Annotated in this window: 39 protein-coding genes (2 of these 39 running past the window's edge); 21 read left to right on the forward strand and 18 right to left on the reverse strand. The window is 33.3% G+C overall.

Annotation, left to right across the window (positions count from 1 at the left end; translation table 11 throughout):
- The 5 genes from HGP29_RS12830 to HGP29_RS12850 form a co-directional block, all read right to left on the reverse strand.
- Positions 1–3282, reverse strand: partial view of a hybrid sensor histidine kinase/response regulator gene (locus HGP29_RS12830; protein ID WP_168882809.1) — the 5' portion only. It extends 72 nt beyond the left edge of the window; the window shows 3282 of its 3354 coding nt (coding positions 1–3282); the start codon lies at positions 3280–3282; its stop codon lies off the left edge, out of view.
- A 14-nt stretch (positions 3283–3296) separates the two neighbouring features.
- Positions 3297–4232, reverse strand: coding sequence for a response regulator (locus tag HGP29_RS12835; RefSeq protein ID WP_168882810.1), 936 nt, complete (start codon positions 4230–4232; stop codon positions 3297–3299).
- Between the two features lie 159 nt (positions 4233–4391).
- Complete coding sequence (locus HGP29_RS12840) at positions 4392–6191, reverse strand: mucoidy inhibitor MuiA family protein (protein ID WP_168882811.1); 1800 nt, start codon at positions 6189–6191, stop codon at positions 4392–4394.
- A 907-nt stretch (positions 6192–7098) separates the two neighbouring features.
- Positions 7099–9000 carry a T9SS type A sorting domain-containing protein gene (locus HGP29_RS12845; RefSeq protein WP_168882812.1) on the reverse strand — a complete coding sequence of 634 codons (1902 nt, stop codon included), beginning with the start codon at positions 8998–9000 and terminating at the stop codon, positions 7099–7101.
- A 199-nt stretch (positions 9001–9199) separates the two neighbouring features.
- Positions 9200–10075, reverse strand: a complete 876-nt coding sequence (locus tag HGP29_RS12850) for a carbohydrate kinase family protein (RefSeq protein WP_168882813.1) — start codon at positions 10073–10075, stop codon at positions 9200–9202.
- 357 nt (positions 10076–10432) lie between these two features.
- Here HGP29_RS12850 and HGP29_RS12855 point away from each other — a divergent pair, with 357 nt between their 5' ends.
- The 6 genes from HGP29_RS12855 to HGP29_RS12880 all read left to right on the forward strand — a co-directional run bounded on the left by HGP29_RS12855 (position 10433) and on the right by HGP29_RS12880 (position 17218).
- The gene (locus tag HGP29_RS12855) at positions 10433–13267 is read left to right on the forward strand and encodes a starch-binding protein (RefSeq protein WP_168882814.1); all 2835 of its coding nucleotides are present in this window, start codon (positions 10433–10435) and stop codon (positions 13265–13267) included.
- 128 nt (positions 13268–13395) lie between these two features.
- Positions 13396–13818, forward strand: a complete 423-nt coding sequence (locus HGP29_RS12860) for a hypothetical protein (protein WP_168882815.1) — start codon at positions 13396–13398, stop codon at positions 13816–13818.
- A 92-nt stretch (positions 13819–13910) separates the two neighbouring features.
- Positions 13911–14867, forward strand: a complete 957-nt coding sequence (locus HGP29_RS12865; RefSeq protein WP_211093284.1) for a hypothetical protein — start codon at positions 13911–13913, stop codon at positions 14865–14867.
- A complete protein-coding gene (locus tag HGP29_RS12870) occupies positions 14845–15528 on the forward strand; it encodes an ABC transporter ATP-binding protein (protein ID WP_168882817.1) in 684 nt (227 codons plus the stop codon). The genes HGP29_RS12865 and HGP29_RS12870 overlap by 23 nt, the downstream gene beginning before the upstream one ends.
- A gap of 197 nt (positions 15529–15725) precedes the next feature.
- The gene (locus HGP29_RS12875) at positions 15726–15872 is read left to right on the forward strand and encodes a hypothetical protein (RefSeq protein ID WP_168882818.1); all 147 of its coding nucleotides are present in this window, start codon (positions 15726–15728) and stop codon (positions 15870–15872) included.
- 227 nt (positions 15873–16099) lie between these two features.
- Positions 16100–17218: a helix-turn-helix domain-containing protein gene (locus HGP29_RS12880; protein WP_168882819.1), complete on the forward strand. Its 1119-nt coding sequence runs from the start codon at positions 16100–16102 to the stop codon at positions 17216–17218.
- A 45-nt stretch (positions 17219–17263) separates the two neighbouring features.
- On the opposite strand, the gene HGP29_RS12885 is transcribed toward HGP29_RS12880, so the two are convergent.
- From HGP29_RS12885 to HGP29_RS12905, 5 genes are all read right to left on the reverse strand, one after another.
- Entirely contained in the window at positions 17264–18112 is an 849-nt protein-coding gene (locus HGP29_RS12885; protein ID WP_168882820.1) for an SDR family oxidoreductase, read from the reverse strand.
- A 122-nt stretch (positions 18113–18234) separates the two neighbouring features.
- A complete protein-coding gene (locus HGP29_RS12890) occupies positions 18235–18567 on the reverse strand; it encodes a hypothetical protein (RefSeq protein WP_168882821.1) in 333 nt (110 codons plus the stop codon).
- A gap of 112 nt (positions 18568–18679) precedes the next feature.
- Entirely contained in the window at positions 18680–19051 is a 372-nt protein-coding gene (locus tag HGP29_RS12895) for a TerB family tellurite resistance protein (protein WP_168882822.1), read from the reverse strand.
- A 116-nt stretch (positions 19052–19167) separates the two neighbouring features.
- A complete protein-coding gene (locus HGP29_RS12900) occupies positions 19168–19833 on the reverse strand; it encodes a TerD family protein (RefSeq protein WP_168882823.1) in 666 nt (221 codons plus the stop codon).
- 428 nt (positions 19834–20261) lie between these two features.
- Positions 20262–20789 (reverse strand): hypothetical protein, encoded by a 528-nt coding sequence (locus HGP29_RS12905; RefSeq protein ID WP_168882824.1) that lies wholly within the window; start codon positions 20787–20789, stop codon positions 20262–20264.
- Positions 20790–21113: 324 nt separating this feature from the next.
- Between HGP29_RS12905 and HGP29_RS12910 the strand changes: the two genes are divergently transcribed.
- Positions 21114–21701 carry a hypothetical protein gene (locus tag HGP29_RS12910; RefSeq protein WP_168882825.1) on the forward strand — a complete coding sequence of 196 codons (588 nt, stop codon included), beginning with the start codon at positions 21114–21116 and terminating at the stop codon, positions 21699–21701.
- Positions 21702–21739: 38 nt separating this feature from the next.
- Here HGP29_RS12910 and HGP29_RS12915 read toward each other — a convergent pair whose 3' ends face one another.
- From HGP29_RS12915 to HGP29_RS12930, 4 genes are all read right to left on the reverse strand, one after another.
- Positions 21740–21967 (reverse strand): hypothetical protein, encoded by a 228-nt coding sequence (locus tag HGP29_RS12915; RefSeq protein ID WP_168882826.1) that lies wholly within the window; start codon positions 21965–21967, stop codon positions 21740–21742.
- A 307-nt stretch (positions 21968–22274) separates the two neighbouring features.
- A complete protein-coding gene (locus tag HGP29_RS12920) occupies positions 22275–23828 on the reverse strand; it encodes a M43 family zinc metalloprotease (protein WP_168882827.1) in 1554 nt (517 codons plus the stop codon).
- A 97-nt stretch (positions 23829–23925) separates the two neighbouring features.
- Positions 23926–26025: a hypothetical protein gene (locus tag HGP29_RS12925; protein ID WP_168882828.1), complete on the reverse strand. Its 2100-nt coding sequence runs from the start codon at positions 26023–26025 to the stop codon at positions 23926–23928.
- Between the two features lie 322 nt (positions 26026–26347).
- Positions 26348–28633 (reverse strand): GH92 family glycosyl hydrolase, encoded by a 2286-nt coding sequence (locus HGP29_RS12930; protein WP_168882829.1) that lies wholly within the window; start codon positions 28631–28633, stop codon positions 26348–26350.
- A 212-nt stretch (positions 28634–28845) separates the two neighbouring features.
- Here HGP29_RS12930 and HGP29_RS12935 point away from each other — a divergent pair, with 212 nt between their 5' ends.
- Positions 28846–29715 (forward strand): DUF302 domain-containing protein, encoded by an 870-nt coding sequence (locus HGP29_RS12935; RefSeq protein ID WP_168882830.1) that lies wholly within the window; start codon positions 28846–28848, stop codon positions 29713–29715.
- An 83-nt stretch (positions 29716–29798) separates the two neighbouring features.
- On the opposite strand, the gene HGP29_RS12940 is transcribed toward HGP29_RS12935, so the two are convergent.
- Positions 29799–30221 carry a hypothetical protein gene (locus tag HGP29_RS12940; protein ID WP_168882831.1) on the reverse strand — a complete coding sequence of 141 codons (423 nt, stop codon included), beginning with the start codon at positions 30219–30221 and terminating at the stop codon, positions 29799–29801.
- A gap of 277 nt (positions 30222–30498) precedes the next feature.
- Between HGP29_RS12940 and HGP29_RS12945 the strand changes: the two genes are divergently transcribed.
- Both HGP29_RS12945 and HGP29_RS12950 read left to right on the forward strand, forming a co-directional pair.
- Positions 30499–31587 (forward strand): helix-turn-helix transcriptional regulator, encoded by a 1089-nt coding sequence (locus HGP29_RS12945; protein WP_168882832.1) that lies wholly within the window; start codon positions 30499–30501, stop codon positions 31585–31587.
- A gap of 87 nt (positions 31588–31674) precedes the next feature.
- On the forward strand, positions 31675–31899 hold the full coding sequence (locus HGP29_RS12950) for a YodC family protein (protein ID WP_168882833.1): 225 nt from the start codon (positions 31675–31677) through the stop codon (positions 31897–31899).
- A gap of 77 nt (positions 31900–31976) precedes the next feature.
- On the opposite strand, the gene HGP29_RS12955 is transcribed toward HGP29_RS12950, so the two are convergent.
- Complete coding sequence (locus tag HGP29_RS12955) at positions 31977–32732, reverse strand: DUF4262 domain-containing protein (protein WP_168882834.1); 756 nt, start codon at positions 32730–32732, stop codon at positions 31977–31979.
- A gap of 464 nt (positions 32733–33196) precedes the next feature.
- On the opposite strand from HGP29_RS12955, the gene HGP29_RS12960 reads away from it, so the two are divergent.
- The 5 genes from HGP29_RS12960 to HGP29_RS12980 all read left to right on the forward strand — a co-directional run bounded on the left by HGP29_RS12960 (position 33197) and on the right by HGP29_RS12980 (position 48576).
- Entirely contained in the window at positions 33197–36286 is a 3090-nt protein-coding gene (locus HGP29_RS12960; RefSeq protein WP_168882835.1) for a SusC/RagA family TonB-linked outer membrane protein, read from the forward strand.
- A 10-nt stretch (positions 36287–36296) separates the two neighbouring features.
- On the forward strand, positions 36297–37709 hold the full coding sequence (locus HGP29_RS12965; protein WP_168882836.1) for a RagB/SusD family nutrient uptake outer membrane protein: 1413 nt from the start codon (positions 36297–36299) through the stop codon (positions 37707–37709).
- A complete protein-coding gene (locus HGP29_RS12970; protein WP_168882837.1) occupies positions 37709–39139 on the forward strand; it encodes an FISUMP domain-containing protein in 1431 nt (476 codons plus the stop codon). The genes HGP29_RS12965 and HGP29_RS12970 overlap by 1 nt, the downstream gene beginning before the upstream one ends.
- 11 nt (positions 39140–39150) lie before the next feature.
- Positions 39151–46719: a S8 family serine peptidase gene (locus tag HGP29_RS12975; protein ID WP_168882838.1), complete on the forward strand. Its 7569-nt coding sequence runs from the start codon at positions 39151–39153 to the stop codon at positions 46717–46719.
- Between the two features lie 129 nt (positions 46720–46848).
- Positions 46849–48576, forward strand: coding sequence for a hypothetical protein (locus tag HGP29_RS12980; RefSeq protein ID WP_168882839.1), 1728 nt, complete (start codon positions 46849–46851; stop codon positions 48574–48576).
- Positions 48577–48962: 386 nt separating this feature from the next.
- Here HGP29_RS12980 and HGP29_RS12985 read toward each other — a convergent pair whose 3' ends face one another.
- The gene (locus HGP29_RS12985) at positions 48963–49481 is read right to left on the reverse strand and encodes a GNAT family N-acetyltransferase (RefSeq protein ID WP_168882840.1); all 519 of its coding nucleotides are present in this window, start codon (positions 49479–49481) and stop codon (positions 48963–48965) included.
- A 210-nt stretch (positions 49482–49691) separates the two neighbouring features.
- Here HGP29_RS12985 and HGP29_RS12990 point away from each other — a divergent pair, with 210 nt between their 5' ends.
- The 5 genes from HGP29_RS12990 to HGP29_RS13010 all read left to right on the forward strand — a co-directional run bounded on the left by HGP29_RS12990 (position 49692) and on the right by HGP29_RS13010 (position 53440).
- The gene (locus tag HGP29_RS12990; RefSeq protein ID WP_168882841.1) at positions 49692–50066 is read left to right on the forward strand and encodes a hypothetical protein; all 375 of its coding nucleotides are present in this window, start codon (positions 49692–49694) and stop codon (positions 50064–50066) included.
- A gap of 120 nt (positions 50067–50186) precedes the next feature.
- Positions 50187–51017 (forward strand): helix-turn-helix domain-containing protein, encoded by an 831-nt coding sequence (locus tag HGP29_RS12995; RefSeq protein WP_168882842.1) that lies wholly within the window; start codon positions 50187–50189, stop codon positions 51015–51017.
- A 94-nt stretch (positions 51018–51111) separates the two neighbouring features.
- Positions 51112–52095: a TQO small subunit DoxD gene (locus tag HGP29_RS13000; RefSeq protein WP_168882843.1), complete on the forward strand. Its 984-nt coding sequence runs from the start codon at positions 51112–51114 to the stop codon at positions 52093–52095.
- Positions 52096–52236: 141 nt separating this feature from the next.
- A complete protein-coding gene (locus HGP29_RS13005; RefSeq protein WP_168882844.1) occupies positions 52237–52617 on the forward strand; it encodes a hypothetical protein in 381 nt (126 codons plus the stop codon).
- 430 nt (positions 52618–53047) lie between these two features.
- The gene (locus HGP29_RS13010; RefSeq protein WP_168882845.1) at positions 53048–53440 is read left to right on the forward strand and encodes a hypothetical protein; all 393 of its coding nucleotides are present in this window, start codon (positions 53048–53050) and stop codon (positions 53438–53440) included.
- A 45-nt stretch (positions 53441–53485) separates the two neighbouring features.
- Here HGP29_RS13010 and HGP29_RS13015 read toward each other — a convergent pair whose 3' ends face one another.
- Positions 53486–54262: a toxin-antitoxin system YwqK family antitoxin gene (locus tag HGP29_RS13015; protein ID WP_168882846.1), complete on the reverse strand. Its 777-nt coding sequence runs from the start codon at positions 54260–54262 to the stop codon at positions 53486–53488.
- A gap of 151 nt (positions 54263–54413) precedes the next feature.
- Here HGP29_RS13015 and HGP29_RS13020 point away from each other — a divergent pair, with 151 nt between their 5' ends.
- On the forward strand, positions 54414–57671 hold the 5' portion of the coding sequence (locus HGP29_RS13020; protein WP_168882847.1) for a caspase family protein. 537 nt of this gene lie beyond the right edge of the window; only the first 3258 of its 3795 coding nucleotides appear in the window; it begins with the start codon at positions 54414–54416; its stop codon lies off the right edge, out of view.

The following is a 57671-nucleotide window of genomic DNA, read 5'->3' on the forward strand; positions in this document are numbered from 1 at the left end:
CTCTTTGTCTGTTGTATCATTAATGATTTCTAATAATCCATTAATTACTTCACTTGCATCGGGATCTCCTTCGATCAAAAGCTGCTTTAAATTTTCTACCTTATCTAAATGATTTTCTAAAGAAACATCCTCTGCAGATACTACATCTTTTACTGATGGTTCTGACTTTTGATTTCTTCCTAACTCAAAATTTCGAATAGTTTCTAATATTTTCGATAGTTCAATTAATACAGTATTCAGCCCCTCTTCATCTAAATTATTATAGTATTTGAGACTACTTTCTAATATTTCTGCAGCCTTAGCAAGTTCGACGATTCCTAAATTAGCAGCAACACCTTTAATCGTATGTGCTTCTTTTTGGAGTTCAGCTAAGTTCTTATCTGCGGAAAGTTCCATCAAGTGTACAATAGAATCGGACTGTTTGACATAGAACTTATGAAGGACTTCTAAAAATAATGATTCGTTTCCTCCACATCGTTTTATCGCCATTTCAGTATCTATACCTTCAATTTTAATTCCTGATGTTTCATTTTCAGGCTCCTCAACACCTTTAAGTCGTTTAACAAATACATTTTGTTCAGGGGCATAGTTACCTTCTGCTGTAATCCATTTCCCTAGTGTAGAATACAATTGTCTATTATCTATTGGTTTTGAGATGTGGTCAGACATTCCTGCTTCCCTTGCTCTATCTTTATCTTGCGACATTGCATTTGCTGTCATAGCAATAATTGGCAAGTTTTTGAAATGTTCGATTTCTCTCAGCTTTTCTGTAGCAGTATAGCCATCCATCACAGGCATTTGTATATCCATAAGCACACCTTCATAAGGGTGCCCCTCATTAAAGGCTTCCGTTAATTTATCAATACCTTCTTGTCCGTTGTTTACTATATCAATAAATACGTCATGCTTTGCTAAAGTTTCGGCTGCGATGAGTTGGTTAATTTCATTGTCTTCTACCAATAAAATTTTTGCTCCTTTCACATGATCTGGAAATACCTGAGACTTATTATATTCTGAATTAGCCGCAAAGCCAAATCTAGATAATAAGGTATCTAGCAGCTCTTGCTCAGCGATAGGTTTAACTACAATACCTGATATACTTTCTTCATCGATTTGATCAATCAACTCTTGCTTATCATGTGCTGTCACCATTAAAATATCAGTAGTAGCATGAATTTTTGACAATTCACGAATTCTTCTCGTCGTCTCAATTCCATCCATTCCAGGCATTTTCCAGTCCATAAGAATGAAATCAAAAGTAGTTTCAGAGTTTTGAATAAGTTCCAAAGCCTCTTCTCCACTCTTAACTATATTTACCTTACAACCAAAGTTGAGTAGGTACTTATTGAGAATTAAACAAGACTCATCATTGTCATCTACAACGAGTACGGTAGATCCAATTAAACTTCTTACTTTATAAGGTTGTTTTCCGGCTATAGAGTTTTCATCTACCGCCTCTACTTTTACTGTAAACCAAAAAGTAGAACCAATATTCACTTCTGATTTGACTCCAATTTCACCACCCATTAAAGAAGTTAGTTTCTTTGAGATCGCAAGCCCTAAACCTGTACCACCAAATTTTCTAGTTGTAGAGGCATCAGCTTGGTTGAATTCTTTAAATAACCTTCCTTGTTGTTCTTCTGAAAGTCCAATACCAGTATCAATTACTTCAACCATTAACCTGGTATCCCCTTGAGTTTCATCTAAACCAATTTTGAGTGTTACACTTCCTTCATTGGTAAATTTCACAGCATTGTTCATCAAATTAAGGATAATCTGACTTAAACGTAAAGGGTCACCTTTTAATAATTTTGGAATATTTGAGGCAACATCCAGCTTTAAAGTGATGTTTTTATCATTGGCTCTAAAGCTGACCACATTATAAATATTCTCTAAAACATCATCCTTTAAATTGAAGTAAATATCTTCAATTTCTACTTTGCCTGCTTCAATTTTTGAGAAGTCCAATACATCGTTTACGATACCCAATAATGATTGAGAAGACAATTGAATTTTCTTTAAAAAACCTTTTTGACGTTCATCTAATTGTGTATCTAATACTAAATTCGTAAGACCCATGATGGCATTCATAGGTGTTCGAATTTCATGTGACATATTAGCTAAGAACATTGATTTTGCCGATGCCGCTTCTTCTGCAATTTCTTTAGCTGACCTTAATTGTTCTTCTGCTCTTCTTCGTTCTGAAATATCAATGATAATATCTGCCAAATATACAGGATCACCTTTATCATTCTTTACAAGGAAATAATTCTCATATGTAGATAAGCGACGATTCTTTGCAGTCAACATTTCTAGTTCACCTGACCAAGCACCTGTCTCAAAAACAGATGGAAGCATCTCCTCATCGAGCCTCTTTTGTGATTCTGGAGTATAATATCCTTGGACTGTTTTCTTGTAAACAGCATCCAATTCATCTTCATCTAATAGTTTCTGAAGTGCTTCATTGACATAAACAATACTTTGGTCTCTCATATCAGCCATTCCTAATCCATTCGATGAGGAATCCGCAAATCGTCTAAAAATACCAAGTTCTCTTGTTCTATCTTCTACTTTCTTATCTAAGTTCGCATTGAGTTCTTCAACTTCATTGAGTTTCTCATTGAGTGTAATATTCTTAGCTGAAAGTCTTTTGTGTAATCGTCTGTTATTAATAAAGACCAAATACCAACCTATTAATGCGGCAATAATGGATATAGCAACACCTGCTAAGTCGATATAAATACGTCTTGCTTTCTTATCAAAGATGTCATTAATTCTATCACCTAATTTAATGGAGAAGTCCTCCATTGCATCGGCGTATACCACTTTGCTTTCTAAATACTCTTTGGAAGACAATAACGACATCGCCTCTTCTTTCATTCCTTCATTTACTAACTGGAATACCTTCGCTTCTATATTTATCAGCTTTTGGTTAGCTTGTTCTGTTTGCTTCAGAAGTTGTTCAAACTCACCATTTTTATCCATTCTGAGTGCTTTTACTAAAGCATTATTCAAAATAGCTTCATATTTACGGTATTTCTTCTCCCATTTTTTATCAGCAGTTAAGGCTGCAATTTTTGTTGATGTCGTCAATACTTCATCACAAAAGATAATATCCTTCTGAAGTTTTGATACCTCCCAAATGATATTACTTTCTTTCTGAGAATCTCTGTAAGCTTTATAAAGCTCCCACCCAAAAAATGAAAAAGCAATTACAGTTAAGGCGGATGCTAAAAGAAAAAACCTTGTTTCTCTCCCGTTAGTTAATTTTTTGTCTTCCATGTTATTATTAAAAATTAGCGTGCATCACCATAACGGCTATCTACGTAGGCTAACATTTCGCTTGGTTTTAAAGATTGGCTAGAGTTTCCCATTCTTACATAAAAAGCTTCATCACCATCTCTTGTCATAAATACAGGTCTGGCAGATGGGTCACATTTAACAACCATCACCTGCTCTCCTTTTAGCATCACAACAGAGGTGTGGATAAACTGTGCAAGGTCAGCTCCAACGTATTGTTTGACTAAATTATGCCAATGCAACATTAATTTATCCTCATTTTTAAAAGCATCTGGCTTAAGTCCTATTGGTTCTCCATCATCATTTACACCAATAAATAGTGTTCCGCCATGACCATTTAAGAAGGCTGCAATACTTTTTAAACATTGATTTTCAATTCGAGGCTCATGCTTTTTTGTATATAGGTTAAATCTTAAAGTAGACTTAAATTCTACATTTTCACTCTCTCCTTTGGCAATTAAATCTAAAAGTTCTTGTTCTTTTGAACCTTCTTCATGTTCACCGCCATTTAGTGTTAATTGAGCGATTTGTTCTTTTAATTGCTTTTGATGAACAGACATCTCTATTCTAGGCTTGATGCGAGATTTGACAATATCTGGATCAAATGGTTTTGTGATATAATCTGAGGCACCCAATGAAAAACCTTTCTTCTCATCTTCCGGGTCCACTTTTGATGTTAAGAAAATAACACTGATATGTGATAATTCTGGATCAGCCTTTAATTGTTCAAGCACTTCATAGCCATCCATTTCTGGCATTACAATATCTAATAAAATAAGATCTGGTTGTGGTGAGGACTTTGCTAAATCTAAAGCTCTTTTACCATTTAATGCTACTTTAATTTTATATTCATCACCTAGAAGTCCTCTTAGAATATCAATATTTTCAGGGGCGTCATCTACAATTAGGATACAATTTTTTTTGTCTGTCATAGTTTTTGAAAAAAATCTGTGTGTCGTGATTTTAAAAGTAACAGTATTTGTAATTATTTGAAAATTTATATCCTAAAAATATATTCTAATGTAGTATTAGTTGTCATTTTCAATGAAAGCAAAAAAAGCCTTCCAAGGTTTTCTTGAAAGGCTTTTCGATTATTCTAAAATAACATTATTCGATTTTGGATATTTCACTGCATATCGAACTATTAGTTCTTTCACCTCGTTAGGCTTCAATTTAATTTTCCAACTGAGTTTACCTGTATCTGTTTCCTGAACTGCATTAGATATATCGATCAATTCAACTTGAATTTCCTTCTTCTGAGAAACAGGTATCTGATCAAAAATAGACGCTTCTATTTCATAATTTTTATTATTCCTAACTGTAATCTTGTAGGCAATAGTCTCTCTCTTATTAGATCCTATAGCTTTCGATTCTTCATACTCACTTAGCTTTTCTCTTTTTATGGAAATATTATTGTCCACACCGAAAGAAATATCTAGAGTATCCGTAAGATTATCTGTTTTAATCCTTGTTTTCCCTACATAAGCATTGTCCATATAAATACTAGCTTGCCCAGAAATTAGATCGTATTTAGACCAATCTGTTAATTGCCCAACTAGATATACATGTTCTGATAACTTCGGTACTGCTTGGTAGGTAAATGATGCTGGGACTTCTTTTTGTTTATACATCAATGTTTTTGAACGGTAATCTGATTGTATTGTGTGTTTATTAGCCAATACAAACTCAGATGCTGTCTCATTCTGGGCAGAGATCGTTTTGTATGCTCCATTCCCATTTCCTTTCGTATTGACAATGACTACACCGTTTGCTCCTCTAGAACCATATATTGCAGTAGATGATGCATCTTTTAATACCTCTAATGATTCTATTGAATTTTTATCAAGGTAGTCAATGTCATTTTTAACTTCTCCATCAACGATATACATTGGTTCCTGAGCACTTGTTGAATTTGTTCCTCTGATTCTAATACTCTTTTTTAATTCAGGTGCTGCTGCCATTGTTAATTCTTCAGTCGCCATATCATCGGCGGAACCACCCCAACCATCAGCATATCCCCAATCTCCTTTTTCTTCATATTTTGGAGTATAATTCACATAAAAAGGGTCCAAATAAGGCATAGTACCAGATACATGTTGTTTTGCCGTTGACAAGACCAAATGTACATCTTTCCAATCTACATCTGTTGTCTGAGTGATAATCGCTTTGTATGTAATACTCATTGGCTTATCTGCTCCATTATACCTTAAATCGTAAGAAGGATACCAACTAGCTCGCTTCACTCTGTAAGAAAACTTAAGATCCATATTACCACTTTGCTTGGCTTCATAACTTACCTTGATTACCCCTGAAACCTCATTATTGTTTGAAATATCTCTTAGTTGACGTTGAAGTTTTCCTAACTCTTCATTTTTCTTATTAATTGATCTCTTTTGTTTTAATTGTTGAAGAGATAACGTTTCCAATTGTTGACCATAATATGCATTATAGTTCTGAAAAGTCGTAGACGTGATGTCCTTACTAGATATTTCTTTATTAGATTTTAAAAAGTCCAATTTATCCTCTGTGATTTTTAATTTCACACGCTCTTCTTCTAATTGACTTTTTAATCCTTCAATTTTCTGTTGAATTGATTCAATTTGATCATTGGTTTCTACTTGAGATACATAATCTTTTTCAAATTGGACATTCAAAATCACAAAATCAGAATTACCCGTTACTCTAATACTTTCAGAATTAATATGAGAAGACAATCCTTTTAATAACAAATCGTGACGTCCTTTTTCATAATTGATCTTTATAGATCGATCAATTTGTGCACCGTTTGTGAAAACTGTGACTTGGTTAATAGTTGATGATTTGGATTGAGCAAAAATATTTTGAAATACAAATACTAAAGCTATGGATAATAGTACGGTTATTTTTTTCATAAACAAATAGTTAATCGTATGAAATTATCTGATGAATGATAACATGTTTTTTAGTAAGACATCCTATTATCTACAATAGCCGTACTAGATAAGATATTTTAACTTTTATTTCATCTTAACTTAATTTAGACTCACTTCATGTAAAGGCATAAAAAGTTTTGTATTTGAAATGCAACTTTGAACATTCATTATCAATCAGAAATAAAGTTATTACCCTTGTTTGGATCCAGATTTAATCAACTTCACTCGAACAAGATTTTCAAATAATAGAGTTTACAAAAAGATGTCTAAGGGAGAGAAAAACGATTTTCTAATATTATGAGATAAGAATACCCTCTTATAGATATCTAATGTATAAGAGGGTACCATATATATTATCTATCATAAAAAAAGAGCAATCTTCATAATATGAGTTCACTTTATGCAAATGGTAAAGAAGGCATGAACAAATATCGTTTTTATTGAAGATTACTCTAATCGCTGATAGTCACCAGTTACATTATTAAATCCAGCATTAAATAATACTATTATAAATTTCTCTTTATAAAAATGGGAATTAATTGAAATAGAAGACATCTATTTCAAAAGAGTATATAGATAGCAATATTTTCAGGTTATCGAGATATTTGTCACATATAAAAAACGTTACAAATATTTCAATAGTCACATTCTTTTATTTAATAATTCTCATTCATTCTGATGTAATTTTAAACATTTGATAAAGATTGAACAAACGAAAAGCCGTTTATTTTATAACATCTCACCCAAAGTATTAAAAATCAGTAATTTAATTTTTTAAAATATTTTTAAGTACACTGATTACCAACAAAATAAAACATTGTACACTAAGTTATGAGCAGTGACAAATAACTATAAAAATTAGGATTATTTAGTTCAACTTATTGATTTAATTTACAACAATCTTTTCTGTATGGGTATTGATACCATTAGAAACTCTTAGAAGATAAACCCCACTTGTTGAAACCTCAGGAACTTTATATACTCCAATATTATTAAGTTCAGTATTCTCTATAATTATTTCATGAGAAATCACTCTCCCTTGTTGATCATAAAAAACACCAACAACAGGATATTCTGTATTTGCCTCTTGAATTACTACTTTTAATTCATCTCCATTAGTTGATACTGTAGGGTATACATGACATGAGAAACCAAACTGATCGGCTACAAAAGAAACGATACCAAAATATTCTACTTTACCATCAAAATCATATTGAGCTAGTCTATAATAAGTACCAGATTTTCCTTCATCCAAGAATTCGTACTTCAACTGAGTATTGCTATTGCCGGCTGCTTCCACTCTACCTATCTTTTGCCAATCTCTTCTATTGTTTGAAGCTTCTACATCGAAATGAGATGCATTTAATTCAGAAGCTGTAGACCATAATAACAAATGTCCTGTATCTGTATTTTGGCCTTTAAAGTAAATTAATTCGACAGGTAAATCTGGAACACCATCGTCTACACCATTACAAACATCATTTGGAGCATCAGCATTACCACAACCACAACCACCCATTACTCCTATATAACCACAGTTATAAATCTTATCACTGTAAGAACACTCAAATAGTAAATTTCCTTCTACTAATATTTTCCCTCCATCTAAATTATTATGATCAAAATCTGGGTCAGATACATGATCTACATACTTACAATCGACATCAGAACCACACATATCAATCTCTATTCCAGGACCTAATTCTAAATCTCCTTTGATATAAAGAACTCCACATATCACTAATTTAATATGCCATGATTCATAGGCCTTAAATGTTTCACCTACATCTAGACGTCCATTATCTCCAACTTTTATAATAGCAGTTGATGTACCCGTAATTTGTACCTTCTTCCCAAGGCTCATATAACCTTGTATGTCTATTACGTCTCCGTTACTAAAACCTTTTACCGTTGTATAATTACCTTTTAGGTCTATAGAACTGCCTTCATAACTTCTAATGGTACAACTTTCAGTGGTAATTATATTCCCTTCAAAGTAGGCTTCTGCATTTGCATTCGTATCATTTTCTTCACCTACCTTTATTTCCATATTGTTATTTACCGTAATATCACTACCAATAAAAATATATGAACTTCCTTTTAATTCAATTAAATCACCACCTGAATAACCTGTAGATGAGTAGGTTCCAGTAATCGTTAATTCTGATAAACCAGATTGCTTAATTGTTGATGCCGAATTTCTATTATCTAAATTACCTAACACTTCTAACTTACTATTATCTTCCATAGTGATATTTAAACCACTAGTGCTTATCAAATCTCCATTTATTTCAAAAACACCATTATCCTTTTGGTAAATTGTTACAAATTGATTTGATGAATAGATTTGACCTGTTGAGTAGATTTGCCCATCACCCTCTACTGTAAACGTAAGATCTTGATTCGTCACACCGTCATAAATGGTTACATCACCTTTAACTTTTACTTCTATTTGATTGTAAGAATCTGTCCTAAAACCGATTGACCCTTTACCATCTTCTAAAAAGTTAATACTTGCAGTTTTAGAATTAAACTTTGATCCATAAAATAAAAAATTACCTTTTTGTGAAAGGTCAAAATCGATACTTAACTCAGCTCCTTTATCAAGGAAAAATATATCTCCTGATTGTGGTATATTACCATTATTAGTCCAATAAACATCCCAGTCATTTGAGCTGTTAAATTGCATATCACTATCAATCACAAATGTATCTTGTGCATTAATGGTAATTGATATAAATAGGAATAGAAGTATAAAATGAAGTTTTGATTGATAACCGTTTAGCATAATCTCTAGATATTAATAGTGTTGTAACATAGTTACATCTTATTTCATCCTGATGCTTAATTAGCAGTGTTAATGTGAGTGAAGGTCAATTCACTTTAACATTGTTTATCAAACTCTTCTAACTACAATAGAGAAAGGTCAGATTCAATAAAAAACCTGTACTTACCTAACTTGTTCTAAATATTTTAGTTTAAAACATCTATTGAGATATCTTATCAATTTTTGGAGTAGCCCCTTTTTGGGTACACACATAAGCTGATAGTTCCACTGCTTTTTGATGTGTCTCTATGATCGGTTCATTATTTAATATCCCTATTACTAATCGAGCAGTAAAAGAATCTCCTGCCCCGACTGTATCTACAACGTTTACCTTTGGTGTACTTAAATAGGATGTCTCATTTTTTGTCACCAAATAACTTCCTTCTTCTCCTTTTGTTAAAGCCACCATATCAATAGAAAATCTTTCGATTAGGTGATGACAAAATTGCTCTTCATCCAAAAGGTTAACATCTAGGAGTTCAGCAACTACCAATACCTCTTCTTCATTGATTTTAAGAACATTGCATTGGTTTAAAGAGGACTCGATACAATCCTTATTATAATAATGTTGTCTTAAGTTTATATCAAAAACCTTTATACATTCTTTCGGAACTGTATTTAATACTTGTTCAATAGCTTTTCTAGAAACATCATTCCGCTGGGCAAGTGTTCCAAAGCACAAAGCGTCAGCATTTACTAATGCTTCCTCAGTTTCTTTATTTATTTTTATTTCATCCCAAGCTACAGGTTCACATATCTCATAAGAAGGTAAACCTTTATCATCTACGGTAACCGCTACAGTTCCTGTTGGAAATTCTGAATATGAAATAAAATTTCGGATACCCAGATTATTAATTTCATTTACTAAGTCTTTTCCTATCTGATCATCTCCTATTGATGTAATAATTTTCCCGTTAGCCTCAAGCTGTTTTGCATGGTAAGCAAAATTGATGGGAGCACCACCTAATTGTTTCCCTTCTGGAAAGATATCATATAATGCCTCTCCTATTCCAAAAATGTTTAGTTCTTTTTTCATAGAGTTAAGATAGTCATCTATTTTTCTTCAATCTAATCTTTAATAAAATAAAGTTTTATAGAAAAGATAAAAACATCCTTAACGAGTAAAAATAAAACACATAAAAACCTGTTTAAGTGATACTTACAACGTTCCATTACATGAATCGGTACGCCCCAAAAAGTCATTTGCACCAAGTTTTATAATATGGTACGATTTACACTTATTCATTTCGTAACATTGTAAAACTAACTCAGATGAATCAACCAGCGACATATCATCTGGTATACTTAATTATTACAATACTTATTTTTTGAAATGAAAATGAAGACAACTCTACTAATGAGATCCTCTGTTATTTTTTGGATCATTTGTCTAATGAACTATCATACAGCGAGTGCTCAACAAGGAGGCCGTAGTGATGTTCTATTACAAGGATTCCACTGGGAAGCTGCTGACCCAGCCAAAAAGGATTGGTGGCAAAATCTAGATAGTAAAGTCGGTGAAATATCAAACGCAGGGTTTGATGCCATTTGGTTACCACCTCCATCAGATGCAGCTGATAGAGCAGGATACTTACCAAGAAAATGGTATGACTTGAATTCGAACTATGGTACTGAAGCGGAACTAAGAAGCTTAGTACAAAATTTAGGTAACAACAATGTACAAGCCATCGCTGATATTGTTATTAACCATCGTGTTGGATCTACTGGATGGGCTGATTTTACAGAACCATCATTGGGTGGATGTTCTTCTATTTGTGCCGATGACGAAGTCAACTGGAGCGAATATTCTACTGAGCAAGGTGCCGCTTGTGGTGATAATGACTCAGGTACACAATATGAGGCTGCAAGAGATTTAAACCATAACTCATTCACTGTAAGGGATGAAATTAAAAAATGGATGAACTGGCTAAAAAATGATGTCGGTTTTGATGGATGGCGTTATGATTTTGTACATGGTTTTAATGCATACTATTTTGCTGAATACAATAATGCAACGAGTCCATATATTTCAATTGGTGAACAATGGAAACCTTACAATGAAATTACTGCATGGTTGGATGGTGCTCAAAATACATCTTCAGCTTTTGACTTTCCATTAAAGTATACTTTACATGATGCAGTAAGAGGTAATTATAATTACCTAAACGGATTACCAAGTTTATTAGGAACAAGAGGATCACAGGCTGTAACATTCTTAGAAAATCATGATACAGAACCTGTAAGATCGGAATACGGTAATAACTCATTCCCTAACAATCCTTCAGATAACTCAACCTTACTTCAAGGTTATGCTTATATCCTGACTCACCCAGGTATCCCAGTAGTTTTCTACTCACACTTCTTTGACTATGGTATTAAAGATGCTTTAACTGAGATGATTCAGGTCAGAAAAGATAATGGAATTACAAACACAAGTTATGTTCAAGTTGAAGGAGGAAACGACAATTCATATTACGCAGCTATTATCGATAATAAAGTAGCCATGAAAATTGGTGGTGGAAATTGGTCACCAGGAAATGGTTGGAACTTAAAAACATCAGGTCCAGGATATGCCATTTGGGACAAAGGGCCTGTTGTTACTCTACCAACATTAACATTAAATTCTCCTAGCGGGAATCATTCAGATGGGTGTGCGACAGTTTCTCTAACAGCTTCAGAAGGTACTATCTACTACACAACAGATGGTAGTACTCCAAATAGTAATAGTTTAGTGTATACTAGTGCTATAGAAGTATGTGGTCAAGTTGGAGAAACAAAAACTGTGAAAGCTATTGCAATCAATGAAAATGGGTCATCAGATTTAGTAGAAGGCGTGTATACTTTTAATGAAGCTGCAAGTATGACAGTTTATTTTAAGCCCAACTGTTCCAACCCAGGTATTTATTTCTGGGGAGTTGTAGATGGTGATCAAACTACAACATGGCCTGGGGAAAATATGCAACCTTCAGCTAAATACGATGGATTTTATGAGTTTACTATTGAAGGTTCTTGTAGTAACCTAATACTACTTTGTGGAAGTACTAAAATCACAGGCGATGAAATGAATGTGTGTGGGGATGTATGGTATGACAATGGTTGGGTAGCTGAACCTGTGCCTGATACACCAGATACAAGTACTCCATCCATCACAATTTCTCCAAATGGTGGAACACATGATGGCGAAGTTTCTATTACTTTAACAGCTACAGATGACCGAGATAATTCTCCTTCGATATTTTACTCTACAGATGGTTCTACTCCATCAATACAAGCAACTTCATCTGTAACATTTACATTAACAGAAAGTGCTACGGTAAATTATTATGCTATTGATGCTACAGGAAACCAAACCTCTACTGAAAGCTCGAACTTTGTAGTGAACCCATTACCAGAACCTAATGGCGGTTTTAAAGTTCATGTTCAAGGTTACAATTTGATTCACCATTGGGGAGCTTCTCCTACAGGTAGTGTTAGTAATACAGTGTGGCCTGGAGCTACAATGAATCTTGAAAATGGTTGGTATGTCTATGAATTCCCATCCAATGTAACCTCTTCTAATTTATTGTTCCATGATGGCAATGGAAACCAAACTGATGATTTCACTAGATCTTCTGATGGATGGTACAAAGATGGACAATGGTACGATAGTGAACCTATAACTCCAGAACCAGCCGATGGTTTAACAGTACATTTCAAATCGAGTTGGGGAAATAGTACCAAAATTCATTATTGGGCGGCTTCCAATGGAGCAAGCAGTAATTGGCCAGGTGAATCAATGATCTCTGAAGGTAATGGTTGGTATCGTTATACTATTGAAGGGGCCACTTCTTCAAATCTATTATTCCATAATGGAAGTGGTGCTCAAACATCAGACTTAAACAGAACTGGCGAAGGATGGTATAAAGATGGGCAATGGTATAGTTCAAATCCTGAGTCATCAAGTAGCAGGACTGTTAGTCAATCCCTAGACTTAGAAAAAGAGTTGCAACTGTACCCTACTGAAGTCACAAACGGATTTACTATTGATATTCAACTTAGAGAAAATGCTGTTCTACATCTTCAAACATTTGATTTGAATGGTCAGGCAGTTCTTTCTCCAATACATAAAGCATTAACATTAGGCTCACATCAACTTAAAGTGAATACCCTTGATTTATCCCAAGGCTTATACATTGTGAAAGTACAAGCTGGGGATCAAATATATATTAGAAAAATCATTGTACGATAATGATCTATACGGAAGAAAAAGAGGAGCTTATGGTTCCTCTTTTTTTATTTTTTATCGAAAAGTAAAAACCTTAATGTCAAGCAAATGTTTTATATTATAGTTATCACCGTAAATAAAACTTTTTTACTATGGCAAAACCCAATAGATACCTTATCACAAAACTAAGAGAGGCTGCTTCTAACATAGAAGCTGGCGCCGACTATAGTTGGGGTCATGTTGGCCGTTGTAATTGTGGCCACTTAGTACAAGCAATCACCCCAATGAACTCAAAAGATATTTATGAGTCAGCACAGAGACATAAATTGGATGAATGGTCAGAATTTGCAAATGATTATTGTCCAGCAAGCGGTGTTCCTGTCGACAACATTATTGATACCCTTATGGAACATGGGTTTGAACTTGAAGATATCAATCACTTAGAATATCTTTCTAATAAAAATATTCTAAAGGCACTTCCGGGTGGATTTAGATATTTAGAAAAAGGTAATAAAGAGCATGCAGCGGTCTACATGAAGACATGGGCCAATGAACTCGAAAAAGAGTTAGTCTAAATTGAGGAGTTTCCACTCCTCTTTTTTATTGCTATATAATTTGTCTTCTCTGCAGTACTTCACTAATTTATAACAATTCAAGTACTGTCTATATGTTAAAACAACTCATATTCATACGTTTCAAACAAACTCAAAGAGAAATTCAGTCTTTAGGTTGGTGGAGGTCTCTCCTCTTTCTATCTATTATTGTAGGAAGCTATTATGTTCTCTTTTTAAAAACAGAAAGTTCTGATTTTAGTCTCATTTCCTCTCTTGTATCTAGTTCATTATTAGTATTTCTACATTTTGTTAGGAATGACAAGGAATTTCTAAATACTTTTTCCTCATCAACATTTATATTTTTTCTGTTAGAGTATCTGATATTAAGTATTCCTTTAATTGTACTACTAATTGTTCACTTTCATTGGTTACCCTTATCCATTATTTTGCTTGCTATACTCCTTGTACCTTTGATCAAATGGAAAAGATCATCAAAAGCGATTAATAACAAGATCATTCAGCTCATCCCTTATGATTTTTATGAATGGAAGAGTGGTGTCCGGAAATACTTCTATCCTTTCTTATTATTATGGTTGGGAATATTCTTTGGTAGCTTTCAATTTGCTGTAGTTCCAATTGGACTTGTCGTTTTATGGTTAGTTATTTTCAGTTTTTTTGAAGTCAATGAACCTGCCTCATTTCTTATTGCATTAGAACTACCTCCAAAAGAATTTTTATTCTTAAAAGTAAAAAGGCAGGTAATGATGTACAATCAATTAGCGCTTCCTTTAATCTTTGTCTATTATATATTTCATTATAATGAATGGTTCCTCCCTATAGTCGAACTATCTATTCTAATGGTTTTGAATATCTATATCGTTATCTTAAAATATGCATTTTATCATCCCAATGAAAAGTCAGCAGCATCACAAACCTTATCATCTTTAGGGGTATTAAGTATATTTATACCTTTCTTAATTCCTGCTTTATTTATTCTCATTATCCGATTTTATTTTAAAGCTATTGACAATCTAAACTTCTACTTAAATGATTTCGATACAACAACTTAGTGTTTCCTACTCTGAAGATAAAAAGGTATTAGATGATTTATCTATAGATTTACCTCTTAAAAAAATTCATGGATTAGTGGGGTTAAACGGTTCTGGGAAAACCACTTTCATTAAAACACTTTTTGGGTTGCATAAAGCTGACCAAGGTGTGCTTTGTTATAATGAAAAAAAACTCACAAAAAAAGACATCGCATATTTACCTACTGAAAATTATTTCTACAATAACATAACAGGTAATGAATACCTAGGTTTATTTCAAGATGATATAAAGGAAATCAACTTATGGAATGAACTATTTCAGCTTCCGTTGAATGAATTAATTGATGGTTATTCAACAGGAATGAAGAAGAAGTTAGCGATATCAGGAATTCTCCATCAGGATAAACCAATAATGATTCTTGATGAACCTTTTAATGGTCTTGATTTAGAGTCTTCCAGAATTATTAGGATGATCTTATTGAAATTAAAAGAGCAAGGTAAAACCATTATTATCACTTCACATATCCTAGAAACTTTAACCAGCTTATGTGATTATATTCATCAATTAGATAATAAAAAGATTCTTGTCAGTAAATCAAAAGATGAATTTGAGGAATTCCAAAAGGCAATTCATCAGAGAATTGAAAAAGAGAATAGTCAAATTATTAATAAGCTCTTTTGATAATATACATCATTATTATTCTTTAAAATTAGTTGTTTTTGGTGACCATTGTCAATCAAATCTTCCATTTAGAAAAAGAGTTTCATTAAAATGTTAATGAAAAAAAATATGCTCAACGTAGACTGTTTAATCGCGTTAAAAAAACTATAAAAGATAAATTAGTCTTTTAAAAAATTACATCAAACATCAAAGTTATCATGAAAGATTTATTAGACATCGTAAAAAGTGGAATTGTTGTATTAGGAACATTAGGAGTTATCCTAGCTGGAGTGCATTTCGGTGTAGGACCGTCTCATAACATCCTTCAAGACGTACCACAAACACATGTCTATAATGGTAACTAAATCAGAATTTGTCCTTAAATAAATAGATTAGGCTAAATAATTTTTATTTAGCCTTTTTTTATGCCCAAACTCTGTTATTTTTGTTTGTCTGTTCTCTTATTTCAATAGGATCATTTTTTAATTTAATCGATGGATCCTATGACTTCTATCTTCATAATAATACTTAATCATTCAAAATGGGAGAGCTAAAAATATCTATTTTCGCAACAACGTTACTTTTGAATGATATGAAACAAATACTGTCTATCTTAACGTTGATTGGATCGGCCAACGGGTTGTTTCTTTCTACTTACTTAAGATTTCATAGAAAATTATCTCTTCAAGGTAAACTCCTTGTTTATTCCACAATGATATGGTCATATGTGGCGTTAATGTATTCTTTAATGCAGATCAATCCTTTTGCGAATTATATGATTCTAAGATCTATAGGTTCGTCTGCAACAACATTGTTATACCCTCTACTCTATTTATATTTAAAATATGCTTACACCGGAAAAGATACTTTTGACAAGGTAGATAGAATCCATTTTGTGATTCCTTTCTCTTTTTTAATATTATCAGTCCCTATTGTTTATTGGGATGCATACTATAGAGTTACCTCAATATTTATTGAAAATGAATTGTATGCGGATTTTATTAACAGAGCACAAGATATATCTAATATTGTGATGGGATATATGTATTTAGGTGCATTTCTCTATCAGTATAAAAATGCTCATTCTAGGAATATGCTTTCTGATGATGACGACAAAAGTACTAAAGGTCTTTTCTTTATTTTAGCATATTTATATTTAGGTGTACATACTTTTGGTGTATATGGTGTCATATCAAATGTTTATGGTTTACCATTGTCTGATATGGCCTTTCCTATATACTACATTACTTTCGTAATCTTTTTATATGTTATTTTTCATTGGGTAATTTCACAAAGAGTATACGTTCTTTTACCTACTACAAAGAAAGATGCCGTTGAAAAGAGAAGAGAAGTTGAGCTCCAGCTAAATAATGATTTAGAAATCATCATTGATTATATCGAAGATGAAAAAGCGTATCTAAAAAATGATTTTAGTCTAATTACACTTGCGAAAGAAGTAAAAATGCATCGTTCGAGAGTATCTTTTGTGATCAATGAAGGATTGAATATGAATTTTAATGAGTTTATCTCTCATTACAGAATTAAGGAGGCAAAAAAGCTTTTACGTTCTGATGAAGGGACTAATCTTAAACTTGAATTTTTAGCAAAAGAATCTGGATTTAATTCCAAATCTACTTTCAATAGAGCGTTTAAAGAAAAAACTGGGTTAACCCCTAGTCAATATCGAGAGAGTAATAAAAAGGCATTATAATAGTAAAAGGCTAGTTCAAACGGTATATGAACTAGCCTTTTTTGATCATCTATTCTTGTAGGATAACATCATTTCCTCTGGAGATTGATGAGGTCTACCTGCCGCCTTTTCATAGTGAGATTCTACTTCATTTGCTCCATTTCTAATTCCTTCATAAATGCCTCCAATAACAGTTCCTAAGAACTCCCCTAATATCTTTATCCTTTCATTTTTATAATCTTCAACAGATACCGAATTAAATACTAAACTTGTACCAAAAACAGAATTAATATAATTAGTTAATTCCTGTTGTGAGATCAAGTTCCCTATTAAATTATAAGTTGCTCCATTGTGTTTGTCTTCTATGAGCATCTTCGCATATGCAAAACCTAGCTCAGGTCTACTGGTATACCCCACTTTACCTTCACCGCCGCAATTTCTAATTTCACCTTCACTAACATAAGTATCAATATATTCTAAATCAGGCTCTATATAAATCCCATTTCTTCCAATGACATAATCTAATCCCGAATGACGAATATCTTCCTCTGTTTGGCGATTGCTCTTCACCACTGGGTTAAAACCTGTACCATTCTCATCTCCAACAATACTTGTATAGACCAACTTCTCAACACCATTCTGCTTGGCTGCTTCTATTACATTTCTATGTTGTTGGATACGTTTGCTGGGTTCATCCATACCTGAGACTAACAATACTTTATCTATACCTTTTAAGGCCATCGTTAATTCATCAGTATTATTATAATCTCCATTTCTTACCTCAACACCCAGGTGTTCTGCTTTTTGTGGAGTTCGGGCGATGGCAATTACATTTTCTTTTCCAATTTCATTTATGAGGGCTTTTGTAATAGCAGCACCTAATTGACCACTTGCAGAAGTTACAGCAATTTTCATAGATATGATTATTAAAATTAGTATTCTTTTTGATTGACAGAAAGTCTCTTATAATTTATAAATGAAATTAGAAAATATCTAATGATAAATAAAAAAGCTACTTATCTAAGTAGCTTTTTTATTTATGATGCTTTCCGTTTAAATACTTTATAGAGTGCAGGTGAAACTCCTGTAATATCTTGCATTTTTTTATCGAACTGCTTTTCAAGTTCTTTTTTCTTCTGTTCTGCTTTCTCCTTACCTATTTCCCCATTTTTTACAGCTTCATCAATTTTTTCAATTTCATTCAGAAATGTGAGATGTTCACTCAAAATTTGTTCCTTGACATTATCTTTTAGGTTAAATTCTTTTTGAGCGATTTCGGCAAATTTATTGGCTTTTTCTAATTTCTTATCACTAGCTATTGTACTAGATAGAAAACCAAAAACTGTTAAGAATAATAGTATATACTTCATCAAACATAAATATTTAGTTCAATGTGATATACGTGAAACACTTGTTTAAGTTACAACATTTTATGGTTAACAAAAAAATACCGCTAGATTTTCTAACGGTACATAAATGTTTCTAATATCGGATCAAATTATTTTTATCTGCAATATTTCGTAAACGTTTAAACATTGCTAATTCTCTTTTGTGAATTTCTCCGTCTGATTCAATGGTATCTTGGAAAATTTTAAACGCTTGAGTTTTTTTCTCGATATTCATGAGTTTGACAACCATTGCGGCTTCATCAAAAGTGATATTATTTGCGTCAATGGGTGCAGAAATGGGCATATGTAAATCTTCAATAAGTTGTACCATAAATGTGATTTCACCTTTATCAGCTTTTCCATCTGAGGCTGCAATCATATTTACAATTCTAAGAATACTTAATTTTTCATCTTCAGTATATCCGATCTTATCAAGAAGATTCTTCTTTTTCGTTAGTAAATACATTCGATTGATTATATGTGTTTTAGTAAAATTAGGGTGTAAAATCCCATTAACGAAATCTTTCAATAAATCTCGCTGAATTTAAAAACATAAACTTTAAATAATCCTATTTTTATTGCTTAAGTAAGTTGAAAGCTTTCTAAAATTCGTCCAATTGTCTCCCCAACATTCTGATCTTCAGTTGGTTCTCCAATAGCAAGAAATTTCCAATCATTGGACTGCTTAAACAATTTCCCCATGATTAATGCATTGAAGGATGCATATTTTTTTTCAGTAGCAACATCATAAGATGCATAAGTAGTTTTTATTGTGTAAGGTGTACCATCATACATTCTAATTTTTGCAAATGGTATCTTAGAAAAGTCTTCTTCACCGACAATATTCAAGAAGAAATAAATCTGAGTAACTTCTGGTTGAACTCTAGCTAAATCGATAATAATTACTTCATTATCTAAGCCATCATCCCCGTATTGATCACCTATTGTGTCGTCCCCACTATGACGTAATGCTCCGTCTTCTGACATTAGCTTACCTTTTGGGAATTCCTTTCCATTCACTACAAGATTATCATACTTAGGTGAATAGATATAATCAATAAGTTCGCCCGATTTGTTCAACATTAAGACACTTAAGTCTAAGTCAACGTTAAGTTTGTTAGTGTAAAGACCAAAAAGCTTTTTTTCAACAATAGCTCCCCAATTCACACCTACGCAAAAATTGAGAAGTGAACCACCCGACTTATTTTCTAGGTTGATACGTTGTCCTTTTGAAAGCTCTATAGACATTTTGTTTAATTTAAAATTGGTATTGGCTTTAAGTGGCTGATACAGAATAAAACTATAATTGATTGGTTATATAATTGAAGTGATTAACTTAAAAGTTCTACCTGATCAACATATTAAATTAAACCAAAAAAATTATGAAGAATAAATACACAAGAGTTCATCTTATATTATTATACAAATTATACAAAAAAGTGTTAATAATCAAATACAGGTTCATAGATTTTGTCATATAAGTAGAAAATTAAACTATTTTTTAATTTCTTTTTGAGAGAATTTTTCTACCATAAAATTTAAAAGGATACAGTAAAATATATCATTTTGGTATCAAAAATGCAGTTTTTTACGAAATAGGGAAATTTTCCAAAATCGTTTTAAGTACGAATTATAAAATGATAAAACTCTTCAAAACCAAATTTAAAAATTCAACTTTACTTTAATTTTGAAAGGATTTTTTTAGCTCTAGCCTTTCCAGCAGCTGAATAAAATGGCAATTTATCTTCTAATATTACAATCAATTCGTTAGCAAGTTCTGGATATACAGCACAGTATTTATATAAAATTGTCATTGCATGGACTTCTACAGCCACATCCGTTTTGTTATTTTCTAGTAATGAAAAACAAAAATCTACCCATTCCCCATCTTTTTTCTTAGAGAGCGGTAGCTCTGCAACTGTCCTTAGTAAGGATCGATGAATACCTTGTGTTTTGATCGCTGGAATCCAAGTAATCATGTCATCTATTAAGGGAATAATCCATTGATTATCAATTTCCGACAATACTGTCAGTGACCAAGCTAATCGATTACCTTGAGGAGAATCCTGTTTTTTAATTTCATGGTATAACTCTTCTTGTAAATTATTTTTCAATATTAATTGAATAAATTCATCTCGTTTTGCCTTAGAAGATAAATCCGCTTTTGCTATTTCTATATTAGTTGACATCATTTGGTTACTCATTAATTGAAAAGTTTTTATGTGATCTATTCGATTTTTTCACTACAGATAACACTATGTACGAATTTTAATATTTATTTAACATTTGTCATATCCAATAAATAATATATTTGTATCTGAAAGATAATGTATCATGAATTTATTTTAAGGTTTACGTTCAACAAATTATTATTACTCGATTTATAGAGCCATTATTAGAATTATCCCAACTATTAATATCAGTTTTATAAATTAAATTATCGATTGATTTTTACTAGAGTTTATAACATAAATCTTTATTTAAGCATTCTATATATTATTAACGATTACTTATAAAAGACTAGCAACATGATTAGACGATTTGAGACGATTCCATTTTTCGAAAACTATGTAATAAATATGGATGGCCTAATATTGCAAAAAAAGGATTATGAGGAAGGAAACCTAAACTTTTTAAAATCCTATAAGTGTAATGTAACAGGCAAACTAAAAGTTACATTAAAGAAAATGAAGGATGGAGAATTGAAGAAAAGTACTGCATATGTTCACACACTTGTCGGAAAAACATTCTTACCTCACATGCAAATGAGGAGCCATAAGGTATGGCACATTAACAGGGACATTTATGATAATAGAGTTGAAAATTTAAAGTGGGTACCTTTAAAGGGAAAACAAGAATATTATTATGCACCCAAGAAGTTTGTATTAAACAACAGACTGTATTTACCTATTGAGCGATTACCATTTTTAGCGATCAATTCTAAAGGTGATGTTTTATCATTTAAGAGCGGGAAGGCAAAACGTATCAAACAACGTTTGAATGGAAAAATTTACTTCTTTGATACGGAAGACTATGAAGGTAAAAGACACACCGTTTATCCTCATGTAGAGGTTCAGAAACTTTTCCCTAAAAAAGATAAAGAATCAATAGTTTAAAAAAATAAAAAGGCAACAAAATACTATTTGTTGCCTTTTTATATATATGGGATAACTTCTTTACCTTCTTCAGTTAAAGAAATTAGTGTTTTTTCTTTTTGAAAATCGACGAGTACTAAACCGTTACGTTCTAATGTGTGAGCAATACTACTTATTTCATTTGCATTAGTCTCAATACCTAGACGAAGTACCAAATTTTCTATAGAAATCTGCTTTCCTGGTGGAACAGCCTTTACTATTTGAAGTGATTTTGATTGTATAGACATTACCCTAATTGTTTAGTTATATAATTATATACGGAAACAATAGGAATAAAGTCTAGTTTTTTTCTCCTTATTAAGAATTTTCTTCGAAAAATTTAATTCCTTTAATAAGCAAACCGCAACTCTTTGAAATTAAATGATCGCATTGTCATCACTTTAACAAATTAATCAAATGATAAACGATTCAAAGTTTGATAAGAACATTCATTTCTATAAATTTGAATTGCAATTGTACATTCAGAAACGGCAGATTTGAAAGGTCATTCTTTCACTTTTGTCGTTTTTTATTTTAGTGAATTATTGAATATGCTTATTCCTTAATAATCTTAATTGATTTCACCTGATTATCAGAGACAACTTTCAATATGTAGACATTTTTCTCATATCCTTGCATATTGATAAGGGTACCGCTATTAAATAAATTATTATTAGAATACACCTCTTTACCTGTAATATCAAATAGTTTAATTTCTTGAACAGATTGACCATCTGTTTTAAGGTATAAATTATTTTTTACAGGAATTGGGTAAACTGATAAAGTAGACAAATCATCTATCACAGCAGTTGGCCCTAAAACTGTAATTAGATCAGCCATAAGCACCGTATCTGCTCCTGCATTATTTTCAGTGATTAACGTAACATCAAAAGTACCTGCATCTAAATATTGTACTCTTGGATTCTGATCCGTTGAAGATGCTGGACTTCCGCCTTCAAATGTCCAAGACCAAGATGTAGGTCTATTGGTTGAGCTGTCTGTAAATGTTACAAAGGTGTTGATCTGAAATTCAGAAGAGTCTACACTAAAACCTGCAACTGGAGGTTCTAATACCAAGTGTTTATTAGATGTAAGTAACTCTTTTCTTCTAGGAGAGTTTTCCATGATTATCCTCATTCTAGACATTTGGTCAAGAGTAAAGATATTCATGCAATCATCAGGAGTATAATCCATGTAATTTTCTATCATATCTGGTAGATCTCCCTCTTCTCCAGCACCACAAGAATTCACAGAAACACAAACTTCGTTATAACCATCTTGGTTTGGAGTATCTTCACAGTAATCATCTACATCACAATCACCATCTCCCCAAATATGGATAAGACCCAACCAGTGGCCAATTTCATGTGTAGTTGTTCTACCTTTGTCATAAGGAGCCTGTACATTTAAGGTATCACCAAAAAATTGATATCCCATCACCACACCATCAGTTGTAGCCCCTCCATTAAAATTAGGAAGTCCATCTACCCCTTCTAAACCATTAGGAATATTCGGGAATTGAGCATATCCAAGTAAACCTAATTCAGGATCAAAATTGACTGTCCACATGTTCAGGTAACTTTCTGGATCCCATATTGTAGCAGGTTTTATATCATCTTCAATATCATCAACTACAAACTCACTAGTTTCTGCATTGTATCTATGTATACCAGGTTCATCTAAAATATTTTCATCCTCATCTCTCAGTGCAGGAACGAATTCAATTTTAACATCTGCACCAATTTCACTATCATTAAAGCCTGGCGTATTTTCTAATCTTCTAAAATCCTCATTAAGCACTCTCAGTTGAGAGTACACCTGTGCACTATCAATATTAGCACCATCACCAACTTCTTCACCATTGTGAATAACGTGTACAATCACTGGGATATAGTACACAGTTAGCGTATCATCCAATAATCGTTGGCTACTTTTTCTAGTTATTAACCTAGAGATCTGATCTTCAAAAGATTGAGATCCAGGTAATGCTCCGCCATTAAATTGATGATTATGAATAGTTGTCAAACAATTACTTCTAGATGGAGTATTTTGAGAAAAGACTGAATTAGTAACTAAAAGAGTAAAAATTAGGCCTAAAAGGTATTTCATTAAATAAAAGATTTGATGTTCGAATTAAGATAGTGAAAAAAAAATAAAGCTCTATATTTTAACGTATAGAGCTTTATTTTTTCTAGATAAAAACAAATTATTTCAATTGTTTATCACCTAGCCTTTTGTATCTGTTACTGTACATTTCGTAATTCACTTTTCTTACATATTCGATCAATTCATAATAAGGTTGATCTGTTTCTGTAAGGAATCCTGAATTTGCTTTAAAGGTTTGCTCAATTGTACCAACAGTTGTTGCATCTCCCCATAAATTCCAATGTACACCTACACATTTTTTTGCATGCAAGGCTGAATTTACATAATGTTCGTATTTCTCACCTCTGTTTCTTTGGTCAGAAGCAGTACAAACACCCGTATATAATTTACCTTTATCTAAAGTTCCAAAGTTAAACTCTGAAATTAGATATGGTTTATCAATATCATTGATGATTTTCATAAAGTCTTCAGAATCTACATCATCATCGTAGTGATTAAATGAAATGATATCTACATACTTTGCAGCCACTTCAACAGTGTGCTTGTTAGTGTGTTCATCGTCATTGAAACGACATCCCAAGTACATTTTATTTGGTGATACTTTATCAATAGTATTTCTGATTGTAGAGAAGTACAATTCTAAAGCTCTATCATAAAATTCTGCATTTTCCGCTTTAAATGCAGAAAGGTCAATTTCTTTAGTAGAACTCATTACTTCTTTCCATTTTTTAAAATGAGAATGTGTTTTCTTATTGAAAGAATGTAATGTTTCACCTTTGGCTTCTAACATTTTAAGGTATTCAGCCTTAGCAAAAGAAGATGCTCCATTCATAATTACTAAATCAGCGAACTCAACTGGAGTATACATCGTTAAGTTTTCATCAACGAACCAACCCATAAAATATGCATCTGACTTAGCTTTTGCAGCTTTCTTCTCAAACTCATCCATTACATAGTTATCCCAATTAGGATGGAATACATCTGGAAAGTTCGTTAACATTTCTGCTCCATTAAATGTAGAAACAGAAATAGTATATGGTAATCGGAATGCTTCTTCAATATGGTCCCATTCTTCTTTAGAATTAGCTCCCATTGTATTCAAGCCCCAACTTTTCATTCTTTGGATTGAACGTTTAGAGTAAGTATCTGCATCAAACTTACCATATTTTCTTTTTAGGTTTGCTTGACCAAAATTATAAGTACCGTCTTCGTTCCAAAATTCACCGAACTCAGGATCATCATGATCAGGTACATACTCGAAATATTGATTACGACCTTCTATTTTGGTTGTCGCTTCTAAATGACCTGCTCCGTTTACACCTGAAGACCAAAATACTTTTCCCTCAGGATCAATAATCCACCAAGTTTCATTCACTTTTTCAGTTCTGAAATGGCCCGTAGCTTTTAATGATTTAGATTCTGTGTAGCTACCATACTTGCCCCATTCTTCAGAGCCTTTATGTGCTTCTAAATCAATATTTTCTTTTTCAATGTCTTTTGCGAATTGGTTATCCTTTTTAATCTTTCCATCCCACTCTGAATATTTATATTGACCATAAACATCAATAAAAGGGAAGAAATCGTGTTGATCTTTTGTGTAAGCTAAAGGAATAGCATCTCTTTTAAGATAAACACTACCAAAAGTAATATTTGCTCCTTCTGGTGTTTTAGGAATTACAAAAGTTATTGATTTCGTATGTTTTAAATCAAATGAATTTGTAAATGATACTCCTTGAGGGAAACCTGGCATATCCTTAAAGTCTCTACTCAAATCTGGGTAGTTTCTTTCTCTTGTAGAATGATCAGGCATTAAAAGACAATCAAATGTCCTTACCTCATTCGGTTCCATCCAACCAATACCTTTAATAGGATGTGGTTTGGCTCCGTGAGCATGTGTCAATTTACCTTCAATTAGTGTTTCGAATTTCTGACGATGTTTCGATTCGTTTTTCATGACGAAGGAAATATATATCCAATCATGAAAATCGAAATTGTGTGAAAGTTTGATTGTCACTTCTTCGTTTGCAGGAGTCTTTACATTTAGACCACCTACATTCTTTTTTAGGGTAGCATTACCAGTTACCTTGGCTTCCTTAAAATCAGATCTCTTCTTAAAATCATAGATGAGCACCTCAGATTCTTTCTGTCCAAAAGCAACGATAGTATACAAGCAGAGTAAAAGAGTAGTAATTGTTTTCATATGTAATGTAAATAACGATATCAGTAGTTTAGACTGAAAATAGTAAAGAAAACCACAGGATATATAAGTGTATATTTAATCAGATGATTACAAATTTAATCACATAATCAAGAAAATTCAATATTGGACAAAATAAATACAATGAATTTGTACTATTATGCTTATCGATATCAATTAGTTACAATTTATTCGTAGTAAAATATAACAATAATGAGAAAGTGTACTTTTTACATCTTACAATGTAAGGAAAAGTCATCTTAGTATAATTTCATTTTTTTATTAAAAAGGAGTCAATTTTTTTAATTATTGACTCCTCATTGAATTATTTCATTTCAAATATTAGTTCTCCACCATTTATTAGATCAAAATGTGATATTGAATGTCCTTTAATATCAATTCCATTAAGTGTTACTTTCTTAACATGTACTCGTTTTTCTGATTGTTTTTTGGCGACAATCTTTAGCGTTTTTCCATTTTCAAAGGTGATTTCTGCCTCCTTTACTAAAGGACTGCCCAAAGCATAATCCGTTGAACCTGGTAAAACAGGGTAAAAGCCTAGACTACTAAATACATACCAAGCACTCATCTGCCCAGCATCATCATTACCACACAAACCATCTCTATCTGTAGTATACATTGTTTCACAAATCATTCTTACTCTCTCCTGTGTCTTTTCAGGATGATTTGTCCAGTTGTATAAATATGGAATATGGTGCCCAGGTTCATTCCCATGTACATAATTTCCAATAATACCGTCTCTTGTTATATCTTCATTCTTTTCAATATATTTATCTTCAATCGGTGTTTCGAATATTTTATCAAGATGATCAGAAAAAGCATCCTTACCGCCCATCATTTCAATCATCTTTGGAATATTGTGTGGAACATATAGGCCATAATTCCAAGCATTTCCTTCGATAAATCCCTGCCCATGAGTATCTAATGGATCAAACTCTTTTCGCCATTCGCCAGATGATAACTTTGGTCTCATGTAATTACTTTCCTTATCGAATACATTCTGATAGTATTTAGCCCTCTGTAAATACTCTTTCTCCAATTCCTTCTCTCCTGCTGCATTAGCTAATTGAGCGATACACCAATCATTATATGCGTACTCTAAAGTTTTTGAAACAGATGCTCCACTTTTGTCCTCTGGGACATAGCCTCTTTCCATATACTCTCCGAGACCATCAAAATATTTTACTTTTGATGTTGAAGTAGAAGCTTTGATTAATTGATCTAATTCCACATCAGTATTTCCTTTTATATAGGTATCTGCCAAAACACTTACTGCATGGTAACCAATCATACACCAATTTTCATTGGCATAGTGACTCCAAATTGGTAACATCCCATGTACACTTTGTTCGTAATGCGCCAACATCGACTTCACCATATCATTATTTCTCTGTGGATGCATCAGGTTAAATAAAGGATGCAATGCTCTGTAGGTATCCCACAATGAAAAGACAGTATAATTTGTAAAACCTTCTGAAGTATGAATATTCTGATCTAGTCCTCTATATTTACCATCAACATCTTCGTATAAGACAGGACTAAGCATAGTATGATAGAATGCAGTGTAGAAAATTTCTTTCTGATCTTCATTGATAGTCGAGATGTTGATCTTATTCAACTCTTTTTCCCATTTCGCTTTCGCTTCTCTTCTTACTTGCTTAAAGTTCCACTCAGGTATTTCTGTAGCTAAGTTTAATAATGCTCCTTCCGTAGAAACTGATGAAAGAGCAAACTTTATTTCGATGGCTTCCCCCTTTTTGGTATCAAAGTTAAAGTACGCTCTGATCTTTTTACCTGCCATTTCGGGGAAATTGTGCTCTTGATCAAATTTTCTATAAAAACCATTGTAGGAAACATCTTCATATCTTTTGTGGCCATAACTACTGAATGGTTTTGAAAATTTCATTGCAAAATAAACGTAGCGTGTTTTTCCCCACCCTTGAGTTTGACGATATCCTGTGACTGTTGAATCATTTTCAACGCGAACAAATGTCCAAACATTTTTATCATCATAGTTATAAATGTTTGATATTAAATCTAAAATAATATGTGCACTATCTGTTTCAGGGAAAGTATATTTATGATACCCAACTCTATCCGATGCTGATAACTCTGCTTTGATATTATAATCCTCCAGATGAACTTTATAATAACCTGGTTGAGCTTTCTCAGACGAATGTTTAAATCGACTATGGTATCCAGAATGAGGTTTATCAGCCGTTCCCGGTTCCAAATCCAACTTACCTATCGTTGGCATAATAAGAAAATCACCAAGATCTGAATGTCCAGTACCACTCATGTGCGTATGACTAAAACCAAAAATAGTTGAGTCTCCATACTGATAGCCCGCACAATACTCATAAGTTTTGGCATTGTATTGTCCATTTTCTTTAAACATAGGTACTTGATTGGTTTCAGGACTCAGCTGAACCATTCCAAAAGGTGTTGTCGCTCCTGGGTAAGTATGCCCCATTTTCTCAGTTCCAATAAATGGATTTACGTAATCGTAGTTAGATTTCACCTTCTCCTGTGCATAAGCAAGACCGTATACATGAAGAAGGATAATTGATAGGATTTTGAAGTTTTTCATTGAATCAGTTGTTATTATGACACAATAATAACCAAAGAGACTAATTAATCGTCCATGTCATCAAAAATAGGTTTCAGTTTTCAGTAATTTTAATATTAAATCCTCCCTAATTTTACCCTATGATAAGAAATTTTTAATCTTGAAACAGAACCAAAGTTCCCACCGTTATTGTAGTTGTAATTCGAACAATGATTCAATCAAAATCTAATAAGATGAATACTACGATAAAAATTTCTGCAGCCATTACAATGAGTGCTGCTCTGTTCTTTAGTGCTTCAAAAATAGATGACGCTATCCAAAACCAAGTAGATCAAATTGCCATACAGGTAAGCGAAGGTGCTTCTAATTTTAAACAGATCGTGGTTATTGATCATTCAAGATTGGCTCAAAAAGCAGGTGTAGAGATGACTCCTTCAATCGTCAATATTTTCTCAAATCCAGAAGTAAATACAGCACTATTGCAAGAGGATATTTTAGTTGGCTTAGATCTGCCCTACAAGGTATTAAGTTATGCAGAGCCCTCTCAAGATGCTCCAAATGTAGCTTATGCAGATGCCGAATTCATTAAAAGAAGATATGAAATAGGAAGTAAATCACTTAATGAATATGATAAAGACCTTGAAAAAGTAACGAAACATATTTCAAAAGAAATAATATCAAAAGTAAATACAGATGCTATCAATAAGCATTATGGAATCATAAAAATTAACTCAAAATACAGCTATGAAGAGACCATCAATAAACTAAAAGAAGCGGTATTAGCCCAAGGTGATACTCAATGGTTTTCTGAAATCGATTTTCAGAAGGAAGCTCAAGAACGAGGAGTTTCATTAACGGAGAGTAAACTGCTTCTTTTTGGTGGTCCTGCTCCTGGAGGGAAAGCGATGGGGCAGTTCCCAAAACTAGGCTTGGACGCATTTTGTCAGAAGGTCTTGGTTTATGTTGATGACCAAGGAAATACAAAAATTGCCTTCAATGATATAGAGGCTTTTGCATTACTACATTACGGTAAAAGTGCATTACCTCATAAAGTAATCAATGGTCGATTGGTGAATACTTTTACCAAAGCTATTGCTGAATAAATATGGATTGATAGAATAATAATATAGATTAGTTTAGTATTGTACAAACACCCCGAGTTTTTTAAGTTCAGGGTGTTTCTTTATTAAATCTCTGTGATTACTCTTACTTCCTCTCCAAAGAATTCATCATACTGTTTTGCTCTAATCAATAATATTTCATCACTGTTGTTATAATAACTAACATGTAGAAGAATCGAATTATTGACTTCGAAATTGATGTTGGTGATATGTGAAGTAATTGTAAAATCTTTTACTTCAACATTGTTCAATCCATTCTTTAAATAAAGCACCAACTCTTTGTTCTGAGGATTAAAGATGTAATCAACGTTATCTTCATTAATTACTTGTAGATAGTCATTAATTAAATCTTTCGCTGCATCACCTTTAAAATTAAGGCCAACTATAGCAGCTAATGACTGGTCAGAGATATTAGTTGGTTTGATAACAAAAGACTGTAAAACAACAAAGCTAAAAAATGAAAACAGGGTTAAAGTTAACTTTTTCATATGGGTAAGTTCGAAAATGATTGTTAAAAATTAGTAGAACAAAATTAAGAAGATTAATGGTAGTAAAACATGGAAAATCAATACATTAAAGAATATTCACATAACATCGTACATAAGATTTGATATTATAAATCCTTCATCATCATTTAAGAACTGATAGTGGAAATTTAACTTTCGGCCTTTCTTTTTTCATTGATAAATAAGGTTTATCTTTATCATTACTTCAATGATGCTATTTTTTTACGTCTACAATTTTTAAGGAATTCTACTTGTTCATATGTTATTACAACACCCTATTGTAAGAAAGCTACTACTTTTAGATGATGGAATTGATTTACCAAGAAATGAATTAATCTTAAGAAGGTTAACTCATCTCGCACTGGCTACAACTCTAATTTATATTCCCTTCTATTTTATTGCTGGCAATTATATTTTTGGTACAATACAGTTTGTCACAGCACTTTTAGTTGGTGCCATTTTCTTTTTTATAAAACACAAGCATTACATCGCTTCAGGATACATGTTAGTTGGATTCTTAACAACTACAATTACGTTGGGTGCTGTTGTTACCCCCGATGTTGGTACAGAACTTTTATTAATACCAATTGCTGCTGTTCTGAATACTATTTTTGAGAAAAGAATCCATGCTGTAATCTGTTTTATAACCCTCATCTCACTTTATACCTATATCGAGGTGAATAATGATTACTGGACCCCCTATTTCACTTACGAAGACTCTTTTCATAAAGCGTTATACTTACATAATGTATCCACTGTCTTCTTTGTATCCTTTTTAATTGTTCTTCATTTTGATCTAAATATGAAAAGCTATGTCAAAGAGCTAAAACATATCAATTCAGAGTTAGGGTTTAAAAACTTACAGATTGAAGAACAAACAGAAGAAATTCTACAGCAACAAAAAATGCAACATGATCTGGAATTAGAATTTAAGAAAAAGGATATAGAGTTGCTCAATGCAAACAACATTATGAAGCTGCAATTACAGAATAAACTCATCAAAGATTTAAATCAGATCTCAAAATCAAAGGACTTAAAGAAAGACCTTAATAGCTTAATTAATGAACTGAAAAGGCAAGTAAAGTCACAGGAAAAGATTGAGCTACTCCAAGGAAAAATTGAAAGTGTAAATAGTCAATTTAGTGACCGTCTTGAGCAGCTTTGTCCTAATTTAAGTAAAACAGAAAGGGAAATCTGTTCTTATATCAAGCTTAATCTTTCAAATAAAGAAATATCTGAAATTAGAAATACGACACCGAACTCAATTCGAGTAACAAAACATAGAATTAGAAAGAAAATGGAAATTGAAGATGAGTTAGAACTTGATCAATATATCCAAGGGCTTTAATACTAAGAATCTGATTATATGGTATAAACTTTGCTGAACATCCCCATAGAAACTAAAATTTTTCATTTAAATTAAATAAAGCAAACTATGGCTAAATTAGAAAAGAAAAAGGGTAGATCATTTTCTACCGGAGATGTTGTACAGCTAAATTCTGGAGGACCATCAATGACTGTAAACAGCTATATCGAAACTCCTCAAGAAGTTGAAACGGGAATTATCGAAGGAGATCAAGAAGTAGAATTGACTTACTTTGATGATGCAGGTACTCAACAAACCAAGCGTTTTAAAGAAAAGACTTTGAAGAAAGTCTAGACTTTCTTAATCATAAAGAGACTGCTTTATTGAATAAGGCAGTCTCTTTATTTATATAAATATTATCAGTTGATTCTCTACTCGTCTTCCTCATTATGGTCATAAATTCCCCAAGGTGAGTTTAAATCCTTTCTAGTAGCAAACTTTCCATAGTTTAATTCGAAAAGTTGATTTAAAGTAGGATCCATTTTTATCAACTCAGAGAGACGAATTGATTGAGCGTCTTCAAAATCTGGATGTTCTTCACTATGAAACTCCCAACCTCCATCTTTTGTATGATATACCCATCGAATCGGATTACCTTTGAAGGTATATTTCGTAGTATAGACTTCTAAATCTTTATCTTCATAGAATTTAAAATCTATATTTCTATCTAATAAAGGTTGATTGAATTTCCATTTACTATTAAATCCAGTATCCCAAGGGAAGTTTCCTTTATTATCTGTCCATACTAACTGTACTGCAGGAAAATTATTAGAGTGATCATAAACCCAAGAATTGTATCTTAAGTAATCAGAATAATAAGCTTTATTGACTTCTAAAAACTTTACAGGAAATTTATTGAGTATATCATTATACTCTGTATTAGCCTTGTATTTAGTTCCCTTTTTTACTGCATCACATAAAGTATTAATGGTTACCTTCATCATTTCCATCGGTAAACCAAATACTATAATTTCAGGATGCTGATATGATTTATACAGTCCTATCGAAAAAGCAAAAGCTGGTAAATAATCATCTCCCTCAATCACTCCGATATGATAACCATTCTCTTTTATATTTTCTAAAATATCATCACCAAGCTCTGCATCAAATTGATTATTAAGATCCATTTTTACTTCTTCTTAATTTATAACTTTATTAATTTAGGGCCACAAAAGAAGTAACTTGTTTTAGTATATCCAAGTTATCTTCTCTTTAATATTTCAATACCTTTCTTTTTGTAAAATTGATCACATTGAAATTATATATCCCCATTCAAAAATAACATAAACTTGACGCTCAAAAAGTGATTTTTTCATAAATAACAACTCATCAAATCGTTAGAATCCATTTAAATACCCGTATTACCCAAAGCACAATCAAACATCATAAGGAATTATATATCAATGTATTGTACGATTTGACACACGTCTCAAATCATATGAGACATCAAATTCTACATATGACTTACTAATCTTTTCAATCATTTACAAATAATCCAGAATCAATACATTAATTGCAAGCATCAATCACTATTGAAGTATTGAGATCAGACACCAATTCAATTTTAAGTTTTAATCGATCAATCTGACACATGAACAAACGAAAACTATTTTGGATGTTCCTGTTATTTATCGTCTGTCTTTATGTTGATGTGCATGCACAGCAAGCCCAAATTAAAGGGGTTGTCATGGAATCAGCAACCAACGAACCTCTTCCAGGGGTGAGTATTTGGATAGAAGGTACAACCAACGGAACTACATCCAATATTGATGGGGAATTTTCATTAATGGTAAATAAAGCAACTGACAAGCTTCATTTTTCATTTATTGGGATGCAAGACAAAATTATCGAAATAGGAACAAAATCTTATTTCGAAGTAACTCTCGAAGGTGACTCTAAACAACTTGAAGAAGTGTTAGTAGTTGCTTACGGTACATCTGACAAGAAAGCCTTTACCGGTGCCGCAGAAACAATCTCTGGAGAGTCTTTACAAGCTAGACCCGTAGCTTCAGCTGCAAGTTCACTGCAAGGATCTACCTCAGGTGTACAAGTGAATTCAGGTTCAGGTCAACCTGGTTCAAGTCCAACAGTACGTATTAGAGGTGTAGGTTCAATGAGTGCAAGCTCATCACCCTTATATGTAATTGATGGTGTACCTTACGATGGTATTGGTACATTAAACCCCAATGACATTGAATCTATGACTGTATTAAAAGATGCTGTTTCAGCTTCATTATATGGTTCTAGAGCTGCAAATGGTGTAATTATCGTTACAACTAAAGCTGGCAAGAGAGAAGATCATTCTAGACTAACTGTTGATGCACAAGTAGGTGTTACTCAATTAATGTCGGAAGGAACTCCACTAATGAACTCAGCTGATTATTACCAACAAACATGGAATGGTTTATTTAATAACCAATTCTATTTGAATGGTAAAACACAACAAGAGTCAGCACAATATGCTCAAGAGAATGTAGAAGCTATATCAGGATGGAATCCATATGATATGGAAAACCCATTTGATTATAATGGTAACCTTTTGTCTGGGGCTAAGATTGTACAAGATACTGACTGGAGAGATGCATTGTATCAAACAGGACAAATTCAAAACTATAATATTGGATTTAGTCATTCTACGGAAAAATCGAATTATTTCCTTTCTTTAGGATACTTCGATCAGTTAGGTCATGTAAAAGGAACGGATTTTAATAGAGTATCAGGACGTATTAATTTAGATCATCAGATCACTCCTTTTATTAAAGTAGGAACGAACAATACAATTAGTTTTTACACTCAAAATTCACAGCCAAATGGCACAGCAGGTGCAAACCCTGTAAGAGCAGTAGAAATTATTAATGCTACCACTCCTATTTATTTACCAAATGGGGAATACAATTGGTACAACACAGCTGTATTAGATTTTAACCCTATTGGTTTAATTGAAAAAGATATCTATAACACAAAAGGAAATAACATATCGTCGAGTCTTTATTTACAATTTGATTTTACTAAAAACTTAAACTTCAAAACTACAGGTTCAATTAACTACAACTCTTCAAATGGTGTAGTTTATTACAATCCAGAACATGGTAATGGTTCGGGTGTGAATGGCCGTGGTTCTAAATCTCATGATCAAAGCATGGCCTTAAACTGGTCTAATGTTTTAACATGGGAAAATCGTTATGGAAGACATCACTTTACAGTAATGGGAGGTCAAGAAACTTATTCTGTAAATAGCGATGGTCTTTATGCAGAATCTACAGACTTTGGTATTGGTGGAAATCCTCATTTAGGTATTGGTGCTAAACCAGAAGCTGCAGTTTCATATACAAGTAATAGAAGTTTGTTATCATTCTTTGCACAGACATCTTATGATTTTGGTTCTAAGTATTACCTTAATGCTTCCGTTCGTACAGATGGTAGTTCTCGTTTCGGTGAAAACAATAAGTTTGGTGTTTTCCCTTCGGTTGGTGCATCATGGAGACTTGGTCAAGAAGAGTTTTTAAATACTGTTGATTGGCTAGATGAATTGAAATTACGAGGTAGTTATGGTTTAACTGGTAATGATAAGATTGGCGATGGCAACTATCTAGCACTATATACTTTAGGTAGTAACTACGGTGATGCACCAGGTATGACTCCTGTACAGTTAGAAAACCCTAACTTACAATGGGAGAAAATGACGTTAACGAACATTGGTCTAGACTTCTCTGTATTCTCAAGAATAAGTGTTTCAGGTGAATATTTCATCAAAGATTCTGATGGATTATTATATGCTCAACCGATCTCCTACTCTAAAGGTTTTGGATCGGTATTAACCAATATCGGTCATATGGAAAACAAAGGTTTTGAATTCACACTTCATACAGAGAATATCTTAAAACGTGATTTTGCATGGACTACAGATTTCAACCTAACGAATATCAAGTCAGAAATTAAGAACATAGGCGCAGATCAATTAGTAAGTGGTAATTACTTATTAAAAGAAGGAATTAGCTGGTATAGTTTCTACTTAAGAGAGTGGGCCGGTGTAAACCCTGAAACAGGTCAGCCAATGTGGTATGTAAACGTTGAAAATACTCATGATGAAAATGCTGAAGCTCCAGAGTCAGCATTTGAAGACCCAAATGGTTCAGGAAGACAGGTAACAAGCGAGTATGAGGATGCTTATAGAGTAGTCAATGGTTCTGCCTTACCAACAATGTATGGTGGTTTAACCAACACTTTCAAGTATAAAAACTTTGACTTCTCATTCTTATTATATTTCAGTGTTGGTGGTCAAATTTATAACTCTGATTATGCTAAAAATATGCATGATGGTGCAAACCCTGGCTATAACTTAGCACAAGTTGCAGCCAATGCATGGACGCCTGATAATAAGTATACAGATGTACCAAGGTATATTGTAAACAATGAAGACAATGGACATTTATCATCTACAAGATTCCTTGAAAATGGTAATTACTTGCGTCTTAAGAATGTGAACTTCGGTTACAATTTACCTCAACATGCCTGTGAAAAGATCCATATTTCAAGTTTAAGAGTGTACTTCTCTGGTGAGAACTTATGGACTTTATCTAAATTCAATGGATTCGATCCAGAACAAGCATTATCAGGTACTACGAACGATAATGTACCAGGTGTTGCTACTTATTCTATAGGATTCAACTTTGGCATTTAATCATCATATCATGAAATATATCAAACAAATTTTCATAGCGGTTATGATGTTAGGTGCTACATCATGTTCCGAATTTTTAGAATACCAACCCTCTACAGAAGTTTCTCCAGATGTCGCTTTTGAATCATTAGATAATGCAAAAGCTACTTTAGTTGGAGCATACGATCAATTAAGTTCTCCTTATTTTGATGGTCTTTATGTACCAATCATGAATGATGTGATGGGTGAAGACTTGATGATAAACTCTGATAACAACTGGGGGTGGTTCGTTTCAGTATATCAAATGGAAATGTTGGCCAACTACCAATGGGTAACCAACCCTTGGGCTGTAGGTTATAAAGTGATTTATGACGCCAATATGATCATCCATAATACACCAAACATTCCAAAAGCAACTGAGTCTGAAAAAGCAGAATTAATTGCACAGGCAAAAGCTCTAAGAGCTTACTGTTACCTTCATTTAATTCAAATGTATGCAGACAGTTACCATAAAGCTCCGGAAGGTGATGGTGTTATTTTAAGAACAATTCCTGCAGCTGCTGAAGATGAAGATTTTGGTAGAGCTTCTACACAAGAAGTTTACGATCAAATCATCGAAGATTTATCTTATGCAGTAGAAAATATGACAGAATCTGATTATAAAGGATTCTTAGATCAAAGAGGTGCTCAAGCTTTATTAGCAAGAACATACCTCCTTACAGAAAACTGGGAAAAAGCCAGTGAGTATGCAGAACAAGCCTATACAGGACTATCATTGATGACAGTAGAAGAAATGTGGGGTGGATTTATGTTGTTTGACAATAATCCAGAAGCCATTTTTTATCTGGATTACACAAGAACAGATAACAATATCTACCTTTCATTACCTTCTTTTTACTGGCCTGAATATGGTTATTCTTCAATTCGAGCAGATGAAGTATTCTTAGACAAATTCGATGATGCGGATATCAGAAAAGGGTTCTTCACTTTCTATGAACCGATTGATGCTGATAACTACCTCGTATTAAAATTTGGTCATAATGAAGCATTGGGAAATGCGCACATGATTAAAATTAGAGCTTCTGAAATGTACTTAATTAAAGCTGAAGCAGAAGCTGAATTAGGTAACGATGAAGCCGCTATCGAAGCAGTTTATGAAGTAATGAAAAGAGCCAACGGAGGCGCCGTTAAACCTACTGCCTCTGGAGAAGAATTAGTTAATGTAATCCTTGAGGAAAGACGTAGAGAACTATTCGGTGAAGGGTTCAGATGGTTTGATATCAAGAGACGTAATCAAGCATTTGTTAGAGAAGGTCAACATTGGGCAAAATGGAACTTTGGACCTGAAGACAATGATTACTACAGATTAACTTTCCCAATTCCACAAGGCGAAATCGATTCAAATACTGAAATCAATGAGGAAAACCAAAACCAAGGTTATTAATGAAATTACTAAATAAATATACTGTCAGTGGTTTGCTTACCATCCTACTGATGACACACTGCAGTAAGGAAGAGGCTTTGCCTTCGCTTTTTCCTAATGCTGGGAGTGATCAACTTGAATTGGTAAATGAAGGCTATCAGGCTCAAATCGCAACAACCGAGTTGTTTGAAGGACAAACTGGTTCTTGGAAAGTAGTCAGAGGTGTAGGTGGCAGTTTGGATTCTGCCGCCTCTCCTAGCACTATTTTCCGAGGAGAGCCTGGTGAATTGTATACTTTAGAGTGGGAACTTAGAGAAGGAAGTGTTTACGCAACTGATTGGGTTGATATCGGGTTCCTACCCATGAAAAACGAAATTTATACTATCCTACCAGATACAATATCTGATTCTTTTACTCTTCATTTAGAAGCGGATTCCGCAAAGTATGGTGCTATTGGAACTTGGCATATGATTGGAGAAGATTCTACAGGTTCATTTAGTGATGTCAATGACCCAAATGCCGAATTTGTAGGTCTTCCCAACCATACCTATACAATAGCTTATACTCATACTTATGGGTCTAAAGAAGTAAGTGATGAAGTAACTGTTACATTCGATAGTTTACAGGCGGATGCTGGTGAAGATAATTTAAGTATCATCACAAAAGAAGCTCCTTATTTTTTCACTTTGCAAGCCAATCACCAAGAAGGTGCAGCAGGAATGTGGAGAATTATCGAAGGTGAAGGAGGAAATGTCATCACACCAGAACTTCCTAATTCTTTATTCACAGGTAATCAAAATGAAGAATATCACTTAGAATGGAGCGTATCACATGGTGATTATTCTGACAAAGATACTGTGATCATCGCATTTGGCGGTATCCACAGTTCTTGGACAGATGCAAGAGATAATAAAACATACAAAACCATCAAAATTGGTAATGTAGAATGGATGGCTGAAAACTATGACTTCGATGCTTATGTAGGTGAAGCTGCTTGGTATTATGGCCAGGCAGCGGAAGCTATCAACGAAACAGGTCATATAGTTTCATCGGATGAAGACAGAAGGAAATACGGTAAACTTTATAGTTATAATGCCGCTGCATTGTCTGCTCCTGAAGGATGGAGAATCCCATCTTATGATGAATGGTGGTCATTAGTAGAACGTTTTAACGGACAAAGTTATGCTGGCGATGCATTAAGAAAAGGTGGCGAAAGTGGTGTTGACTTAGAGTTAGCAGGTTACTTCGAAATGCCGGAATACAGAAACAGCCCAGAATTTGGTCAGTTAGAACAAATGGGACGTTACTGGGTAAGATTAAGTGACGGTGCCACTCTAGATGATGAATACCCTCAGGCATTCCAAATCAATGATGGACCATTAGTAGGTATCGCGATTTTTATCCCTTACTACGCATTATCAGTAAGATATATTAGAGACATCCAACGCTAAACCTAATCACTATGATAAATAGATTTTTATTACTTCTGGGTACTCTAATGTGTTTAATACACCCCTCTTTCTCACAGCAACCTGCTGTTGAAAAAGGAAAAATTAGAATTAAGTTTACGCAAGAAACAATACGTCAATTTAAGACAATAGAAACGTCAGGAATGAATCAACAGATTGATCAGACTGGTGTTACTCAAATTGACAATTTCAATAGTAATTTAGGAATAAAAACATTCAAACGTTTATTCCCATTTTCTCCAAAGCATGAAGCAAAACATAGAGAATATGAGCTTCATCAATGGTATGAAGTCCGCTTTGATCAAAACATCTCTACTGATGCAATGATTAATCAATATGAGGCGCTTGGCGTTGCAGAAATTGTAAAACCAGTCTATTCGAAAGATTATGTTGAGCCTAACAATTTAGTACCTCATACCGCTTCTTCTAGCCAAAGAGTACAAAATACCATGCCTTTTGATGATCCATTTCTTCATGAGCAATGGCATTATGAAAACTATGGTGATATTATCGGTACAGCAGATAGCGATATCGATTTGTTCAAAGCATGGGAAACAACTACGGGTACAAATGATGTTATTGTCGCCATTATTGATGGTGGTATTGACGTTACTCACGACGACCTAGTTGATGCGATGTGGATTAATGAAGCAGAGGCAAACGGTGAACCAGGTGTTGATGATGACCAAAACGGTTATGTGGATGATATCAATGGTTATAATTTCGTTTCTGGAGGTAATGCTTCAGCAACAGATCATGGTACTCACGTTGGTGGTACAGTCGCTGCAAGAAACAATAATGGCATTGGTGTCGGTGGTGTAGCAGGTGGTGATGGTTCAAAAGAGTCGGGAGCTCGCTTGATGTCTTGTCAAATTTTCCTTCAAACAGGTTCTTCTACTGGTGTTCCAAATGCATTTGTTTATGCAGCAGATAATGGTGCTGTGATTGCTCAAAACTCTTGGTCTTATACATCAACAGGATATTATGAGCAAGAAGTATTGGATGCAATTGATTACTTTATTGCAGAGGCCGGACAATACGAAGATTCTCCAATGAAAGGCGGTATCGTTTTCTTCTCTGCAGGTAATACTGGAGAAAACCATGAGATTTGGCCTTCTAGATATGATAATGTTGTTGCTGTAGCCGCTTCTCAAGCATCAAATCACCCTACAGGATATACAACACATGGTACTTGGGTAGATATTATGGCTCCAGGTGGTTCATTATTCGAAACACAAATTGAAGGTGTATTAAGTACTGTACCAGGTAACAAGTATGCTTTTATGCAAGGTACATCAATGGCTTGTCCACATGTTTCGGGTGTAGCAGCATTAGTTCTTTCTCAATTTGGTGGTGATGACTTCACTCCTGAGGATTTAAAACAGAGAATTGTAGACTTCTCAGATCCGTTTGAAAGTGATATGCATGAGTATTGGAACGGCTTAGTGGGTAGAGGTATACTCAATGCAGTTAATTCATTATCAGTTAATGCTGATAAACGTCCAAATGCTCCTCAATTATATGCTGAAAACATTTCACATGATTCATTTGATGTTTCATGGAAAGTACCAACTGATGAGGATGATGAGAAACCATCACACTTCCAAGTTTGGTTTAGTGATGTTGAACTAACAGAAGATACTTATGAAAATATCACTCCATACGTATTTGAAAACGCTTTAAATGCGGGAGAAGAATTTACTTTAAGTATCGGAAACACTAGAGAGAAGAAAGATTTTTACTTCATTGTTAAAGCAATGGATAAATGGGGAAATCTATCAGAGCGTTCAAATATTCTAAAAGTAACAACTGCAGATGCTCCTCGCCTAGTATTAGAGCAAGATTCTATCATTCTAGAAATAGATGTAACGAAAGAAGCTTATTTAGAAGAGCCAGTGATCATCAAAAATATTAAGAATGGTACTTTAGAATGGACTTCTTATGCTAAGAACTATGGTTATATCCCTGAAGAAAGCTTAGATGAGTATCTGGCAAAGGTGAACTTCGTTGTCGATACAAAGAATAAAATTTCTTTTGATGAGAAAGGATTACCTCATATTACTTTATACAAAGCAGAAGAAAAGTCTCAAATAGGTTATGCTTCCCCTAACAATGAAGGTATCACTACCAATATCGTTAGTAAAGCTTTAACAAGAGATCAACAGTTTGATACTTTAAAACAAATTGGTGTTTACCGCTCTGGATTACAATATGATTGGGATCAATGGCCTGATAATGTATTAGGTGTTGAATCTCCTACTACAGTTGGTTTTTCTCATGCTACTGTTTTTGAAGTAACAAGAGGATATACATTCAACTTAACTCATGTTGCAGCTTTTGTTTATGCTACTAATACTGATGATCCAATTATCATCGAGATTAGAAAAGGAGGAACAAAACCGACTGAGGCGGAAACTATTCATACGCAAGAATACATGGTTCAAGATTCAACTTTAGGTTGGATTGAAGTCCCTCTAACAAGAAATTTCAGATTCGAAGATGGTGAAATGTTCTGGATTGTGATGCATCACCCTATCGGTGATCAATATCCTATCACTTGTAACTTATCTGGAACTTGGCCAGGAGAAACATTCTGGGTATCTAGAAACTCAGGTAGAACTTTTGAAAATGCACAAAATACAGCTGTTTGGGTATATTACTACTTAAAAGTTCGAGCATTAAGTACTGGTAATGATGGTGCATGGGTATATCTAGATCCTCATGAAGGAGTTGTAAAACCGAATTCGACAAGTAATCCTATATTGAAGTTAGATCCTAGTACACTTGTGAATGGTTTACACAAAAGTGCAATTGGTTTTTACACTAATGATCCTAACTATCCTGCAGCAAGTATTTATGTGGACTTAATGGTAAAAGGTCAAACGGCAGATTTAGAATTTGAAAAAATTAATGCACTTGAAAACTGCTTCGTTGGTGTTAAGAAGTATCATGAAATTGAGATTGAAAACTCTGGTTATGGTAATCTCGAAATCTATGATGGTACTTCAACAATTAGCGGTGTTGAATTGATCTTGGATGATACTACATTTATCACAGCACAAAACGAAGGAAAATTAGCGTTTAGCTATACCCCTCAGTCTGTGGGTATGCAACAAGGAACAATCACGCTTGAAACAAACATTGGTGACGTAGAGCTATTAGTTACTGCAAACTGTGCATCTCCTTCTATTGCAACTTTATCATCTACCAACTTAACGGAAACAGTTGATTATGAAGAAGAGGATGAAACGACTGTAACAGTAAAATTATCTAATACTGGAGATTATCCTTTGACTTACCATATTCCTGCTGACTTGTATGAAAAGTATTCTGGTAATGAATACGATATCCGAGAAATGTTCAATGATGGTAATTATCCTGCTAGTGATGTAGATGATCCTAGAAGAGTTTCTTCAATGTATACTTACATTACCTCTGACGAAGCTGATGGGCCTATGGAAGGTGCTTTCGAAGATATCTCTCGTACAGGTACTCCTATTTCACATATCACACAAGGTTATAATAATGCATTAGATATCCCGATGGATATGGATTTCCCATATTTTGATGGTACTTATAATCATATCAATATCAATGCAGATGGTGTAGTAGGTTTCGGTAAACTATGGACTAGTTTAACCCGTGATTTCAGTTTCCCATATACCAATTCTGCTCAAGGCGGTATGGCAATTATGTGGTTCAACTTTGATCCGATGGTAGATTTTAAAACTGGTATTAGTGGTGGAGAAATCTATTATGAAAGTAAAGGTGATCGCTTTATTGTTCAATACCATAAAGTAAGAGACCATGGTGCTGATGATGGTGAAATGACCTTACAAATTGTATTATTTGATAATGGTGATTTTGAATACCGCTACAAAGATGTTGAAGGTCTTGAAACCTACAAACAAGGTTTAGTTGGTTTCCAAAATATGGAAGAAGACTATGGTATTACAATTCAAGATCGTACGCAAAACAAGAAAGAACATGACTATGTATCTCCGATTAAGGATAACTTAGTGATCCGTTTTAACAGACATGAGAATAAACCATTTGTTAAATCTGTCACACCTTCGGAAGGTACTTTATTATCTGGTGAAGAAGTTGAGTTAGAGGTAATCATAAACCACAAAGAGTTCAACCTCTTTGATGGAGTACACAGAAATAAATTATTTGTTTTCAATAATGGTATCGACCCTTATACTGAGTTAGATATAGACTTAACAGTAAATGGAGAAGAAGATATCAACTTTGATAATGAGGATGTAGATTTTGGTTCTGTGACTGAGAATGCCAGCTACCAAGAAGAAATTACCATCACTAATGATGGTAGTAAAGGTGTTGAGATCACTTCATTTAATCTTAATGATCCATTTAGTCATGATTTGGAATTACCTTATTGGGTAGCTCCTCAATCAGAGAATAAGATTCTAGTGAATTACAATCCTTTATCAAAAGGGACTGATAGCGAGACCACTAAGATGGTATTCTCTAACGGTGAGGAAACTGAAATTACTTTAGAAGGTATTTCTTTAGAAAGCCCTAACCTTACTGCTGATGTAGCTAGTATTGAAATCAATATAAATTCTGGTGAAAAGACTACAGAATCTTTTGAGATTTCGAATGAATCGGATGATCAGGACCTATGGTATACATTATTAGCAAGAGGAGGCTTTAGCTTTGAAGAATTAGATTATTCTACAGTGGCTGCAGCAGATACCAATGCCTTTGAATATGGTATTGTAGATACACAAGAAGATGAATACGGATATGTGCAATATCAGTACACTAGTATTGTGGCTGAAGAAAACCATGTAACCGTACAAGCAGATGCTTACTATGAAATTGATCTTCCATTTGAGTTCTCTTACTTCGGTAAAGAATACTCGAAAGCATGGATGAATGAAAATGGTTTTGTTGCTATTGAAGAACCACAAGTAGGAACTAACAACACCCATCCTATTTTCACAAATGAAGACTCTCAAAGTGGATTAATTGCTCCACATTGGGCTCTATTTACAGTCAACAAAGTAGTAGAAAACAGTGGTCTTTATATCAAGAAATATGATGATAAAGTAGTCTTCGAATGGCACATGATGATCCACTCTTGGGGAGAAAGTGTAGGTGGTTCTGCCAACTTCCAAGCGATCTTACATGAAGACGGTCGTATCCAATTTGTATACGAAGATGTTGATTCTTACGATGGTGAATTCAACTTTGGCTTAGAGAGTGGCGATGAAAAATATGTTATCGATTTAGGCAGAGATGGAGTTGAATGGGAATCTATTTATGAGGTACCATTTGACGATCACAGAATCATTACATTCACACCTCCAGCAAAAGGAAGATTAGACAATAGAGATTCACAAACTTTTGATGTTAGTTTCAGTGCATCAGGCTTATTTGATGGACAGTATTTTGATACCTTAAAATTACTTTCTAACAGTAGCTTTGCTGACTCATTAGTAGAGATTCCTGTAGAAATCAACGTTACTGGTGAAGCTTCTCCAGAAGTAGATAATGCTATTGCAATGGGTAATCGTTATTACCAAGAAGATATTACGTATTACGATACGATGATGATCAAAAACAATGGCACAAAATCTTTTGAAGTAACTGAATTACACTACAACAAAGGTTTAGACTACGAGTTTGTTTTGATGAATGGTAGCCGATTGGTTACAAGTAGCTCAGGAAGCTTGTATACGCCTATTGATGTTGCTCCAATGTCAACAGACACATTAGTCTTAGTTTATTCTCCTGATGAATTGACAACACTATCAGATAATATCACTTGGGTAGCCAATGGAGAAACATTCAACACGGAGCTTTCGGGCCAATTAGTTGACCCTCCAGTTTTAGTAGTTGATACTGAAGATGTAAGAATCAAAGCTGAAGGACAAGAAAGTGAAACTCATCAGATAGTAGTTGAAAATAGGGGTAATTCTTCATTAGAATTTAATGCTGAAATTATCTATAAACTTACTCAAGGTCAGGATTATGATAGAAATGATGACTCTCCTGTTTTTGCAGATTCATTAACATACGAACATAATAATGATCAAAATGCACAAGGATATTGGGCGTCATTGGGTGGTCAACCTACATCGGTAGCAACAAGATATACTGCCTCAGAAAGCGGATTCTTAATTACTCATATTCGTTCTAATGTTGATTATATCAATAATGGAGTTTACACTGTAAGAGTAGAGGTAATAAAAGGTGGTGATTCTCCTGAAGAAGGTGAAGTGGTTGGTTTAGAAAACTTTACTCTTGATATTACTTCAGGTGCGAAATGGATGCTACTGGCATTAGAAGAGCCTATTTTCCTTGAATCGAACGATGAGTATTGGGTAGTAGTTCACCACCCTCCAGGGTATTTCAACGCTGGTTTTGATTTAGACTATACAGATGATTATGACTTTAACGATCACCTTGTAAGTTTCGATGGCGGTGATTCATGGGGTTATGATACTTACCAACAGAGAATCTGGAAAACTAGAGCATTGACTTTAACTGCCCCTGATGGTTGGTTTAGTATTGATGAAGTATCTGGCACTGTAGCACCAAACTCTAAACAAGTATTAGAAAGTACTGTTGACTTATCTAAAATTTCAGATGGTAACTATTTAGCAGTAACAAGAATCTCATCTAACGATCCATTTAGTGGAAATGAAGATGTAAACTTCTTTATTGATGGTAATAAGAAGCCCATCTTTAAGTACACTCCAGATCAAATTGAAGAGTACTTATATGCTAAAGAAAATGAGAAAGCCACATTTAACCTTATGGCTTCTGACCCTGAAGGTGGAGTACTTACTTTCGATATTGATACAGCCTTACATTTTGGTAAGATGGAAATAATCAATGATAGTATTGCTCAGATTGTACTTACTCCTGGCTTTGAAGATGCCGGAGAATATGAATTTGAAGTATCTGTCATGGATGATTTAGGAGCTAAACAAGTACATCAGTTGAAGCTTCTAGTAGAGAATACAAACAGACCTCCTGTTGTTGCAGTAATTCCAGAGTTATTTATGAATGCAACATTTGGTGATTTGGAAATGATTTCTCTACCAACCAATGTTACGGATCCAGATAACGACCAATTAGGATACTTCGTTCAAAACTTCCATCCAGAATTTGTTGAAGTAGCCTACGGTGATGATGAAGTGATCATTATCCCGAAAGAAGAAGGTGTCGCAGTATTGGCTTATGGTGCAGATGACTTTAATGGAGGATTTAGTTACCAATTTATCTATGTGATAGTTGAAGGTTCTATCACTAATATAGATGGTGAAACAGAGTTCTCTGTTAAAGTATATCCTAACCCTACTTCAGATATCACAAATATTGAATTACAACTTGAAGAATCTACACAGGTGGATATTCAACTATTCAATATTCAAGGTCAGAGAATCAAACAAATCTTGAATAAACGACTTCCAGCAGGTCCTCATCTTATCCCTTCTAATTTACAAAATCAAAATAGTGGTATGTACCTCTATAAGATGTTGATGAACGGAGAAGATCAGGAGATCTTGAAAGTCTTGAAAAAATAAGGAGTACTCAGGAGATGGGGTTTTCTACCCCACTCCTCACCTCTTTAACTTTTTAAATACATAGGTATCAACACCGCCTACCACAAAGGTGTATACTACTTTACATTTTATCGAAAATTTTTTATTACTATGAGAAAGCAAATTCTTATGTCCGTTCTAGCGGCTTCTATGTTCACTGCTTGTACTTCAGAAACTGCAGATTTAGATAGTTTAACTGAAAGAGTTGAAAGCATTGAAAACAGATTAGATGGTATTGGCGAAGAACAAGCAGCTTCTTTAGAAGAGACACTTGCAGACATCTACCTACAACTAACGACACTTTCTGATGCCAACTCTGACTTATCAGGTTTAATTGCAGATATTGAAGCACTTGAATTATTGTTAGAAACACTTCAAGAAACTAACGCTGACGAAGAAGATATCGCAGATGTTTTAGCTCAACTTGAAGCTTTACAAGATAAAGTAGATGGTAACAGCGATATGATTGATGCTGTTGAAGACTTAGTAAGTGGTGAAGCTCAAGTATGGTGGGGTAATATCGCTACAGCTGATGATGTATCTATGTTTGCTGAAGGTAACTATAAAATCATCTCAGGTGATGTGTATTTAAACAGTGCCAATGTATTATCAACTCTAAGTGATGTTGTATTTGTTGGTGGTAATGTTGAAGTATCAAATATTGAAACTTTAGACTGGAATGTTGAGAATATCGGTGGTTCGTTATTGGTAGTTGACCAAGTAGAACTTTCTAGTATTACTATGGACAAGCTAAAGTCTATTGGTGGAGAATTTACAGTAGTAAACAACAGTAAGCTAGCTACATTAGAAGTTCCTGCTTTAGCATATGTAAATGATAAATTACATGTGGACAGCTTTATTTCTGGAGAAGATGAAGGTGGATATTTTGAAAAAGCCTATATCACATCTTTCGATTTAACTGGATTAGTTGCCGTAAATAATGATGTGGTATTAAACGCTGTTGGTGATGCTACAATTACTTTGGATGCATTAACTGAGGTGCATGGTGATTTAGAATTAACAGGTCTTTCTGAAACAGCAACTCTTGCTTGCCCAGAATTATTATCTGTAGATGGTAACTTCTATGTAAACAACAATGCAAAGCTTGCGACTTTTGAAGTTCCAAAGTTAATGACTATTGGTAATGAGTTACAGTTTAACAACAACAGTGGCGGAGGCGGTGTTGGTATTGGTTTTGGTGGTGAATCTACTGGTATTGAATACTTAACTACTTTCGAAGAACTTGTTGAAGTTGGTGGCGGTGTAACTATCGCTAGCAACCAATCTTTAACTGCAATTGATGCTTTCAATAAATTAGAAAGTGTTGGAAGTTATAGTACTATCTATATCGAATCTCATCCGAAATTGACAACTTTCACAGCCTTCAATGCATTAACTGAGGCATATAACATCAATTTCTTTGCTGTTGAAAACTTTGAAGATGCGGATGCAACACTGAGCATGGATGCATTTAATAATGTTGAAAGCGTAGTGAATGTAGCTATAGATTATATTACAGTAAAACTAGATAAGTTTGAAGTATTTGGTATGCTTACACAGCTATCTGGTACAGGTGAATTTGGTGGTCAATATTCACCATTAAGAATCCAAGATGAGTTTGTTGGTCTTCATATGATCGACTACCTAGGTTGGGGTGGATTAAAAGTATACATCGAAACTCCAGCAGAAGCTTATGCAAACTGGTGTTCGTTTAATGATGTAATCACAAATAAGGAAGAAGGTTTACAGATGTATGGAGATATCATTTTCAACGAAAGAGTTGAGGGTGTATCTGACTTCACAACTGTAGATAACTCTACCATCACTTCATGTGAATAATTATAGTCGAAAAATAAATAGGATTAAGCTAGCAATTTTATCTTAATTGCTAATTTACTTGCAAACAGAGGGGCGATAATCATTGGTTATCGTTCCTTTTTTATATGCACCACATACAAATTTTAGTAATAACCATAGATACAACAATGATTCCCCCTACTATGCTTAAAGCACTGATGGTATGTTTCGATTGAGTTGCAATAGAGAAAACACCTATTAATGCAACAAACAGAAATAATATTATTGAGATAAGAATTTCCACTTCTAATGATGTTTTTGATGAGATAATAAGCTAATGTGTATTATGTAGTACGTAAAATCTCTATAAAATATCGTTAAAAGTTGTACAAATAAAGTTAATGCAAATAGATGTAAACAATTATGTACTACAAAGAAAGTCGATAACCAAAAACATCTAACCCATCATGTAAAAAATCTAAATCTACTGCCCGTTGGAAACCATATTTATCGTAAATTTTCCTAGCTGTTTTCATGGCTTCAGTAGAATGTATAATTAAATTTTGATGTTGACTATCCTTGGCTAAGGATATACAATGCTCTATTAATAAACGACCTACTCCCTTACCTTTAGCAGATTCTTTTACAGCTAATAACCTAAAACCACCAGCATTTTTTTCTTCTGGTGCAGTTCCGCCTGAACCATAAAATTCCATATTATCAAAATAGATTACCATACCTAGAATTTCTTGGTTATATACCGCCTTGAAAACTTTTACTGATGGATCAATTACTAATTCTCCGAAATTGGCCAAAGTAGAGTAATAATCAGGATAGACATCGGGCTGAGGGAAGCCCTCTAATTTTGAATAGACATTAATTACTAATTCTCCGAGCTCCTTAAATTCTGATTTATTCGCTAGTGCAATGATTACCTTGGAAGTCATTTCTGTTTATTAATTTAGTTTGCTGCAAAAGTAATCAAATTGATAAATTGTTCACCACAAAAATTTACACTAGCCATATTTTGACTTAAACTAAGCTATATTTTACCACTAAATAGAAATAAATAGCTTAAATAATTTTTAATAGTCATATTTACACTCAAGAAACAATCATAGATTTTTATTAAAGTATAATTTAAAATACTCATTGAAATGAATTTGAAAACAACTTTACTAGGCTTATTATTAACAGTACTTTCTTTCAGCACTTTTGCACAAGATGTCCCTGCCCCTACAGATTGGCAGAGAGAGAACACTTCAGAGTATATTGCTTTTGTTGGTGAAAAGTGGGATCTGTCTGAGAGTCAAAAAACTGAGTTGTATGATTTAAGGTTGGATGTAATGACACATGTTGCACACTACAAAAAGTTAGCAAAAGATGGTGATCTAACACCACAAGAATCAAAAGCTAAAATTCAAAATCACTCAAAGAAAATTAATAAAGAAATCTCTGAGCTTACGGGAAAAGATTGGAAACAAATCAATAAGATTAACCAAGAATTCTGGAAGCATATCGAGTCAAAATAATATTACTATCAAACAGTGTGACACTTGTATTAAAAAAGCCTGACAGTTTAATGCCAGGCTTTTTTTGTTTCTAAATTTTATACTAAATTCATCAATCAAAACCTATCCTAGAATAATACAATGCAAGTTGAAGGAAGATTAGATGAGTTCTTAAGAATTGAACTGATCACAAAAGACAATCATCATATACTACAAGAAAAATTTGATACAGAAAAAACGGTTCTTTGGTTCCAAGACGATAACACAAGGCTAAATATTGATAGTGTTCCTTATCACTTTAAGAAAGATCAAGTCATTACTTTTACAGAATTATATAAAATAGAAGTAGTGGAAATGGGTGAAGCAAAAATGTTTCAGTTCAATAGATCATTCTACTGTATTGTTGAACATGATAGTGATGTGGATTGTAAAGGAATACTTTTCTTTGGTGCTAAACACTTACCCGAATTTTCGTTAGATGACGATGACAAAAATGCATTAAAATATATATGGGAAATGATGCTTGTCGAAATGTCTTCAAAAAAGTACTTACATATGCCAATGCTTCAATCATTAATGAAACAAGTACTTATTGTTTGTACGCGAAACTATAAAAGTCAAAACAATATCCATGAAATAGAAAAAGGGCATATGGATATTATTAGACAGTTTACTTTCCTGGTTGAGAAGAACTTCAAAGAACTTTTCACAGTAGCAGATTATGCTGATTTATTACACAAAAGTCCGAAAACATTATCGAATGTATTTTCTAAGAATGGATACAAAGCACCACTTCAAATTATCCAAGAAAGACGCATACTAGAAGCAAGACGATTATTACAATACTCAAGTTGTACAATTTCAGAAGTTGCTTTCGATTTAGGGTTCTCTGATATTCAAACCTTTAATAGGTTCTTTAAAAGACATAAAGAAATGACTCCTTCTGCCTTTAAACAGAAATATGGGAAATAGTGTTCATCAGAAAGGAAATCCTGTCACCAATTTATAAGTTTGAAAGTTTGAGTTTTGTATCACCTAATTTTAAAAACTCAAACTTTATTAATTTATGAAATCCAAATCAATAGTAGGCGGTATAATCCTACCTTTAAGACTAGTTACCTCATGGCTATTTTTATCCGCAGTACTTAGAAGACTTATCCTTGCTCCTGGAAAACATGATTTCGACAGTCCAATGTGGATTGGCCATAAGATCAACACATTTTTCCCACATTCTAATGGCCCTTTTAAAGCTATGCTAGGTTATTTGGTAGAGAATCCAATACAAATGAATTGGTTTACATATGTATTTACCTATTCGGAATTAATTGTTGGTATTCTACTTCTTGTGGGTTTTGCATCTAGATTTACAGGTTTATTATTAGCATCCTTAGGAATTGGACTAATGCACACTGCGGGTTGGTTGGGCCCCACTTGTTTAGATGAATGGCAAATTGCCTCTTTATTAACTACTGTAGGCGGTGTTATGCTTCTCTTTGGAAGTGGAAGTTATTCTCTAGATAATTATTTCAATACCAAGTATCCCTCACTCCCAAAAAATAAGTATTGGTTCTATACAACTGACCCCAATCTATTACTAAATAGTAAATATTATAAGACCATTATCCTATCTTTTTCAACCGTAGCTGTATTGTATGTAATGGGTACAAATCAGTTATTACATGGAGGTGTTTGGGGAAATTTACATAACTACTCAACGAAACCAGATTTTGTTCTTGATAATTTTCATAAGGAAGGAAATATTGTCTCATTTGATGCTTTAAGGGACAAAGGCCCTGAAACCTATGGAGCTTTTATCACAAAAGTGATTTTATTGGATTCTGAAGAAAACAAAATCAAGGAAATTGACTTATCTAGTAAAAATAAAGAGGATATAAGTTTACACAACTATTATATCAACAAAGCAAACTTTAATTCCCAAAGTCTAGTATTTCCATTAGGAGCAAAAGCCAATGTTTCAATATTTGCCACCAAAGATACTAATGGAATCATGCTTGTCGATATCAGTGGTCGAGAATTTACAATTCACTAAATTTTATATTTATTCATTATCTATTTGAAGGATCACCCGCCTATGAAAAGCTTTGTGAATGTTGGTGAATAATTACCATGTATCTAACGAATGAGTATTAATTTTCAGAACTTTGCGATACCAATTAAAGATTGTGATATAATGAAAAAAATATTAATATATATCGTTAGTTTACTCCTCGTTTCATGTGGATCAGGTGGTAATGAGCCTACCCCTCTAGATGTTTTTTATCAAACAGTAAATCAAGACAATAATCGTCAAGAAATTCTGACAAAAGAATTATCCTTTTACAGTGGTGGTGGGTACGAGTATCGTTCTCAAATCATAGATTTCAATTCAAATATCATTTCTACAGAAATCATCTCTGGAGATAGTTTGAGCCAAGTGGAAGACAATGGCATTATTAATTATACTTTTAGTGGAATGATGTTCAATTGTACTGATTCATTAGAGGGAGAATATACCCGTTCAATGATTTTAAATCCTGTAAAATATGAAGGGTTTACTATTCATTGTGATTAATTGAAATACAATCTCAAAAGAATATATAAAAACATCCTTCCTCAATTCTGAAGAAGGATGTTTGTCGATTTCTACTTATTAAATTGCTCTACAGTTTATTTAGATTTCAGCTTGTGAATACATCACTTCTGATTAACGAATAAGAGTAATGTATTTCATTTACACTGTTCATACTAACATATATGTAAAAGTAAGGGATATAATACTGTAACCGATACACTTATTATACTATCATCAATCCTTTTTTGACATTGAATAATTATATAAATTTATAGGATCTAATAAATGCTTGATAAATATTAATTACTAATAAAATAAATACTCTCTTAGAGAAAGACTTACTATTTTTTTATTAAATACAGCATTGTAATTATGAAAATTGGTAAGGTATTTTCCATCATAAATGAATAATAATTAACAACAACTTTTTATGAAGTCTATTTTGACCTTAATGATTATTCTAACTAGTATAATCTGTACTGCACAAAACAAAAAAACAAGTAAATTTAATGTCCCCGTTACCGTTGATGAACTCTCTGAACCAGGCAATGTATTGGTTCGAAATGTACATGAAGGTGTAACGATTTTCAAAACTCATGTAAAATCCGATGAGTATAAACTTTCCGCCTATAATCGAAAAAAACAATTGATCTTTACTATCAATGTTGATGAAGGTAACAACAATAAAATACTTTCATTTAAAGAACAGAGGCAACAATTTCCCGCAGAATTAGAACTAACGGAAGAACTAGTAAAAGTCTTCTATAGGGATATTCAAGGCAACAGAAAATCCATTGCTTTTACTAGGGGTGAAATACTCTAAAATCAAAAAGTCTCAAACCATCTAACAAGGTTTGAGACTTTCTTTTTATGTACTACTTACATTTAGATTGTAATTGATTTTTTCAAGTTTCTTGTTCCCAGAGTAAGTGACGTATTCAGCAATCACTTGTACGTTATGTTGAATGTTCGCTCCTTTTGGTAATTTCAATAACACCCTACCTTCACGATCCTTCATCTCTGCTTTTATCAGTTGGTGCTTTTTAAAGTCTAAACACTGTACATCTTCTTTTTGGTAACAGACATAAAATTTCAGGTTTTTCCTTTTTTCAGATAACGTCAACTTTAGTACTACCTCATCATGGGAAGATGAAGGAAAAGTTTTCTTTACGAAGACCTTCGGATATTTAGATAACTTTTTCCCTGATTTAGAATACTCTTCCGTTCCAAAAGTTAACTTCCCTCCCATGTAAGGAATAATAGCTTTCACTTTTCCATCGCTATAAAAAAACTTCCTTTCCGTTAGAATATCATTTTCATATAATACTTCCTTATACAGTGTTCCATTTTTATAGAACTCTTTTACTATACCATCTTTCTTACCATTAATATAAAAAATTGATTTCCACAACTGACCATTATCGTAATACGTTTTGGCCCAACCATCTTTTACACCTTTTGAGCTATAATTTACCTCTGCTTTGATTTTTTTCTGATCGACATCATAATAGCTTTTAATAAGGCCTTGCTTCTTTAAGTTAGCCGTTTGTGTGTATTGACTCGATACTTGATCTGAATTCTTTTTTTGATTATCACAAGAAAATAATGTGATAATTAGAAAGGTGATGTAAGTAATGTTTTTCATTGGAAGAGTGTAATGTTTGGTTATCTAATGTACTGAAAAAGTATTAAATATTAATTCGGATCAGATAATGTTTTCTATAGTTTTAGTTTTTATAGTAAGATTAGATATCTTTAAGAAATTTTAAAGCTTCAATACATTCATTTTTTTAGCTGTGAAAAGACTTCTAATTACCCTATTTGTATTTACTCTTAGTACCCTTTCGATATTTAGCCAAAATGATAGAGGATTGGTATTGAATGAGCCTCAATCAACATCACAAAAAAAGATTAAAGCTGTTATTGTTGGTGTTTCGGAATATTCTAATTTTCCACAAGAAGCACAATTACAATTTGCAGATGATGATGCGACTGCTTTTGCCAATTTTCTAATGGAGCACAAAGCTGTTGCTCCAGAAGACATTAAATTACTCGTTAATAAAGAGGCGACACAATCAAGTCTAGAGCATCATATCATGAAAACCTTAGGGGATGGGCAGGAAGGCGAAGAAATTATTATCTACTTTGCTGGTCATGGTGATGTAGATATGGTCGGTGATGCCTACTTATTAGCCAACGATGCATTAGCAAAGAACGAAGAAGGTTATATGATGGGTATTGGTGGTTCACTTCCATTAAGTAGATTGAAAAAATACGTCAACCTCCTATCTAGCAAAAAAGGGTTTAAAGTTCTTATGGTTACCGATGCTTGTAGGTCAGGAGAGTTATTAAGTTCGGATGGAACGGATTCTGAATTTTCACAATTCTACAATGACTGGAATAATACTCATAAATATGTGTCTTGTGGACCCAATGAATTATCAAAAGAGGGATTACAATGGGGAAATGGTCATGGAGCATTTACATTCCACCTACTACAAGGTTTAATGGGTCTTGCTGATTCAAATGGAGATAATAAAATATACCATGGAGAACTTAATAGTTACATAACATCTAAAGTTCCTGCAGAAACTGATTATGATCAAAATCCACAATATAAAGGAATTGCAAAAGAAATTGTTATGGTTGTTGATGATAAGCTAAAAGATCTTGCATTACAGAATCAGAACAATTTTAATAAAACTTCAGTCGCTAGTCGAGGTGTATCACCTAATAATGGTCTTTTAAAGTATAAAGATACTTTTGAAACTAGATCATTCTACGATGCCATTGCATCACAACGCATTATTGAACCCAAATATCTACATCAAAATGAAGTCCTTGATATTGAATTTACTAATGATATTCAAATAGGTAATATAAAATCTGTAAAAGTATCAGGGAATAAAGCTTGGGTGTTTTCAAAAGCAAAAACAATTGAGATTTTCAACTTCGAAACCAACGAAAAAGAGATTGTACAAGCTATGAGTTACCCTTCAAAAATAGCTGCAAATGGAGATTATTGGGCGTATTATGCCAAAGATCAAACGACTTATTTATACCATAAAACATTTCAATTTAAAACAGCGAGCTATCATAAAAGTCCGGTTACTGCATTAACTATTTCAAAAAATGGCACAGTATATTCTGGCGATGAAAAAGGAAATGTCTTTCTAATGGATAAAGAAGACACCCCTCCTAAAAAAGTACATAAAGTAAAAAACCAAGTCTCTTCTATCGCTGTATCAGATGATGAAAAATTTATAGCTATTTCTGATGCAAAAGGTAGTTTAGTTATTCTAGATGGAAAAACACTCAACCCAATTACAGAAGAAAAAATCTCTCCTAAATCTGAAAGAGAGATGTTCTTTGCTAGAAATGGAGACATCATTGTCACTATTAATTATGCGACAATCAAATTTACTGATACAAAAAGCGGGAAAACAATTAGGGATATAGGTTTACCAGCTAGAGAAAAGCCTCGTAAAATTTCACCCCTTAATGATAAGTTTTTCTTAGTACTAGGAGAAAACTCCAACTTGTTTATTGTTAATGCAAAGTCTGGCAAAGCACAAAAAGTAAGTACTCACCCTTTGGGACAAAACTTCAAATGGGATAGTGATAGCGAATTAATGGCTTCTATTAGTACAACAACACTAAAGCTTGCTTCTATAACTGTTCCTACTCCTTATGCTACGGAATGGTTTGAAAAAATATACAATTCTCCACTCTATGATGAAACACAGAAGGAAGATTTAAAGAGTTTGTTAGCTGTTGCTCTACAAGACAAAGCTCAAAAAATAATTACTCCTTTTATCTTAGGCAAAAGTGTTACTCCATCAATTGTTGAGGTAAAAGAAGGAATTCATGAATTAAACTATGCGACTAGGTTATATAAAAATGAGCCTGAAATATTGGAAATGATTAATATCAGACGCTGGTTTTTACAAGGCTATCTTATCATCATTGAAAATAATGTGAAGGATTTCCCAAAAGCAATATCCTATTTCGAAAAGATATTAGAAGTTACACCAACTGCAGCTTACCCTCATAATGGCATCGCTATTATCAATAAAAAGTTGATGAAGCTAGATAAAACAAAAGAGAGTATAAAAATTGCTGAAGAATTAAAACCAAAATGGACTGAACCAAAAAATACTATGGTGAAGACATATGTGGTAGAAGAAAACTATGAGGAAGCATTAAAGAAAAATGAAGAGATCATTGCCATCATCCCGAATAATGTAAAAGGATATCTAGGTAAAGCAACTATTTATTTAGAGATGGGATATTATCAGAAAGCTTGGTCACTAGTTAAAAAAATGGAGACTATTGATCCTTCAAATCCAGCATTTACAGATATAAAAGCTGCTGTTCTTTTAGAACTTGGACAATTAAAACAGGCTTATGATGTTGCTCAAGGTATGATGAATCAATCACAAAAAGTAGAAGATTCTTATATCACTTATGCTAATATTATGAGGAAGATATATGATAGACAAGACAGCAATTCAAAATATCTTCTTGATGCAGAAAAAGTACTTCTTTCAGGTATTGAAGAATTTCCAACTTCAGCTGATTTAAAAGCTATTTTAGGAAAACTTTATACTTCTTATGCCTCATTCTATAAAAAATCACCGAAAAAGGTTTATGACCTTATAGATCAAGCATTAATTCTAGATCCTTACAATGCTGTTGCTCTAAGGTATAAAGCACAATTTGCCGTTCAAGTAGAAAACAACTATCCAAAAGCTAAAGAAAGTACTGATAAATACACAAGTAAAAGAGGTCAATTTTCAGATCTTGATATATTTCTGGCATATGTTGCTTATTCTAGACAAGACTTAAAAGCAATAGAAAGACATAGTAAAGTTTCATTATTAAAGAACCCATACCGTTTAGAAAATTACAAATTATTATGGAACACTTATGTTGAACTAGGTAAAGAAGATAAACTGCATGAGTTATACCTAATGGGAAAAGATATGTTGCCAGAGACTCCTTGGTTCGATTATAAATATGGATTATTCTTTAAAGGAAAAAAACAAAATGGT

It is taken from the genome of Flammeovirga agarivorans (assembly GCF_012641475.1).
GTDB classification, from domain to species: Bacteria; Bacteroidota; Bacteroidia; order Cytophagales; family Flammeovirgaceae; genus Flammeovirga; species Flammeovirga agarivorans.

Bases quoted from the DNA above. Each gene is read 5' to 3' on its own strand.
- HGP29_RS12835 (WP_168882810.1), bottom strand. From the start codon at position 4,232: ATGACAGACAAAAAAAATTGTATCCTAATTGTAGATGACGCCCCTGAA.
- HGP29_RS12840 (WP_168882811.1), bottom strand. From the start codon at position 6,191: ATGAAAAAAATAACCGTACTATTATCCATAGCTTTAGTATTTGTATTT.
- HGP29_RS12845 (WP_168882812.1), bottom strand. From the start codon at position 9,000: ATGCTAAACGGTTATCAATCAAAACTTCATTTTATACTTCTATTCCTA.
- HGP29_RS12850 (WP_168882813.1), bottom strand. From the start codon at position 10,075: ATGAAAAAAGAACTAAACATTTTTGGAATAGGAGAGGCATTATATGAT.
- HGP29_RS12855 (WP_168882814.1), top strand. From the start codon at position 10,433: ATGAACTATCATACAGCGAGTGCTCAACAAGGAGGCCGTAGTGATGTT.
- HGP29_RS12860 (WP_168882815.1), top strand. From the start codon at position 13,396: ATGGCAAAACCCAATAGATACCTTATCACAAAACTAAGAGAGGCTGCT.
- HGP29_RS12865 (WP_211093284.1), top strand. From the start codon at position 13,911: ATGTTAAAACAACTCATATTCATACGTTTCAAACAAACTCAAAGAGAA.
- HGP29_RS12870 (WP_168882817.1), top strand. From the start codon at position 14,845: ATGATTTCGATACAACAACTTAGTGTTTCCTACTCTGAAGATAAAAAG.
- HGP29_RS12875 (WP_168882818.1), top strand. From the start codon at position 15,726: ATGAAAGATTTATTAGACATCGTAAAAAGTGGAATTGTTGTATTAGGA.
- HGP29_RS12880 (WP_168882819.1), top strand. From the start codon at position 16,100: ATGAAACAAATACTGTCTATCTTAACGTTGATTGGATCGGCCAACGGG.
- HGP29_RS12885 (WP_168882820.1), bottom strand. From the start codon at position 18,112: ATGAAAATTGCTGTAACTTCTGCAAGTGGTCAATTAGGTGCTGCTATT.
- HGP29_RS12890 (WP_168882821.1), bottom strand. From the start codon at position 18,567: ATGAAGTATATACTATTATTCTTAACAGTTTTTGGTTTTCTATCTAGT.
- HGP29_RS12895 (WP_168882822.1), bottom strand. From the start codon at position 19,051: ATGTATTTACTAACGAAAAAGAAGAATCTTCTTGATAAGATCGGATAT.
- HGP29_RS12900 (WP_168882823.1), bottom strand. From the start codon at position 19,833: ATGTCTATAGAGCTTTCAAAAGGACAACGTATCAACCTAGAAAATAAG.
- HGP29_RS12905 (WP_168882824.1), bottom strand. From the start codon at position 20,789: ATGAGTAACCAAATGATGTCAACTAATATAGAAATAGCAAAAGCGGAT.
- HGP29_RS12910 (WP_168882825.1), top strand. From the start codon at position 21,114: ATGATTAGACGATTTGAGACGATTCCATTTTTCGAAAACTATGTAATA.
- HGP29_RS12915 (WP_168882826.1), bottom strand. From the start codon at position 21,967: ATGTCTATACAATCAAAATCACTTCAAATAGTAAAGGCTGTTCCACCA.
- HGP29_RS12920 (WP_168882827.1), bottom strand. From the start codon at position 23,828: ATGAAATACCTTTTAGGCCTAATTTTTACTCTTTTAGTTACTAATTCA.
- HGP29_RS12925 (WP_168882828.1), bottom strand. From the start codon at position 26,025: ATGAAAACAATTACTACTCTTTTACTCTGCTTGTATACTATCGTTGCT.
- HGP29_RS12930 (WP_168882829.1), bottom strand. From the start codon at position 28,633: ATGAAAAACTTCAAAATCCTATCAATTATCCTTCTTCATGTATACGGT.
- HGP29_RS12935 (WP_168882830.1), top strand. From the start codon at position 28,846: ATGAATACTACGATAAAAATTTCTGCAGCCATTACAATGAGTGCTGCT.
- HGP29_RS12940 (WP_168882831.1), bottom strand. From the start codon at position 30,221: ATGAAAAAGTTAACTTTAACCCTGTTTTCATTTTTTAGCTTTGTTGTT.
- HGP29_RS12945 (WP_168882832.1), top strand. From the start codon at position 30,499: ATGTTATTACAACACCCTATTGTAAGAAAGCTACTACTTTTAGATGAT.
- HGP29_RS12950 (WP_168882833.1), top strand. From the start codon at position 31,675: ATGGCTAAATTAGAAAAGAAAAAGGGTAGATCATTTTCTACCGGAGAT.
- HGP29_RS12955 (WP_168882834.1), bottom strand. From the start codon at position 32,732: ATGGATCTTAATAATCAATTTGATGCAGAGCTTGGTGATGATATTTTA.
- HGP29_RS12960 (WP_168882835.1), top strand. From the start codon at position 33,197: ATGAACAAACGAAAACTATTTTGGATGTTCCTGTTATTTATCGTCTGT.
- HGP29_RS12965 (WP_168882836.1), top strand. From the start codon at position 36,297: ATGAAATATATCAAACAAATTTTCATAGCGGTTATGATGTTAGGTGCT.
- HGP29_RS12970 (WP_168882837.1), top strand. From the start codon at position 37,709: ATGAAATTACTAAATAAATATACTGTCAGTGGTTTGCTTACCATCCTA.
- HGP29_RS12975 (WP_168882838.1), top strand. From the start codon at position 39,151: ATGATAAATAGATTTTTATTACTTCTGGGTACTCTAATGTGTTTAATA.
- HGP29_RS12980 (WP_168882839.1), top strand. From the start codon at position 46,849: ATGAGAAAGCAAATTCTTATGTCCGTTCTAGCGGCTTCTATGTTCACT.
- HGP29_RS12985 (WP_168882840.1), bottom strand. From the start codon at position 49,481: ATGACTTCCAAGGTAATCATTGCACTAGCGAATAAATCAGAATTTAAG.
- HGP29_RS12990 (WP_168882841.1), top strand. From the start codon at position 49,692: ATGAATTTGAAAACAACTTTACTAGGCTTATTATTAACAGTACTTTCT.
- HGP29_RS12995 (WP_168882842.1), top strand. From the start codon at position 50,187: ATGCAAGTTGAAGGAAGATTAGATGAGTTCTTAAGAATTGAACTGATC.
- HGP29_RS13000 (WP_168882843.1), top strand. From the start codon at position 51,112: ATGAAATCCAAATCAATAGTAGGCGGTATAATCCTACCTTTAAGACTA.
- HGP29_RS13005 (WP_168882844.1), top strand. From the start codon at position 52,237: ATGAAAAAAATATTAATATATATCGTTAGTTTACTCCTCGTTTCATGT.
- HGP29_RS13010 (WP_168882845.1), top strand. From the start codon at position 53,048: ATGAAGTCTATTTTGACCTTAATGATTATTCTAACTAGTATAATCTGT.
- HGP29_RS13015 (WP_168882846.1), bottom strand. From the start codon at position 54,262: ATGAAAAACATTACTTACATCACCTTTCTAATTATCACATTATTTTCT.